Consider the following 48,767-nt stretch of genomic DNA (forward strand, 5'->3'; position numbering starts at 1 on the left):
GGAGCCCGTTCCCACCCCCTTCTGACCGTGCCGAGAAGCGCAGGGCCTGGGGTGAGCGCGTGCCGAAGGACACGCGCCTCGTCGTCTGGCTCGCCGAAGCTGTCTGACCGGAGCTGCCTCGCAGAGGCAGCGCAGGGAGTTCTTCGGCGTCACCCCAGGACCGAGCATCGCAGGCTGCCCCACTCGCCCAACGGGCGAGTGGGGACACGGGCAGCGGGGTCGCCTTTCTTTGGGGTACCTTTCTTTGGCGACTCAAAGAAAGGTACCTCGGCCGCCGGGCCGAGACCCGGCCTCCGCCCTCAAAACTCAAGCGCCGCAGCAGCTACGTGCCACTGGCCAACGCCTGCAATGGTGGTTGCAGGCTTGGCGCAACACCTTGGTACCACAGCGACGCACCAGCACCCAAGGAACTCGAACAGCGCTCAGGGCGACAACGCCTGCTCCACGGCCACCTTCGCCTCTTCCAGGCTGCTGAAAAACCGCGTGGGCTGCGGCAGGGCCTTGGGCAGATGGGAGGGAGGCGGCCACAAACGCTCATCCGTCCAACCTGCCGTCCAACCACCAATGTCCTTGCGCTTGACCGAGCAGACGGCTTGCCCGCTGACCGTCGCTATCCAGGTGGTAGGCGGATCGTGGTCCCAGGTGACGTTTGCCATGGCGCCCTCCAATGGTTGACTGCAACACATTGTAAGAAGACTCTTAACCGGCCGGCACTGGGGGTTCCCCGACTGCGCCACACCAGCCGTTTGCCGATGGCTTGGCCCACTACAGCAGCTTCCCCAGCATCACCACCCGCCCCTTGCGATAGCCCAGGCCCTCATAGAACCCAAACGCCGGCGCCTCCTCCAGGGTCTGCAGGTTCACACTCACGATCCCCTCTGTCCGCAGCGCATCCTCCAACGCCAGCATCAGGACTGCCCCAGCCCCTTGCCGCTGCAAATGCCCTGCAACGCACATCTCCTTGATGTGAAACGTCCACCCATTCACCCACCGCTCCTTCCACCCCAGCACCATGGCAACCGGCACGTCCTCGACCAGCAACGCCATTGCGCGCGCAGCCGGAAAGGCCATGAAGGCCGCGAGCCGCTCCACCACAGCGGCATGCTCCCATCCATCGTTCCAGGGCGGTGCATTGAACACGCCCAGGTACAGGTCCGCACAGTCGGCAATGTTCTCGGCCGTCAGGGCCACCGTGGCAAAGGGCAGGGTCATGGGAAACAAGCGCAAAAAAACACCAGGGCGGCAAGCGTAGCGCACCACGCTTGCCGCCCTGAAAGAGCATGCTTTACAACGGCCTGCAGAGGGCTCAACGCGCCGTCGTGGCCCCCAGCGCAAACTTCGCGGCCTTCGCCACCGCGGCCGCATCCACCCCGAAGAACTCCCGCAGCGCCGCCCGCGTATCGCTGCGCCCAAAGCCATCGGTCCCCAAGGTCATGTACTTGCGCCCCTCGGGAATGAAGGCCCGCACCGTCTCGGGCACGGCGCGCACATAGTCGGTTGCAGCAATCACCGGTCCGCTTGTGGCGGCCAGCTGTGCTCCAAGCCAGGGGGTACCCGGCTTATCTGTTTCTCCTGCAATGGCGCGCTGCTCGCAGGCCACGCCATCGCGCGCCAGTTCGCTCCAGCTGGTCACGCTGACCACGGTGGCGGTGATGCCCTCGGCGGCCAGCTGCTGCGCAGCCTTGACCACCTCGGTGAGGATGGCACCGGAGCCCAGCAGCGTCACTTGGCGGGCGTTGGTTGCTGCAGCGCCTTCGGCCTCGACGCGCTGGAACACATAGCAGCCGCGCAGCACGCCTTCGGCCGCATCCACGGGCAGGTCGGGCTGTGCATAGTTCTCGTTCATCAGCGTGACGTAGTAGAAAACGTCACGCTGCTCGGTCACCATCTCGCGCATGCCGGCGTCGATGATCACCGCCATCTCACCCGCGTAGGCCGGGTCGTAGGCCTTGCAGTTGGGTATCGTTGCGGCCACCAGGTGGCTGCTGCCGTCCTGGTGCTGCAGGCCCTCGCCACCCAGCGTGGTGCGGCCCGACGTGGCGCCCAGCAAAAAGCCGCGCGCGCGCTGGTCGGCAGCCGCCCAGATCGCATCGCCCACGCGCTGAAAGCCGAACATCGAGTAGTAGATGTAGAACGGCAGCATGGCCAGGCCGTGCACCGTGTAGCTGGTGGCCGCGGCCGTCCAGCTGGCGATGGCGCCGGCCTCGCTGATGCCCTCTTCCAGGATCTGGCCGTCCAGCGCCTCGCGGTAGCTCAGTACCGAGCCGATGTCTTCGGGCGCATAGCGCTGGCCCACGCTGCTGTAGATGCCGACCTGCTTGAACAAATTGGCCATGCCGAAGGTGCGCGCCTCGTCGGCCACGATGGGCACGATGCGCGGGCCCAGCGTGGCGTCCTTGAGCAGGCCGCCGAGCATGCGCACGAAGGCCATGGTGGTGCTCATCTCCTTGGACTGCGGCTGCAGCGCGAACTGCGCGTAGCTTTCGATGGCGGGCACGGGCAGCGCCTCGCAGGTAGTGTCGCGGCGCGGCAGGTAGCCGCCCAGGGCCTGGCGGTGGCTGCGCAGGTAGCGCATCTCGGGGCTGTCCTCGGCGGGCTTGAAGAAGGCCAGGCTGGTGGCCTGCTCGTCGGTAAGGGGCAGGTTGAAACGGTTGCGGAACTCGATGAGGTCGGTCTCGTCCAGCTTCTTCTGGCTGTGCGTGGTCATCTTGCCCTGGCCGGCCGTGCCCATGCCGTAACCCTTCTTGGTGTGCGCCAAAATCACCGTAGGCTGGCCCTGGTGGCGCGCGGCGGCGGCGTAAGCAGCGTGGATCTTCACCAGGTCGTGCCCGCCGCGCTTCAGGCGGTCGATCTGCTCGTCCGTCATGCCCTGGGCCAGGGCCGCCAGCTCGGGGTTCTGGCCGAAGAAGTTGTCGCGGTTGAAGCGCCCGTCCTTGGCCGCAAAGGTCTGCATCTGGCCGTCCACCGTGCCTTCGAGCGTGCGCACCAGCGCGCCGGTCAGGTCGCGGGCGAACAGGCCGTCCCAGTCGCTGCCCCAGACCAGCTTGACCACGTTCCAGCCCGCGCCGGCGAACAGGCGCTCCAGCTCGTCGATGATGCGGCCGTTGCCGCGCACCGGGCCGTCCAGGCGCTGCAGGTTGCAGTTGACCACCCACACCAGGTTGTCGAGGCCCTCGCGCGCGGCCAGGGTCAGCGCGCTCATGCTCTCGGGCTCGTCCATCTCGCCATCGCCGAACACACCCCAGACCTTGCGTGCCGAGCAGTCGAGCAGGTTGCGGTGAGTGAGGTAGCGCATGAAGCGCGCGTGGTAGATGCTGCTGATGGGACCGATGCCCATCGACCCGGTGGGGAACTGCCAGAAGTCCGGCATCAGCCAGGGGTGCGGGTAGCTCGACAGGCCCTGCGCGCCCGCGCCCGGCGCCGTGAGCTCCTGGCGGTAGTGCATCAGGTCCTGCTCGGACAGGCGGCCTTCCAGGAACGCGCGCGCATACACGCCCGGCGCGCTGTGCGGCTGGAAGAACACCAGGTCGCCCCGGTGCTGCCCTTCGCCCAGGCCTTCGCGGGCCCGGAAAAAGTGGTTGAAGCCGCTCTCGAACAGGTCGGCCGCGCTGGCGTAGCTCGCGATGTGGCCGCCCAACTCGCCATAGGCCTGGTTGGCGCGCACCACCATGGCCAGCGCGTTCCAGCGCACGATGGAGGCCACGCGCTCCTCGATGGCCAGGTCACCGGGGAAGACGGGCTGGTCCTGCACGGCCACGGTGTTCACGTACGGCGTGTTCAGGTCGGGATGCCAGCCCACGCGCTGGGCCCGCGCCAGGCGCACCATTTCCTGCAGCATGAAGCGCGCGCGCTCCGGTCCCTCGGTCGCGACCAGGGCCAGGAAGGCATCGCGCCATTCGGCGGTTTCTTGGGGATCCGTGTCAGCCAACACGGTGGCCGATGCAGGCATGAGCAGGTGGTGGGGGGCGGTGGGGGCGTTCATGCCGCAACTGTAGCCATTGCCGCCCCGAATGGGATGCCGTTCTGGCCCGCAAAAGCCTCCGCCACAGCATTTCGTGCGCCAAACCACCTAAACTGCAGCACATGAAGCTGGATACCCTCGATTTGCGCATTCTGGCCGAGCTGCAGGCCGACGGTTCCCTGTCCAACGTGGAGCTGGCGCGGCGCGTGCACCTGTCGCCCTCGCCCTGCCTGGCGCGCGTGAAGGCGCTGGAGGCCGCGGGCGTCATCAGCCGTTACGTGGCCCTGGCCAGCGCGGCCGCCCTGGGCCTGGGGCTCAACGTCTTCATCAGCATCAGCCTGAAGACGCAGAGCAAGGAGGCGCTGGGCGACTTCGAGCAGCGCATCGCCGAGCACGACGAGGTGATGGAGTGCTACCTCATGAGCGGCGACAGCGACTACCTGATCCGCGTGGCCGTGTCCGACATCGGGGCGCTGGAGCGTTTCATCCTGGAGCGGCTGGCCCCCATACCCGGCGTGGAAAAGATCCGCTCGAGCTTTGCGCTCAAGCAGGTGCGCTACAAGACGGCGCTGCCGCTGCCCAAGGCATAGAACCCGCAGCCGCCTCCCTCATTGCGCGCGCGCCGTGCTCGGTGGGTGCCCGATGATGCGCTTGTACGCCCGGCTGAACGAGGCCTCGGACTCATAGCCCAGCCGGTTGGCCGCCACGGCCACGCGCATGCCGTCGCGCGCGATCCAGCGGCGCGCCTGCGACATCTTGACCTTGGCCACGTAGCGCGCCGGGCTCTCGCCCATGGTGCGCGTGAACGATTCGGAAAAGCTCGAGCGCGAGGCGCCCATCAGGTCGGCCAGCAGCGGCACGTTCCAGTCGCGCTCGGGGTCGGCGTGGATGGCGGCGATCACCTTGCCGATGCGCGGGCAGCGCACCGCCGCGATCCAGCCCGTGGGGTTGTTGCAGCTGCACTCCACCCAAGCGCGGATGATGCTGGCGGCCAGCGCATCGGCCAGGCGCGCCAGGATGGCGCAGGCGCCCATGCGGTCCTGCTCCACCTCGCGCTCCATGGCATCGAGCAGCACCGGCACGGTGGTGTCGCGCCGTGCCAGGTCGCCGGCCATCATCACCTCGGGCATCATGGCCATCAGCGGGTGCAGCGGGTCGAGGTTGAAGCGCAGCGCGCCGCAGAACATCACGTCGGGCGCCTGCGGCGGGGGCGGTGCCACGGCGGCGCCCAGGTGCGCATTGTTGGCATCGCGCCCGTCCACCAGGTAGATGTTCTCGGACACGGCCTTGCGCGCCAGCGAATCGATGTCCACCGGCGGCACGTCGGGCGAGCTGGCCAGCACATGGAAGCTGCCATGCGGCAGCAGCACCGCGTCGCCCGGGTTCAGGCGCTGCCAGTCGGTACCCGGCGTGCGCAGCCAGGCGCCGCCATGGCCCACGAAGTGAAAGCGCGCCGAGCGCTGCGCCGGGAAGGCAATGGCCCATGGCGGGTGCAGCACGCAGCGGCCATACTCCACGCCATCCAGGCGCAGGCCGAGCAGGATCTGGGTCAGCAGGTCCGGCGGGTCCGCGAACGGCTGCTGAGGCACCTGGTTGAATGGCTTGGATAAAAAGTCAAGCATCTCGGCTTTTAGGGCATGGAAACGCCGCCATCTTATCCCTACGATGGCTTTCCATCCATCCCAAGGCCTTTCCCGTGTCCTCCTCTCCCTCCTGCTCCGCCTGCCTTGATGCGCCCACCGGTGCCGTCGTTGCCGAGGCCACGCCCGCCCCGCACTCCACCCCCGAGCCCACCGAGGCACGCTGGGCCGCCGTGGCCTCCATGGCCCTGGGGGTGTTCGGCCTGGTCACGGCCGAGTTCCTGCCCGCCAGCCTGCTCACCGCCATGGCCAGCGACCTGCGCGTGAGCGATGGCGCCGCAGGCCAGGCCGTCACCGTGACGGCGCTGGTGGCCGCCGTGGCCGCCCCGTCGCTGCCGCTGCTCACGCGCCGCATCGACCGGCGGCTGGTGATGATCGCCTTCACGCTGCTGCTGGTGCTGTCCAACCTGATGTCGGCCCTGGCCGGCAGCATGGTCACCCTGCTGGCGGCGCGGGTGCTGCTGGGCGTAGCGCTGGGCGGCTTCTGGTCCATGTCGGCCGCGCTGGCCATGCGGCTGGTGCCGGCGTCGCTGTTTGCGCGGGCCATGTCCTTCATCCTCACCGGGGTGTCGGTGGCCACCGTGTGCGCGGCGCCCATCGGCGCCTGGATGGGCGACCTGTGGGGCTGGCGCAGCGCCTTCATCGCGGCCGGCGGCATCAGCCTGATCACGCTGGCCGTGCAACTGGTGGCCCTGCCCGCCCTGCCCCCGCGCGACAACCCCAACCTCAAGGTGCTGGGCGAGCTGCTGCGCCGCCCGCCCGTGCGCGTTGCGTTGCTGGCCGTGCTGCTGGTCATCTCGGGCCACTTCGCAGGCTTCACCTACATCCGCCCGCTGATGGAGCAGGTCACCCACCTGTCGGTGGCCACCATCACGGCCGTGCTGCTGGGCTACGGCGTGGGCGGTTTCTTCGGCAACTTCGTGGGCGGCTGGATCGCCGGGCGCAGCGAGCGCCAGGCCATCGTGGCCGGCGGTGCCGTCATCGCCGTGCTGGCCGCCACCTTGCTGGTGGCCGGGCAGTCGGCCGCCATCACGGCCGTGGCCGTCACGCTGTGGGGCTTTGCGTTCGGCGCCTTCCCTGTCGGCTTCCAGACCTGGATCGTGCGCGCCGCACCCGACCAGGCCGAGGGAGCGGGCGGGCTGCTGGTGGCGGCCTTCCAGATCGCCATTGCCAGCGGCGCCATCTTCGGCGGCCTGATGGTGGACCATGTGGGCGCCCTGGGCGGCCCGGCCTTCGCGCTGGCGGCCCTCACGCTCGGCACACTGCTCACGCTGCGCCACGGCCCCCGGCCTGCCGCGGCCGCCTGATCCAGGGGAGTACGCACCATGGCAAGCAACCGCCGCATCACACTCGCCGCGCGCCCGCAAGGGCTGCCTGAACCCAAGCACTTCGGGTTGGAGACGCAGCCCGTACCCGAGCCTGCCGAGGGCCAGGTGCTGCTGCAGACGCTGTACCTGTCCATCGACCCCTACATGCGCAACCTGATGGACCCCATCGGCCCGGGCTACGCGCCGCCTGTGGAGATCGGCGCGCCCATGGTCGGCGGCACGGTGAGCCGGGTCGTCACCTCACGCAACCCGCAGTTCCGCGAAGGCGAGCTGGTGCTGGCCAACGCCGGCTGGCAGGACTACGCCCTGTCCGACGGCAGCGACCTGCTGGCGCTGGGCGATGCGGCGCAGCCCTCGCAATCCCTGGGCGGCCTAGGCATGCCGGGCTTCACGGCCTATGTCGGCCTGCTCGACATCGGGCAACCGAAGCCGGGCGAGACGGTGGTGGTGGCAGCAGCCACCGGTGCCGTGGGCGCCATCGTGGGCCAGATCGCCAAGATCAAGGGCGCACGCGTGGTGGGCATTGCCAGCGGCGCCGACAAGTGCCGCCATGCGGTGGAAAAACTGGGCTTCGACGCCTGCCTGGACCGGCGCGAGCCCGACCTGGCACAGCGCCTGGCAACGGCCTGCCCGCAGGGCATCGATGTGTACTTCGAAAACGTGGGCGGCGAGGTGTTCGATGCCGTGCTGCCGCTCCTGAACCTGCACGCCCGCGTGCCGGTGTGCGGCTTCATCGCCCACTACAACGATGAAGAGAACACGCCCAGCGGGCCCGACCGCCTGCCCCGCCTCACGGCCACGCTGCTGCAAAAGCGCGTGCGCATGCAGGGCTTCATCATCCTGGACCACTACGGCGAGCGCTTCGACAGCTTTCGCCGCGAGATGGCCGCCTGGATCGCCCAGGGCCAGGTGCGCCTGCGCGAAGACATCATGGACGGGCTGGAGAACGCGCCGCAGGCGCTGCGCCGGGTGCTGCAGGGGCAGAACTTCGGAAAAACCGTCGTGCGCGTAGCGCAATAGGTCAGCAGGCGCTCACTGCACCTTGGCTGCTGGAGCGGGCTTGGCCGCAGCGGCCTGCTGCGGCTTGGCCTGCGCGCCCTTGCCCACGGCCTTGGGCCCTACGCCCGTGGCCACGCGCTTGCGGAACTCGGCCAGGCGGGCCTTCAGGCGCTTTTCATTCTCGGGACCCATGCGCACCAGCATCTTCTGCCCGCTGGACAGGCCCTGCAGCTGCGGGTCCACGAATTCGTAGCGCACCCAGGGCCGGGTGGAGGTCACCTCGCCCTTCACCTCGGTCAGCTCCACCAGCAGCGGGCCGGTGGGCTCGGGCGTCTTGAGCAGGTGGTCGAGCACGGCCACCAGGCGGTCGTTGAAGTACTTGCCCGGATAGCCCAGCTCTTCGTACGCCTGCTGGAACAGCGGGTACAGCCGCGCATACAAGGCCACCGCCTGGTCGACGGGGATGGCCTCGGCAAAGGCCACGAAGGCGCTGTAGCGCCCGGCATTGCCGCCCGCAATCGCCAGTTGGCCGTGGGTGCCCGGCACGCCCTCCACGCTAAAGCGGCGCGGCGCCAGCTGCACCGGCCACATGCGCGATGGCGCCTGGGCACGCGGCAGGTTGTCCACCGTGGCCACCGCGCGGCGCACAAAGCCGTCGAGCTGCAGGAACGAGCCCACCGACGGCTGGCCCAACAGCTCCGTCAACGCCTGGGCCACGGCCGCATCGGACTCGGCCAGGTCGGGCAGCGTGGCCGCCTCGGCCGGGGCCAGCGGATCGATCAGGTTTTGCGGACCGGCGGGCTCCGATGCCGCGGCGACGGGGGCCGATGCCGGGGCCGCGGCTTCAGGTGGCGCGGCGCTGGTGGCCTGTTCGGCAGGGGCATTACCGGCCTGCCAGCGCCACCAGGCATAGCCCGCGCCGACCAGGGCCACGACCAACACGGTCGCCACCACCGCTGTGCCACCGCCCCCGCTGCGCGGCGGTGCCGGACGCTGGTCGCTGCGCAGTTCGGAGAAATCGCGGTCGTGGTCGAGCACTGGATCGGGCATGCAGGGGTCCTTGCGTCATGGGCCGGGGTGCGGCCAACGCAGCGGCCCGGGTCATGGCCTGACCATTGGAAACCCTTTAGGTTCCGGCAAGACGTAACGCCCTGTTTTCGTCATGGGCACGCTGCACACGCGCAACAGCGCGCGCAGCACGCGGGAGATTCCTACAAGGTCTGCAACCAGTCCACCGTAGCGGCCAGCTCGGCCGGGCGGATCTCGTGCATGCCCGGGAACTCGCGGTAGTTCAGGGCGACGGGCAACTGCGCGAAGTGCTCGCGGATGGCATGCGCCTGCACCAGCGGGATCACGTTGTCCTGCGTGCCATGGCTCACCCACAGCTGCTTGCCCTGCAGCGCAGCAGCCGGCGCGGCCACGGGCAGCACCTGGGGCAGCAGGCGGCTGTGCCACACCATGGCGGCCTGCAGCAGCGCAGGCTGGGTGAGCAGCAGCGACAGCGACATGATGCCGCCTTGGCTGAACCCGCCCACCACTACGCGGTTGGCCGGCACACCCAGCTGGGTCGCAGCGGCCTCGACCGCCTGGGCCACCAGCGCGCGGCTTTGCAGCTCCTGCGGCTCGTTGATGGTGCGGTCGCCGTTGGGCGCCACCGAGAACTCGAACCAGGCATTGGCACCCGGCCCCATGCGGAACGGCGCACGCAGGCTCAGCACGTGGAAGCGCCCTGGCACATGCGGCGCCAGGCCGAACAGGTCCTGCTCATTGCTGCCCACGCCGTGCATCAGCACCAGCAGCCAGGGCTCGGGGGTGCCGGCGGTGGCGGGGCGGTGCAGGTAGGTCAGCGGCAGTTGAGGTGTAGTCATGAATCTTGATGTTGAAGGGATGCCGGAGAGCGGCGAACAAAGCTCAGCGAAGCGGTTCTGGCTAGGCGCTGCGTCGCAGACAGTACTGCAAGTACGGCAAGACGCAGCAACAACGCCAGAAGAGGTTTGTTCGTCGCTCAGTGTGCAGCGGGCTGGAGGGCAAAGGCATCCATGGACAACATGCTGTACATCACCTCGCGGCTCAGGTACTGCGGCTGCAGGTCATCGCCCGCCGCGCCCAGTGCGAAGAAGATGGGCAAGAAGTGGTCTTCCGTGGGGTGCGCGCGCGTGGCGTGCGGCGCCTGGCTGCGGTAGTTGAGCAGCGCCTGCATGTCGCCCCGGGCCAGCACGCCTTCGATCCAGCGGCTGAACTCCAGCACATAGGGCGCCGGCTCGCGCGCCCCGCCAAAGAACTCCGACAGGTTGTGCGTCATGCTGCCCGAACCCACCACCAGCACGCCCTGGCTGCGCAGCCCGCGCAACGCCGCACCCAGCGCGTACACCTCGGCCGGGCCCGCGCCGGCAGGCAGCGCCACCTGCACCACGGGCAGGTCGGCATCGGGGAACAGGTGCATCAGCGGCACCCAGGCGCCATGGTCGAAGGGCCGCGCGGCATCGCCCTGTGCAGCCACGCCAGCGGCCTGCAACAGCGAGAGCACCTCCTGCGCCAGCGCAGGCGAGCCCGGGGCCGGGTACTGCAACTGGTACAGCGCCTGCGGAAAACCGCCAAAGTCATGCCAGGTGGCCGGCTGCGGCCCGGTCATCACCTGCGGGCTGCGCGCCATCCAGTGAGGCGACATGATCACCACCCCGCGCAAGCCCGGGAACTGCGCGCGCAGCCCCTGCCCCCACTGCGTGAGCGCGGGGCCGGTGGTACCGGCATCGATGGCGAACAGCGGCGCGCCATGCGAGACGAACAGGGCGGGCACGGTGGCAGGCGACGAAGAAGGGGCTTGGGTGGTGGCGGACATGGGGCGTACTTTCTCTAGGGTCTGAGAGGTACTGTAGGCCTTGCGAAGGCCGAGACCAAGCACCGGAGGTCAAACGGATTGTTGCGTTTTTGGGGTGAATCGAGAATTTAAAGTGCGGTAGTTCCACAATCGACGGACTCTTGACATCGAGACTCTGAGCATGGTGAACTGCATCGCGTCAACAATAGCGCGAGCCCCGTTGTTAACGCGCTTCAACACAGCCGCATCAAAAACGATTTCAAGTCTCAGGCATGGCAACTCATCTACTTTCGCAGCTCACCCTGCCGGATCGATACGAGCGACTCGAGAAGCATCTTGGCTCCGAAATCGCAAATCTGCTCATTGCACCTGCGGGTCAAAATGTCGATAGCCTTCGATCACTCGCTAACGAAGTGCTAACACGCGATGAAGGCGTTCTTGTTCCGTTGGCAGGACGAACCGGCGTAGGGAAAACAACTTTTGTGATGAATGCCTCGCAATGGCTACCGGCCCTCTTTGGGCCGACCTGTGCATATGACGGTGAGCTTTCATTTGAAGGACTGGTTCAGGCCATCAAAGATTTTGTCAAAACGCTTCCAGCAAATAACAGAAGAATTATCCCAATAAATATTGATCACCGGGAAAACGCCCCTCCAAGCGATACTGAACTTGCCGCAATAAAAAGATTTCTTCGAACGAATGCAGGCGGGGTCCCTTCAATCGTCTTTTGGCCTGAAACAAATACCGATATTGCGACAACCCTTTCGACACGGTATGTAGAGATAGCTGGAGAAACCTCTATTGACCTCCCGTTGATTTGCGAGGGTCCGCCCAAAGAGACTTGGCAAGACACTGCAAAGCACACACTTACTTTGTCAAATCACATGAACAACCTCGAAGAGCTCGGGGTTAATCCATCCGATTATCAGCCAAAAGAGTTTTATACCTTAGGCGGTTTTCTTCGCCGTCTATCTCGAGACTTCAACGCTAGGATTCAGGCGCTCCAAGCCGAATTGGAAAAACCGGTATCTGTACTCATTGTTTTTGCCAGTGAGAGTGCAGACCCCGGCGTGCTTACACAACTAACCTCACCATCGCGATACGGGCTTCTCGATGCTCATGCACTAATATCTGTAACTTCACAGAGCGAGATCGGCAAGTGGTGGTCTGCACGTAGAGGACTTCTAACAAAAACTATTGTGCAGCTCGATGCTCACGCACTTTGCCTAGCTCCGACAGCCGCTGCGTCTTGCATAAGAAATTTTTCAGATTCAATGCCACTATTTGATGACGCGGGCTACAAGAGATATGGACCAGCTCGCGGAGTTCGTGATCTTGGGCGTTCCGACTTAGGAAAAATAATCTGCGAAGTTGAGCTTTCTAGATTCGAGGCTCGCGGCACCCCAGGCGAGGATGCTGCGGCAGCTTTTCAACTTCTTGCGGAAGCAGGCTTCAACCTCGGCAAGGACAAAAACCTTAACAATATAATGCGAACAGCAATCGAGAGCATATTGCGCGATGTTGAGGCCCCTTTTGAGAGAGCGACGTCCGAGCAAAAACTCCCCTTCTGCGGATTGATTCCAGACAACGCCATTTATTTTGAAAACAAAGTTCAATGTATCGAGTACACGTGGCGAAAGGGTGATTTTTTAGCTTCAGGCAATCGCTCCACGGTAGCACAATACATCCTCAACAAGCTTCAAAGCTATGCGCGCCAACTTCAATGGACGACTGACTAAGCAAGATACCACTCGCCCACCCTTGAGTTCTCACTAACATTGAATGAACTAAAAGCCGAGAGCGCCGGTCAAACTCAATCCACCACCCGCCCCCGCAACGCCTTCGTCGCACTGCGCTGGCTCTTGCCCTCCAGCCGCCGCTGCTTGGACCCATACGTCGGCTTGGTCGCCCGCCGCACCCGCGGCGGTGCAGCCACCGTGTTGACCAGCGCATTCAGCCGCTCCATCGCATCCGCACGGTTCATGTCCTGGCTGCGGTACTGCTGGGCCTTGATGACGACCACGCCCTCCTGGGTGATGCGCGAATCGCGCAGGGCCAGCAGGCGCTCCTTGACCCCTTCGGACAACGAAGACGCGGCGATATCGAAACGCAGGTGCACGGCGCTCGATACCTTGTTGACGTTCTGCCCGCCCGCGCCCTGGGCGCGCATGGCGGTGATCTCGACCTCACGCTCGTCCACCTGCAGCACGGCGACCTGGCCGTTGACGCGCGGGGCCTCCTGCGGCGGGCGGGGTGGGCGCGGCGCAGCCTCGGGCGTGGCGGCGGGCAGTGGCGCTTTGGGTGGGACGAGGGGAAGCATGTCGTCAGCCATCTCAGCCCCTGCCCACCGCACCATCGGCCAGTGCCGCCAGCAGGGCCTGCAAAAAGGCCTCGGGCCGCTCGAACTGCACCCAGTGGCCGGCATCGGCCACCAGGGCCATGCCGCGAAAATCAGGCGCGGCAGCGGCGTACGCCCCCTCCAGTTGGCCGATCCAGCCCTGGTACAGCGCGTCGGCTTCGCCATAGATGGCGTGCACCGGGCAGCCCACCTGGGCCAGCGAGCGGGCGAGGATGTCGGTGCGCGCCAGGCGGCGGCGCGTCATGCGGTCGCGCACCACATTGCCCACATGCACTTCGAGCGCCAGGCCCTCGACCAGGGCCGGGTCGTGCAGCATCAGCGCGGCCAGGTTGTAGCGGTGCATGTCGAGCTGCTCGGCGGGCGGCAGGTGGCGCCAGCCCTTGAGGCGCACGGGCCGCTCGGGCACCACGCCCATGGCCGGGGCACCCACCACCACCAGTTGGCGCGCCAGTTCGGGGTGGGCCGCCAGCATGAGCCCCGCCGTCATCCCGCCAAAGGAAAAACCCACCAGGTCCACCGGCCGCGGCCCGAACAGGGCGCGCAGGCCATCGGCCATGGGTTCGACCAGCGCATCGGCATCGCCGCCCGTGGGCGGGGTGGCCGAATCGCCAAAGCCCGGCAGGTCGGGTATCCAGACCTGGCGGCCGGCGGCGACCAGGGGTTCGATGTTGCGCACCCAGTGCGTCCAGCTGCCGCTGCCGCCATGCAGCAGCACCAGCGGCGGGACGTCGGCCCGCGCCTCGCCCCAGCGGTGCCAGACGGTGTCGCCACTCCCGCAGGGGGTGGTGTGGCGCTGCGCCAGGGCGCGCAGGCGGTCGATCTCGGGGGACGGCAGGCGGGCGACCTCGCGCGCAGGGGCTGCGGGGTTCGGGTCCTCGTCGTCGTCCCCAGCCGCCATCACATGCCCGCCAGGCCGTCGATGGCCAGCACGTAGCCGCGCACGCCAAAGCCGCACATCACGGCCTTGGCCGCTGCGGCGATGTAGGAGTGGTGGCGGAAGGCCTCGCGGGCGTGCACATTGCTGATGTGCAGCTCGATCAGCGTGATGGCCGTGCCCTTGGTGGCGTCATGCAGGGCCACGCTGGTGTGCGTGTAGGCGCCGGCATTGATCACCACGCCCGCCAGTTCACCGGCGGCGTGCAGGCGGCCGGCCTCGTGGATCCAGTCCACCAGGGCGCCTTCGTGGTTGCTCTGGTGAAAGCGCAGCGCGAAACCATGGCGCTCGCAGGCCTCGGCGCACATCTGCTCCACATCGGCCAGGGTGTGCGCGCCGTACACGGCGGGTTCGCGCGTGCCAAGCAGGTTCAGGTTGGGGCCGTTCAGGACAAAAACGGTTTTCTTCTGGGCAGACGACATGGTGCAGCAACTCTCCGGGCGTTGGGATGGGCTTGCCGATCATTTGCCAGGCAAGCCGTGGTGGAAGCGCCAAAAACGCTTCCTTCCAACGCCGGATTATGCGGTGCCCGCCACCGTCGCACAGGGCCTCGTACCACCCCGCAAGGGGTGGTACGAGGCTTGGCGGCCCTCACGGGCGCGCCAGGCGCAGCAGCTCAGCGGTCCCAACGGCCATGGCCGTGGCCATGACCGTGGTGGCGATGGCCGTGGCCACCACCGCGGTAGTAGTACACGGGCGGGGGCGGTGCGTAATACACCGGTGGGGGCGGTGCGTAGTACACCGGCGCTGGTGCCGAGTACACCGGGCGCGGCGCGTAGTAGACAGGCGCTGGTGCCGAATACACCGGGTAGCCGTTGCCCACGCCCACCACCACACCTGGCGAACTCAGGCCTATCGACCAATTGACATCGCTGCGGGCCTGGGCGGAGCCAGCAGCTGCGAAGAGCGCCAGGGCCACACCAGCGGCGGCGGCCATGGACTGGATAGAACGGGTTTTCGTCATGTAAATCTCCTGGTAGTGGAGGCGGCCCCCTTGGTTGGGATTCGCCTCACTGGTACTCAACGCACCAGATGTCCGAAAGGATGGCACGAAACACCATCTTTATTGTTTCTTTACGTACACGTGAGTGCGCACTCCTGCGCAATAGTTCACGCCAACACGCACCAGCACGGGTTCTGTGGGCTGTTACATGCGTTCACAGGCCGTTTTCGGCGAACCTTTGGCGCTACAAACCGGGGGCTCGACGGCCTGGTTGCCGCCTGCAGCAAGCTCCCAGGCACCCCTGGCCGCGCTGCACTGCAGCAGACGGCCCGGCCTCCCCCTAAAATGGGCCAATGACCACGTCCACCCCAGCAAATACCCCTGCCGCAGTACCCGAAGCGGCCCTTGAGACCGCAAAGACGAGCAATTTCCTGCGCCAGATCATCGAAAACGACCTGGACAAGGGCACCTACGCCAGCCGCCAATGGGGTGGCACGCCGGGCGACGCCGCCCACCACGCCAAGGGCCAGCCCGACCCGGCCAGGATCCGCACGCGCTTCCCGCCCGAGCCCAATGGCTACCTGCACATCGGCCACGCCAAGAGCATCTGCATCAACTTCGGCCTGGCGCGCGACTACGGCGGCGTGTGCCACCTGCGTTTCGACGACACCAACCCTGAAAAGGAAGACACCGAGTACGTCAACAGCATCATCGATGCCGTGAAATGGCTGGGCTTCGACTGGAATGGCAGCGCCGACGCCGCGCCCTACCAGGCGAGTGACTACTTCGACTTCATGTACCGCGCGGCCGAATACCTGGTCAAGGCCGGCCACGCCTACGTGGACGAGCAGACCGTGGAGCAGATGCGCGCCAACCGCGGCGACTTCGGCAAGCCCGGGGTGGACAGCCCGTTCCGCAGCCGCACGCCGGCCGAGAACTTGAAGCGCTTTCACGAAATGCGCAACGGCGAGCACGAAGACGGCTCCATGGTGCTGCGCGCCAAGATCGACATGGCCAGCCCCAACATCAACATGCGCGACCCGGCCATCTACCGCATCCGCCGCGCAACCCACCACAACACCGGCGATACCTGGTGCATCTACCCGATGTACACGTACGCCCACCCCATCGAGGACGCGCTCGAGCAGATCACCCACAGCCTGTGCACGCTGGAGTTCGAAGACCAGCGCCCGTTCTACGACTGGCTGCTGGAGCGCCTCACCGAAGGCGGCCTGCTGGGCAACCCGCCCCCGCGCCAGTACGAGTTCTCGCGCCTGAACCTCACCTACGTGATCACCAGCAAGCGCAAGCTCGCCCAGCTGGTGTACGACCACAAGGTCAGCGGCTGGGACGACCCGCGCATGCCCACCATCGTCGGCCTGCGCCGGCGCGGCTACACGCCCGAATCGCTGCAGGTGTTTGCCGAGCGCATCGGCGTGACCAAGAGCGACAGCTGGATCGACTACAGCACCCTCGAAGGCTGCCTGCGCGAAGACCTGGAGCTCAAGGCCTTCCGCGGCATGGCCGTGCTCAACCCCGTCAAGCTGGTGCTCACCAACTGGGACGAGGTCATGGGCGCAGGCCACCTGGAGCCTTGCACCCTGCCCTCGCTGCCCCACCCGCCCGAAGGCGTGGAGAGCCCCGAGCGCCACTTCACCATCGGCAAAGAGGTCTGGATCGAGCGCGAGGATTTCGAGGAAGTGCCGCCCAAGGGCTACAAGCGCCTGTTCCCGGGTAACAAGGTGCGCCTCAAGGGCGGCTACGTCATCGAGTGCACCGGCTGCACCAAGGACGCCGACGGCAAGATCACCGAGGTGCTGGCCACCGTGGTGCCCGACACCAAGAGCGGCACCCCCGGCGCCGACAGCGTCAAGGTCAAGGCCGCCATCACCTGGGTGGGCGTGGCCGACGGCGTGCCAGCCGAAGTGCGCATCTACGACCGCCTGTTCCTCGAAGCCCAGCCCGACGCGGGCGGCAAGGACTTCATCGAAGGCCTGAACCCGAACAGCCTGAAGACCGTGGCGGCCATCGTGGAACCCTCGCTGGGCCACGCCCACAAGGACGACAAGTTCCAGTTCGAACGCCACGGCTACTTCGTCGCCGACCGGGTGGACCATGAGCCGGGCAAGCCGGTGTTCAACCTGGCGGTGGGGTTGAAGGACTCCTGGGGCAAGTAAGCCCCCCACAGAACAAAGGCGCCTTGGGCGCCTTTGTTTTTTCAGCGCTTGCGGCTCACAATCTGACCTGTCCAGTAAGACTTGAAGAGACGCTATGCAAACATGGCAGATACAGGACGCCAAGACCCGCATGTGCGAGCTGGTGAAATCCGCCCAAAGCCAGCCGCAGGACATCACCGTGCATGGCAAGTCGGTTGCGGTGGTGCTTTCTCGCGAAACTTTCGACCGGCTCTCGCGGGCGCAGGGCACCCTGGTGGACTTCATGCGGCGGTCTCCCCTGTTCGGAGCCGATGACGTGGAGTTCGACCGCGACACCAGCCCCACCCGGGATACCGGGCTCTGAGGTAGACGCGCTGTAGAGCCCCTCCCTTTTTGCCGCACTGTCAGCCAACCCCTACCCGCCCCGTCGCCTCCAGCCGATGCCAGCAGAGGCCGCCACGGCGCACCATGGACCCTTGTTCGTGAAACAACGGAGGTCCCATGCCCACGACAACCGCCCCTCGCCAGACCCTCATCGATCTGGAAACCCAATTCTGGCAAGCCATGGTCGACGAGAACGTCGGCGCCGCCACCGAGCTGCTGGCCGAGCCTGCGATGATGGTCAGCAGCCACGGCGCGCTCAAGTTTGACCGCGCCATGTACGGCAAGATGGCCAAGGAAGGCCCGATGGTGGTCACCGCCTTCGAGTTCAGCGACATGCAGGTGGAGTTTCCGACCGATGCCATGGGCATCCTGACCTACCGCGTGAAGCAGGGCGTGGCGCCGCGGGACGACAAGGCCAAAGGCACGGAACAGGTGATGCACGACAGCTCGACCTGGATCCATGCCGACGGGCGCTGGCAATGCGTGATGCACACAGAGACGCCGGTCGATGATTCGATGAAGCTGCCGACCAAGCACTGACCGGCTGATACGGATCCGCCTTCAACCGTCTAACGTCGTTGGTTCGCCTTGCCGTGCTACAGCACTGTCTGCGGCTTCCCGCCTAGTTACACGGTCGAACGCGAATCCGTATGAATGGGGCGCGCAGGAGCTCTAAGATCGGCGGCTTTCTTTCCGTCTTCTTGCTCCACCCCATGAACTTCGCCGCACGCCTCCAGCAACTGCCCTCCGCCTCCCACCTCGCCGCCCTGCACCTCCTGGGCGCCGACGGCCAGGTGATCGCCACCATCGAGAACAAGCCCGGCCAGACCGGCTCGCTGGTGGTCTATTCCGCGCTGGCCGCGCTCTATGGCGGCAGCATCACGCCCAAGGCGGCCGCGCTGGGCCTGGAGTGGTATGCCGAGCACGTGGCCGACGCCAAGGCCTTCCCGGGCAAGCATCCCAATATCGACCGCCTGCTGGGCTGGGCCGAAGGCAGCGAGAGCTACCGCGCCAAGGCCATCGCTCAGGCTTGATGGCAGGATTCACCGGGCCCACGCCAGCCCGGTGAAACTAGCTGATTACTTCAGCCATTTGTCTGAAGCGCCCTTGAGGATGCCCCGGCTGTCGATCTGGCCCCACACGAAGTTCATCACGCGCGTGTAGTCCGCATCGTCCTTGGGCAGCATGAAGCCCAGGTAGCTCTTGGGCGTGAGCGGTGCGTCGATGAAGGCGGCGTGAAGGCGCGGGTCGGCCTTGCTGTACACCAGGGCCTCGTAGGTCTCGGTGATCATCACATCGCCCTTGCCCTCGGCGATCAGGCCCGGGATTTCGGCGTTCTTCTCGTGCGTGCTGACCTGCGCGGTCTTGAGGTTCTGCAGCACGAAAGTCTCGTTGGTGCCGCCGGGATTCTTGATCACGCGCACATTGGGCTTGTTCAGGTCGTCCACGGTGTTGTACTTGGCCTTCTCGGCCGAGCGCACCAGCGCCACCTTGCCGAAGGGTGCGTAGCCCGGCAGCATCTCGATCAGGCGGATGCGCGCCACGTTGCGCGTGATGCCGCCCACGGCGATGTCGAACTGGTCGGCCTGCAGGTCCGCCATCAGCTTGGGCCACGAGGTCTGCACGTACTCGATCTTCACGCCCAGCTCCTTGGCCATGGCCTCGATCACGTCGATGTCGTGGCCCGACAGGCCGGCGTCGGTCTTGATGGCGAACGGCCTGTAATCACCCGGCGTGCCCACGCGCAGCACCTTGGTCTCCATGATCTTGTCCAGTCGCGGGCCGGCCTGGGCGGCCTGGCTCAGGGACAGGGTGGCAACCACGGCCGCGGCGGCCAGGGCGAGTACTTTCTTGGCGATCATTTCAGGGCACTCCGAAGGTAGGGGGAGAAAGAAGAGAGACAAAGGGACGGGGCTGCATGCGACCGCAGCGTCTGCGCGGGCGGTTCGCAACAAAAGGATACAGCAGGTACTTGCCCTACCAGCACGCCATGTCCCGCCGGGGATGCAGCACCGGTACGCGATGTCACCGCGGACCAGGCCGAATGCGGTTACCCTGCCCGCATTCACCATCCCAACCCAACAGGAAAAATTCCATGGCAAACAAGAAGCTCAAAGTCACCATCGAAGTCGAAATGTCCGTGCCCGAAGACTGGGAGCTGGTCGAGACCTCCGAAGGCACGCCCGTGCTGAGCTTGCCCGATGGCCGGTTCATGGACATCGCCATCGAACCGCTCTTCGCCACCGACCCCGAAGAGCTGTGGAGCAGCACCGAGGACGAGGACGCGCTGCACGAAGTGCTGGACATGGTGGACAGCGAAGCCGTCACCTACGAGTTCGTGAAGCACTGAAGTGAAACACCCCCTGAGTCGCTTCGCGCCTTCACCCCTCTCTCGACTCGCTGCGCGAGTCGGGAGGGGGACGCCCCCAGCGCGGCGGGGCGGCCCTTGCGCGGGGGCACTGGCCTGGGGCGCGCCCGTTTCGTACACCATGCGTGGCGCGCAGCTCAGTGAACAGCGGATGCCGATCCCCCTTCCACGGCAACGATAGTCGATGCGCCTTGCCGTGCGGCGGCACCGTCTGCGGCCCCTACCCGGCCATTTGGTCAAACACCCGTCCGTGTGAGAAGCACTTGGCAAGGGTGAACCCACTGTCTCACGACAGCCGTGGCCCATCCTCAGTACAGGCAGTCGTGGTAGTCGTAGTTGCTCAAAGACAGGCGGGGCTGGCCGGGCCCCTCGAAACCCAGCCCCAGCTGGCTGCCCTTGGGCGTGGCGGTGTCCACCACCAGTTCACCGTCGTTCTCGGGCGAGCTTTCATAGTTCAGCACGAAGCACTCGAACACATGGGTCATCGCGGCATCTGCGCCCATGGGGCGCAGCTCGTCGTCCAGCAGCAGGCGGGGTGACTGGTCGAGGTTCTTCTCGCTCATCCAGAACCACACCCCCTGGCCCGCCGGGCCGGGGCGGGCCACCGGGTTGTTGCCATTCTTCCAGGTGCCGCGCGTCTCGCCGGCCACGATGCCCACCGGATCCCAGGCCAGGGCGCCCATGCCGCTGTTCATGTCCTCGAACACCACCAGGCTGCGGTCGTAGCGGGCACGCAGCCCGGGGTCCAGCAAACGGTCCAGTCCCCGGGGGCCCTTGAGCTCGTGGTTGCGCGCATTCACCAGCATGTCCGTCACCTTGGCCATGCCCGCAGCCGTCACGAAGCCGGAGGAGTGGCCAGTATCGACCTTCCAGTCCCCCAGCACCCTGACCAGCGGCGGCAAGGGCGCACCCAGGCTTTTCTCGATGTCGGCAAACAGGGCGCTGGCGGGCTTTTTCATGGCCTTGCTGTCGATGCGCTCGACCGAGACCCCTTCCGCAACCACCTTGGACAGGCCACGGATGCGTTCGATCCAGGGCCTGTTGGCGTCGTACAGCGGTGCCGACAGGCGCCCCAGGTCGCGCACCTTCCAGGCCTTGTCGAAAGGCGCCGCCGCGCCCTTGAGCGTGGCCTGGCCGCGCAGGCGCACCCGCTTGGTGCCCGCAGGCAAGGGGAACACCAGCGCCGCAGACGGCGCGGCACCGGCCTTGACGGCCTGGTAGTCGAGCTTGGCCACCACCTTGCCATCGACGATCACATCGGCCACCACGCGGTCCCCCACCGCCAGTTCGGGGTAGATGCCGGCCTTGCCTGCCGACATCTCCAGCCCCGCTGCGCCAGCCACGCCGTGCATGCCCGCCCACGCAGCCACCACGCAAGCCACCATGCCCGCCAACATCCGCCGCCGCCCTCGTGCCATGGAATCCCTCACCCTCTCTGTTTTTGTGAAGGCGCGATTGTAGGAAGCGGCGTCCACGGCGCGCGGAGCACAAGGTATCCAGATATGACACGGCAGGCGGGGATAGCCAGCCCGCCTTCTGCGCCCTCAATACAGGCTGTAGTGGTAGTCGTAGCTGCGCAGCCACAGGCGCGGCTTGCGCGGCCCGTCGAAGTGCAGCTGCAGCAGGTTGGGGCGCGGGTTGGCCGTATCGACCTCCAGGTCGTCCTCTGACTCGGCCAGTTCCACCTGCGACAGCGCGAAGCGCTGGAACACATGGGTCAGCGCTGCCTCGGCCGTCTTGGGGCGGTAGTCGTCGTCCAGCAACAGCTCGGGCTGGCCGATGTGGCCCTGGTGCAGCCAGTACCACACGCCCTCGCCCGGCGCCCCAGGCTTCGCGCCGGGGTTGCCCTTGTCACCCCAGGTGCTGGGCGCCTCGCCGGGGGTGACGCCTGCAGGGTCCCAGCCCAGGGCGCCCAGGCCGTCGCCCACCTCGATGAACACGGCCAGGCTGCGGTCGTAGCGGGCGCGCACGTCGGGCGCAAGAATGGTGTCGAGCCCATCCTTGCCCTTGCGCTCGTAGCCCCCTTCGCTGAGCAGCATGTCGGTGACCTTGCGCATGGAAGCCGCCGACAGGAAGTACGAGTCACCGATCTGGATCTGCCAGTCGCCCAGCACCTTCACCAGCGGGGGCAGGGGCACGCCCAGGCTCTTTTCCAGGTCCGCAAAGGCAGCCTTGGCAGGCTTCTTCTTGGCGCCGCCATCGCCGGCTTCGATTTTCAGCGCGCCGTCCAGCTTGCCGGCCAGGCCGCGGACGCGCTCGATCCAGGGCCTGCCCTGGTCGTACAGCGGTGCCGAGAAGGGCGCCATGTCGCGCACCGTCCAGGTCTTGTCGAAGGACGATGCCTTCCCCCCCTGGGTGACCTGCCCCTTGAGCCGTATGCGCTTGAGCCCCACGGGCAGCGCAAACACCAGCGCGGGCGGCTTCTTGAGCCCCGGCTGCGTGGCCTGGTGGTCCATCTGCGCGACCCGCTTGCCATCGACGATCACATCGGCCACCACCTTGTCGCCCGCGTCGATCCAGGGGTGGATGCCGGCCCGGCCTGCGGTGGGGCCGTCCGCCGCGGACACACTGCCCGGCGCCCCTGCGAGCAAAGTCGCCAGCCACGCCGATATGCCCGCCAGAATGCTTCGCCGCTGTGCCATGGAAATCCCTCACCCTCTTGTTGAAGGGAGGAATTGTAGAAACGCGGAGCCTCCTGAAGGCCCGCAGCGCATGCCCACGAAGTAACGAGCTGTGAGCGAAACGCGTGGTCGGTCTCGCAGCCGGCATGCCTACAGCTGCGACTCCAGCAGCGCCGCCATGCGCTCGGACAGGCGCTCCTTGAGCGGCCGGTTCTGCCAGTCCTCCAAGGTCACGCGCTTCGATTGCTTCAGATCGTCCTCGAACACCCGAGTCTGGCGTTCGGCGAACACCGTGTCGTAGACATTGAGGTTGGCCTCGTCGTTGAGGCGAAAGGACCGGTTGTCGAAATTGGTGGAGCCCACGGACACCATGCGCTGGTCCACGATCATCACCTTGCAGTGGTACATGCTGGGCTGGTACTCGTGGATCTCGGCCCCCGCCTCCAGCAGCGGGCCCCAGGTGGCGCGCGAGGCCGCCTTGACGGTCTCGGTGTCGGTGTGTGGGCCGGGCGTGATGAGGCGGATGCGCACACCGCGCTTCAACGCATCGAGCATGAGCTGGCGCGTGAGGTCGTCGGGCACGAAGTAGGCCACCGACAGGTCCAGGCTGCGCTCGGCCGCGGTGATGGCCATGTGGTACATGAGCTGCATGCTCTCGCTGCCGCTCGACGGCGAACTCGAGAACATCTGCGCGCGCTGCGTACCCCGCGCAGCGATGGGCGGAAAGTACGCGTCCCCGTGCACCACCTTGCCCGTGACCTTGAGCCAGTTGTCCAGGAAGGTGGCCTGCATCTGCGCCACGGCAGGCCCGCGCACCTGGTAGTGCGAGTCGCGCCAGTGGTCGGGGTCCTGGGCATTGCCCGTCCACTCGGGCGCGATGCCCACACCGCCGGTAAAGCCCACCTGCCCATCCACCACCAGCAGCTTGCGGTGGGTGCGGTTGTTCATGCGCGCCAGGTTGTACCAGTGGGGCTTGTGGAATTTTTCGACCAGCACGCCCGCTTCCTTCATCTCGGTGAGGTAGCTTTCCTCCATCTTGGCGCTGCCCACCCAGTCGAGCAGCACATGCACCGGCACGCCCGCGCGGGCGCGTTCGGCCAGGGCGTCGGCGAACTGCTTGCCGATGTCGCCCGACCAGTAGATGTAGGTCTCGAAAGTCACGCTCTTCTGTGCCGAGCGGATGGCTGCGAGCATGGGCGGAAAAATCTGGTCGCCGTTGATCAGCTCCTTGACCTCGTTGCCCGGCAGGATGCCCGGGCCCAGCAGGCTGCCCATGGCGCGCTCGAACTGCGGGCTGGCGCTGCTGTACAGGCGCGGCAACTGGTGCTGGATCTTTTTCTCGCCGGCCGTGAAATTGAGTGCAAAAAGCACGAGGGCGGCCGTGGCCACGAAGGTGAGAAGCGCGACGCGCACGGTGCGACCGGATTTGGGCATGGCGCGATTGTTGGAGAGCCCCCAGGCCCCCCATGTAGGCCGAATTCCCCAGATGACGCGGCACAATGGCGCCTGTTTTTTCCTTGCCCGCGATTCGCTGCGGGTCCGAACAGCCGTGCCCTTCTCCATGCGCCCTCTCCTCCCCGCCGATACCCCGCCCATCAACCGGCGCACCGCCCTGCTCGCTGCCGGCGGCAGCCTGCTGGCCCTGCATGCGCCCGGCGCGCACGCCAAGGCGCAGGCCACGCCTGCGGCCCCCACGCTGTGGCCCCAGGCACTGCTGGTGCCGGGCGGCGTGGCGCGCCTGCCGCTGGGGCCGGCAGCGGCCCGGCCCGTGGTGCACACACAGGGAGCCAAGAACGAGCAGGTGCCCGTGCTGGTGGTGGGCGACGCGCACGGGTGGACCGCCCTGGTGGGCATACCGCTGGCGGCCGTGCCCGGCCCGGCCCATGCCACCGTGGCCGCAGCCGGCGGCAGCGCGGCGCGGCAGTTGCCCTACACCGTGGCGCCCAAGAAGTACAAGGAGCAGCACCTCACCGTGTCGCCCCGCACGGTGGACCTGTCGCCTGAGGACCAGGCGCGCTACGAGCGCGAGCGCGACCACCAGGCGCTGGTGATGGCCACCTTCACCGAGCAGCCCGCGGGCCAGGCGCTCGATTCGCTGCGCATGCGTGTGCCGGTGCCGGGGCGCCGCTCCAGCTCGTTCGGCCTGCGCCGGGTGTTCAACGGCCAGGCGCGCAACCCGCACAGCGGCATGGACATCGCAGCGCCCACGGGCACGCCCATCCTCTCGCCCCTGCCGGCACGCGTGATCGACACGGGCGAGTATTTCTTCAACGGCGGCACGGTGTGGCTGGACCATGGCCAGGGCCTGCTCAGCATGGTCTGCCACCTGAGCGCCATCGACGTGAAGGTGGGCGACGTGCTGGCCACCGGCCAGCGCCTGGGCGCCGTGGGCGCCACCGGCCGCGTGACGGGCCCGCACCTGCACTGGGGCGTGATGCTCAACCGCACCATGGTGGACCCGGCCCTGTTCGTACCGGCAGCATGAGGAGCACCGCCATGGCACTGCAGACAATGCGCTCCCCAAAACAGTTCTCGAGGCCTGGGCGCCTGGCACTGGTAGCCGCCCTGGCCCTGTGCTGCACCGGCTGCGCCGTGGTCACCGTGGCCGATGCGGCGGTGAGCGTGGCGGCCACCACGGTGAAGGTGGGCGCCAAGGTCGTCGGCGCCACGGTGGACGTGGGCGCTGCCGGGGTGCGCGCCGTCACGGGCGGCAGCAGCGATTGACAGGACCACGCCGCCCCATGCCTCTTGCCACGCCACCGCGCCTGGTCCGCTTCAACAAGCCCTACGGCGTGCTCAGCCAGTTCACGGCCGAAGGCAAGTGGCAGGGGCTCAAGGACTACATCGACCAGCCGGGCATCTACGTGGCCGGCCGGCTCGACGCCGACAGCGAGGGCCTGCTGCTGCTGACCAGCGATGGCCCGCTGCAGGCCCGCATCGCCGACCCGCGCTTCAAGATGGAGAAGATCTATTGGGTGCAGGTGGAGGGCCTGCCCGGCGAAGACGCCCTGGCGCAGCTGCGCAGCGGCGTGCAGCTCAACGATGGCCCGACCCGCCCCGCGCGGGCCCGCCTGCTCGACCCGCCGCCTGCCGTGTGGGCGCGCACACCACCCATCCGCGAGCGCAGGGCCATTCCCACCGCCTGGATCGAGCTGGCCATCCGCGAGGGCCGCAACCGCCAGGTGCGGCGCATGACGGCGGCCGTGGGCCTGCCCACGCTGCGGCTGGTGCGCGCGGCCATCGGCCCCTACACGCTCGACGGGCTGGCACCCGGCGCCTGGGCCGAACAGACCGTGCTGTAGGCCGCGGCGGGACACCAGGCCTGCCCGGGCACCCATATCCAGGGTAAATCCGAATTTTTCAAGTCCTATAGAGGACTATAGTTCTCGGCATGGAATCCACTTCGCACCTGGCCCTGGTCGACAGCTCTCCCGGCATGCGCCGCTATGCCGCGCTGGCCAATGCCCTGCGCGTGCGCGTGGTGGCGGGCGAGTGGCCGCCGGGCAGCGCGCTGCCGGCCGAAAGCCTTCTCGCCGCCGAGCACCAGGTGGCCCTGGGCACCATGCGCCGTGCGCTGGAGCTGCTGGTGGAGCAGGGGCTGATCGAACGCATCCATGGCCGAGGCACCTTCGTGCGCCAGGGCATCGCGGGCGGCTCCATGCTGCGCTTTTTCCGCTTTGGCGGGGGCAGCAACGAGGTGCCGCAGTCACGCATCGTCCAGCGCCAGAGCCTGGCCGCCACCACGGCCGTGGCGCGGGGCCTGGGCGTGGCACCGGGCGAGCCGGTGCTGCGGCTGCTGCGCCTGCGCCTGCTGGCGGGCCAGCCCTGCCTGCTCGAAGAGCTGTGGCTGCCGCTGGACCGGTTCGCCCCCCTCGCCGAAGGCGACCCTGCCGCCTGGGACGACCTGCTCTACCCCCTGTTCGCGCGCCAATGCGGCGTGCACGTGCACCGCGCGGTGGACCAGATCGGCTTTGGCGTGCTCACCGCCCCCCAGGCGGCCCACCTGCGCCTGCAGGCCAGCCACCCCTGCGTGGTGGTGGAGCGCAGCGCCTACGACCTGGCGGGCCGCTGCGTGGAATGGCGCACCACCCGCGGCGACGCCCACGCCTTCCACTACTCCGTCACGATCACCTGACCCTCTCGCCCCCGACCCCAGCAGGAGCACCGCACCATGGCACCAACCACGCCCTCTTCCCACATCTCCCGCCGCAGGCTGCTGCAGGCCGCAGGCGCCACCGTGGCCGCGCCCTGGCTGGCGGCCGGCCACGCGGCCACGGTCGCTGGCGGCCGGCCGATCACGCTGGTGGTGAGCTACCCCGCAGGCGGCGGTGCCGACCTGATCGCGCGCATCATCGCGCCGCGCCTGGCCGACGCGCTGGGCCAAAGCGTGGTGGTGGAGAACAAGCCCGGCGCCAGCGGCCAGCTGGCCGCCTCGCAGGTGGCGCGCGCCACGCCGGACGGCAGCACGCTGCTGCTCGATGCCTCGTCCTTCGCGGTAAACCCCTCGCTGTTCCCCAAGCTGCCCTACGACAGCGCCAAGGCCTTCACGCCGCTGGCGGTGCTGGTCACCTTTCCCAACGTGCTGGTGTGCACGCCGGGCTTCTCTGCCAAGTCGGTCAAGGACGTGATCCAGCTGGCCAAGGCCAAGCCGGGCGAGATCACCTATGCCTCCTCGGGCAACGGCTCGGCCCAGCACCTGGCGGGGGCCATGTTCGAGGGGCGTGCGGGCGTGCAGCTGCTGCACGTGCCCTACCGCGGCGGCGGCCCGGCCATGACCGATGTGATGGGCGGACAGGTACCCCTGTTCTTCGCCAACGTGGCCTCGTCGCTGGGCCACATCCAGGCCGGCAAGCTGCGCCCGCTGGCCGTGACCAGCATGGTGCGCGCCCGCTCCCTGCCCGAGATCCCCACCATGGCCGAGGCCGGCGTGCCCGGCTACGAGGTGCTCGAATGGAACCCCCTGCTGGCCCCTGCCGGCATGGCCGCCGACACCCGGGCCACGCTGGTGGCCGCCGTGCGCAAGGCCCTGGCCGACCCCGAGGTGCTGGGCCGCGTGCGCCAGCTCGGTGGCGATGTGTTCGCCGACGCCTCGCAGCAGACAGCCGGCAAGTTCATTGCCGCGCAGCAGGAGCAGTGGGCCAAAGTGGTGCGCGAGCGCAAGATCTCGGTGGGATAAGCCCCCGCCCGGGCAGCCGGCAGGGAGCGCGCACGCTTCGTGCATGCGCCACCGGCACGCCGCAGCGTGTGACTGAAATGACTTTTTCCACCTCTCCCCCTTCCACTCCCGCCCTGCCCCAGGGTTGGGACACCCACGTGCACGTCTTCGACAGTGCCGCACCCGCGCAGGCCGGCCACTACCAGCCCGTGCACCGGCCGCTGGCCGATATCGAGGCGCTGGCCGCCGCGCATGGCGTGGGCCACCTCGTGCTGGTGCAGCCCAGCGTGTATGGCACGGACAACCGCGTGCTGCTCGATGCACTGGCCCGATCCAGCGGCCGCCACCGCGGCGTGGTGGTGCTGGACGGTGCCGTGCCCGATGCGGAGCTGGACCGCATGCACGCCCTGGGCGTGCGCGGCGTGCGCTTCAACCTCGTCTCGCCCGTGGGCAACGGCCCAGAGACCATGAAGGCCCTGGCTCCGCGTTTGGCCGAGCGCGGCTGGCATGTGCAGTGGTACGCCAACCCAGAAGACCTGGCCACCATCGTCCACCTGCACCAGGGCACGCCCGTGGCCTGCGTGCTGGACCACTTGGCCGGCCTGCACGGCCTGCTGCCGGCCGACGACCGCGCCTGGCAGGCCCTGGCCAAGCTGGCCGGGCAAGGCGCCTGGGTCAAGCTCTCGGGCTGGTACCGGCTGCAGGCCAGTGCGCCCTACGGCCTGCTGCACCCGGCCATCGTCCGCGTGGCCGCGCACATGGGCGAGCGCCTGGTCTGGGGATCGGACTGGCCGCACACCTCCTTCGCGCCCGACGCGCTGCCGCGCTACGCCAGCGTGTGGGAACCCGTGGTGAATGCGCTGGGCCACGAGGCCGCGCTGCGCATCCGCGATGCCGGGACGCGCCTGTACGCCTGAGGGGGCCGGCTACTCGTTGGCCTGGGCGGCCTCGTCGATGACCAGGTAGCGCCGCACCAGGTCGAAGAAGCTCTCGTAGAAGGTGTCCGCCGTGATGGTTTCGCTGCCCACGCGCACCAGCGATTCACTGCTCGACGAGAACGGCAGCGACACGGACCCGATGGCACCCACGCCCAGGCTGGCGGAGTTGTTGGTCTTGCGCAGCGCAAAGCTGTCCTGGATGGCGGTGACGAAGCCCAGGCTGATCTTGCCGGCGGGCGACTCGGGCACGCAGACCACGCGGATCACCATCTGCATGTGCGTCTCGGTGCCGGGCTGGAAGTTCTTCTTGCCCTCCACCAGCTCGGCCGAGCTGGTGTTGATGATGTAGCCCTGGCTGAGCAGTGCCCGGCGCGACGCCTCGCAGGTCTGCGCCGGCGTGGCGTCGAACAGGCGTGAGTAGGTGGCCAGGGAACCGAACTTCTCCTGCGGCGCCTGAGGCCCCTGGGTGCCGGTGGGCAGGGAAGCGCAGCCGGCCACGAACAGCGTGGCCGCAGCGGCCAGCGCCATGGCCAGCGGACGCAAGAAGCGCAAAAACAATGGCGAAGCAGACAGAAGGGACTGGCCCGAGGGCATCGGCGAATTCAAAGGCAGCACTCCGAAAGGGCGGGCATCGGCAGGCGGGTGTGGCTGTGAGACCCACGGCCGGCCGGTGGTTCCCCGCATTCTAAAAATGAAATTCGTCTGTGGGATGGCATCCCATTTCCGGTGTCGAACGGACCGTTGGCCTGCACGGTCCTTGCCACATGATGCCATGCCGCTCTCATTTCGATAGCCGGCCGATGGCTGTGCGCGATGATTGGTGGTGACTGTTACAAATCCATGCCCAGGTGGCATGGAGCCATTGCTGCACAGCAGCACAGTTACACATCCAGACATACAAAAAACCATTTACTACAAATACACTACACCCCATTGGGCCGGCGGCACCCTATGGGAGGGGCCGAAAGAGCAGCCCGGGAGGGCCGCGCCAGCGTGCGCGGTGAAGGACGAACTACGTGAACACCAAAGCTGGACCATCATCGCTTTCGCTGTCCCTGGAACCCATCGAAAAAGAGGGCGCGGCTGCAGCCGCCCCCTCCGCCGCTACCGGCCGCGTCTGCGCCCGCTGCAAGTACGCCCGCCTGTCCAGCGACACGGCACCCGACTGGCAATGCCCCAGCTGCCACGTGGCCTATGACAAGGTAGATCCCCCCAAGCCAGCGGAACCCAAGGCCGCCGAAGCGCCGGCTCCCGCACCCGCACCCTACGTCGGCAAGGCGGCCCGCGCCCGCGCAGCCGCGGCAGAGGCCGCCGCAGCCGAAGCAGAAGCCAAGAAGAAAGCCAAGGCCCAGAAGAAGGCCCAGCGCGAACTGCCCGTGACCTGGATTGCGCTGGCACTGGCCGTGGCCATCGGCGGGGGCCTGATCGGCTGGAAGTTCCACGCCGACAAGGTGCGCGCGCAGGAGCGCGCCGCCAAGGTCGAGGCCGACGCCCGCGCCGCCGAAGTGGCAGCGCAAAAGGCCGCCCAGGACCAGCAGGCGCGCATGCAAGCCCTGGAGAAGCAGGCCCGCCGCAGCAGCGAAGGGCCCGAAGCGGTGAAGGAACTGCAGGCCCTCGCAGAAAAAGGCGACCTGCGCGCCATGCTGGTGCTGGGCACCACGCTGCGCGACGGCCGCGGTGTTCCCAAGGACCCCGACCAGGCCATCCGCTGGCTGACCAAGGCATCCAGCGAGGGCTATTCCCTGGCCAGCGTCCAACTGGGCTACAGCTATGAGCGTGGCCTGGGCGTGACCCAGCAGGCCGAGCAGGCCGAAAACCTGTACCAGCGCGCCGCGCGCCAGGGCGACCCGTCGGGCCTGTACAGCCTGGGCCTGCTCTACTCCACGGGCCTGGACAATGTGGGCCGCCGCCCCGTGGCCGCCCACATGCTGCTGGACCTGGCGCAGCGCGCGCACAAGGAGCAGCAGCAGGACGACACGCTGGTGCCGCCCAACCGCGGCGCCTTCTGGGCGGCCGGCACCATGCGCCGCCTGGCGCCGGGCATGAGCATCGTGGAAGTGGCCGAAGCGAAGCGCCTGGCCGACGCCTGGAAGCCCGGCCAGCCCTTCGGCTTCTAAACTGCGGTTCTTCCAGGCCTCTGGCTTTGGAGTGGTGGATCTAAAGCCGACCTGCTGAGCGGCAGATTACCGGCGGATACACGTGCCGTTGCGCGGCGCGGGTACAGTGCAGGGCTTTCGCGGAGCGCAGCGCCAGCAGGCGCAGCGCCCGCGATGCCTTTTTCCGCCCCGCTCGCCCTCCCCCTTTCTTTCCGGTTTCCCCATGTCCAACCTCATCGTCCACGGCGGTACGCCCCTGCGTGGCCGCATCACCCCGTCCGCCAACAAGAACGCCGTGCTGCCGGTGCTGTGCGCCACCCTGCTCACGCGCGAGCCGCTGCGCCTGCATGGCGTGCCCGACATCACCGATGTGCGCAAGATCCTAGACATCTTCCGCATGCTGGGCAGCAGCGTGCACCTGGACGAGGCCACGGGCACGCTGAGCCTGCACCACCAGGACACCGTGTTCGACCCTGCCCGGCACCGCCTGCCCGAGGAGATGCGCTCGTCCATCATGCTGATCCCGCCGCTCCTGGCCCGCTTTGGCGTGGCGCGGCTCGAAGACAACGTCAAGGGCTGCACCCTGGGCGTGCGCGAGATCGACCCGCACGTGGAGGTGTTCCAGCGCTTTGGCGGCACGGTGGAGCGCGCCGAGGGCTCGCTGCTGGTGCGCAGCAGCAACAAGGGTGCACTCACGCCCACGGACCACTGGCTCGACTACGCCTCCGTCACCACCACCGAGAACTTCGTGCTCTGCGCCGTGGCCGCCAACGGCACCTCCACGCTGACGAATGCGGCGTCGGAGCCGCATGTGCAGGAGTTCTGCCGCTTCATGGTGATGCTGGGCGCGCGCATCGACGGCATCGGCACCTCGCGCATCACGGTGCAGGGCGGCGCGGCGCTGGGCGGTGGCGAGTTCCGCTTCGACGAGGACTTCCACGAGATCACCACCTTCCTGGCGCTCGGCGCCATCACCGGCGGCGACGTGATCGTGCGCAACAGCGCGCCGGGCAACTTCCCGCTGATCGACCGCACCTTCGCCAAGTTCGGCGTGGTGGTCACGCACGAGGACGGCTGGTCGCGCGCCCACTGCCCCGGCCCGCTCAAGGTGCAGACCCCGTTCACCAGCAACGTGCTGACCAAGGTGGAGGCCGCGCCCTGGCCCTACTTCCCGGTGGACCTGCTGCCCATCTTCATCGCCCTCGGGGTGCGTGCGCAGGGCAACTGCATGTTCTGGAACAAGGTCTACGACGGCGCCCTGGGCTGGACCGGGGAGCTCTCCAAGTTCGGCGCCCACGTGTTCTCGTCAGACCCGCACCGCCTCATCACCTTCGGCGGCAACCCCCTGAGCCCCGCCCTGGTGGAGAGCCCCTACATCATCCGCGTGGCCATCGCCCTGTTCATGGTGGCGGCCAGCATCGAGGGGCGTTCGGAGATCCGCAACGCCGCGCCCATCCGCCGCGCCCACCCGCGCTTCGTGGAGAACCTGCGCAGCCTGGGCGTGAACGTGGAGTGGACCAGCGAGGAGTAAGGCCCGCTACCGGCGCCGGAACCAGAGCACCACGCCCAGGAACACCACGCCGGTGAGGATGGGCGACCAGGACATCAGCAGCTCCAGCCAGGTCGATTTGCGGATGCCCGACCAGACCTCGACCTGCACACGGTCGATGCGCAGGTTGCGCGACGATTCGAACTCCAGCGAGGGGGCCGCCATGCGGTCTTCCTTGAAGCTCACGCCCTTCGAGGCACCGACCATGGACACCGGCTGGCCCGCACGCGCGCCCTTGTGCACCAGCTCGGGCAGGAACGAGATGGGCGAGGGCCCCTCGAACTGCAGCCCCGTCTGCCAGCGCGAGCCGGCGTCGCCATCGGCCAGCGCCACGCCGGAGACCTTGACGACGATGGTGAAGGGGTTCTTGCTGGTCGGCAGCGACAGCTCGTCGCCACGCCAGCGCTCGGTCACGGCATGGATGCCCCGGCCCTTGTCACCCGGGGTCTGGGCCTGCTTTTCCTGAAAGCGCTGGAACTTCGCCAGCGTCTCGGGCGACAGGTCATAGGTCTTCTCCAGCGTCTTGCCATGGGCGCCGGCCTCGTCCCTGGCCTGCACGGAAGGCAGGGCGGCCGCCAACGCCAGCACCGCCACGGCACCCCATCGCCACGCCTTGCCTGAATGGGCGGCGCAAATCACGCTACGCATCTGAAACTCCCCTTGTGCACTGTTGTCGTTCCTTGTGGGCGCGGCCCTGGTGCACCGCGCAGCCCGGAGTGTAGGAGACAATGCGCGGCCTTTTCACTGCCCGCCAGCCCCCTCCTGCCCCATGCCCCTGCCCGCCGCTGCCCTGCTCTGCCTCGTGGTCGCCATCAGCGACGGCGACACCCTCACCGCCCGCTGCGGCACGCCCGGGGCTTACCAGCAGATGAAGGTGCGGGTGGCAGCCATCGACGCGCCCGAACGCAAGCAGGCCTTCGGCCAGAAGTCGCGCCAACACCTGGCGCAGATGTGCTTCAAGCGGCAGGCGGCGCTGCAGCCCATCGAGGAGGACAGCTATGGCCGCACGGTGGCCAATGTGCGCTGCGGCGGCACCGACGTGGCCACGGCCCAGGTAACGGCAGGCCTGGCCTGGGTGTATACGCCGTATGCGCAGCAGCACCCGCACCTGGCACCGCTGCAGCGCCAGGCGCGTGCCCAGGGCGAAGGCCTGTGGGCCCAGAAACGCCCGCTGGCACCGTGGGACTACCGGCACCGGCACCAAAAACCCTACGGCCCCGTTGGGATCCGCGCCACCACCGGTTGAGACCACCTGGGCCGGCCATGGAATACTGGTCTGGTCGCCGCGCGTGTGGAAGAATCCGGCGCGCACCTACGGCCCCACCTTCCCATCCGCAATCCGCCCTCGTCGCACCACCTGCATGACCCGCCCCCTGCGCCGCGCATCTGCTGGCTTTACGCTCCTGGAGCTCATGTTCGTCACCGGGATCATTGGCATCCTGGCCGCCGTGGCCTTGCCCGCATACCAAGACTACCTTTTGCGAGCCCGCGTTGCGGAAGGCCTTGAGTTGGGCCGGGCCGCCCAGCAAAACATTGCCGAATACTATGACCGCTGGGGCGTACTGCCCCGGGACAATGCAGCTGCGGGCCTGCCGGCACCGGCGCTCATGAAAGGCGCCTGGGTCGACGGCATCGACGTAGCACAAGGGGTGTTGTCGATCCGGTTTTCCGATGCCCTGGGCAAGGACCTTCCCAAGCCCGCCCTGCTGGTGATGCGCCCCGCCATCCGGGACGCTTCGCCCACCGCCCCATTGGCCTGGATATGCCAGAACGCCCCTTCTCCCGCAGGCACCCGCGTGGCACCGATGCCGGCGGCCCCTTCCTTGCTGGAGAACAAACACCTGCCTTCCGCATGCCGCCCCCGCTGATGCTGCGCCACCCAGCCTGGTTGCGTGAGCGGATGAAGCCGCTCGAGATTGCGATAAGTGCGCTCATCATCGCAAGCGCCGCAGCCGCATGCATGACCACGCTGTGGCCCTTGCGAGAAAAGGCCCATGCGATGGAAGCCCTGACCCTGCTGGGCGGTGCCCGGCTGGAAGCAACCCTGGACATCGCCATGCGCGGAACCTTGCAGGAGGCCGGCGCCCGCGCCCAGCCGCTGCCGATCAGCCAGTCAGCGGGCATGCTGCACGACCCCCGCGACGACGGCCGGTTGAAGGACATGCGGTACGAGCGGCTTGGGGACAGCGTGCGGGCCGCAGGCCAGTTGCGCAGCGGCGCACATCCCGTGCTGCTGGGCATGCGGCCGGCACTGCCCGACGACGCACCGGCCTGGACCGTGCTCTGGCTGTGCGGAGGCAAGCCCGTACCCGCTGGGTGGGCAACCCCCTACCCCGCCGCCATCAGTGGCATGGCCCCAGCAGAGACACCCGCGGCCTGCAGGGGCGCTGCCACCGACAGGAATCCATGAAGAAGAACCAAGACACCCTGCAGGACCAAGCGCTGCTGCTGCGCCATCTGGCGGCAGCCACACGAGCGGGCAGTGCCCTGCCGCCTGTCACACGCCTGCTGGCGCAAGACGCGCAATTGCCGCGCGCCACAAGGCGTGCCTATGCAGACACGGCACAGGCCCTGGAACAGGGCGCTGGGCTCGGCCAGGCCTTGCAGCAATTGCCCGCATTCTCCAGTCCCGACACTGCCGCCTGGCTCCAGGGCACCGAAGGACCGCACCAGCAAGCCGACACGCTGCAGGCACTCGCCGCAGACACGGAACTGCGCGTGCGCGGCCGCACCGATCTGGCACTGCTGCTGATCTGGCCCTCGTCCCTTGCGTCCGCGGCATGCGCGCTCTTTGTCTCCATGCTGATGTTCGTCGTACCGTCGATGCGCGAGGGCATGGAAGCCATCGGCCACGAACTGCCGGCCCTCACCCGTGCGGTGTTCGACAACGGCCCGCTGCAGTGGCTGCTGATCGGATGGCAGCCCGCCTTGATCGTGGCCTTGCTCCTGTTGTGCATGTTTGCAAGGCATTTGCCCGCTGGATGGACCAGGCGATTGGCCGATGCAGGCCACGCCTCGGGATTGACGCGGCGCCTGGGCAAGGCGGAGCTTGCCGTCCGCGCGCTGGCCATCCTGCGCGCATCGGCGGGCAGCAGCATCCAGCCCGCTGCAGCACTGGGCCACCTGGCCTCGACCACCGGACCGACCCCGCTCAAGAAAGCCGCTCAGGAGCTGCAGGCGGCCATCGCCGCCGGGCACAGCTGGAGCAAAGCGTTCGAGACTGCCGGGGTGCTGCCACAACGCTATGCGCTGCACCTGGCCGTGGCCGAGCAGGCACACGACGCGAGCATGCCACTGCCCTATCTGCAAGCCTGGGCAGACACGGAATGGGCCGAAGCCTTGGCCCGCCTTGATCGCACCATCGTGTTCGCCCTTTATGCTTGCGTGGGCTCTCTCATCGGCACCTTGCTGGTGTCGATTTATCTCCCCATCCTGAAACTGGGCCAGATGCTATGACCGATCGCTTCCCACATCTGCCCACCTGCCGCAACCGGGGCTTCACGCTCATCGAGCTGATGGTGGTGATCGCGATCATCGGCATCATGGCCACGATGGCCATGCCGTCCTACCAGGACCGCATCATCCGCACCCAGGTCACCGAAGGCCAGAACCTGGCGGAGTTTGCCCGGCAGGCCGTGGGCACCCACTACGCCCGCACGAAATCGCTGCCGGCCAGCAACACGGCGGCGGGACTGCCGCCTGCCGACCAGATCATGGGCAACTACGTGACGCAGCTGGTGGTGGAGCAAGGCGCATTGCACATCCGTTACGGCAACCTGTCCAACCGCAACCTGGCCGGCAAGACGCTGACCTTGCGGCCCGCCGTGGTGGAGGGCTACCCGCAGGTGCCCATCGCATGGATTTGCGGACAGGCCGCCGTGCCGGAGAAAATGAAGGTCCATGGCAGCAACGCTACCGACCTGCCAGGCCACTTCCTCCCCCTTGAGTGCCGGGGCGCGCCCGTCTCCTGAACGCCCAGCCGCAGATCAGCGCAGCAACGCCAGCACGCCCTGCGGCAACTGGTTGGCCTGCGCCACCATGGCCGAGCCAGCCTGCTGCAGGATCTGCTGGCGGGCCAGCGTGGCGGTCTCGACCGCAAAGTCGGCATCGAGGATGCGCGAGCGGCTGGCCGACAGGTTCTCGCTGGTGTTGCCGAGGTTGGCCATGGCCGACTCCAGGCGCGAGGCCTGGGCCCCGATCACCGCGCGCTGGCTGTTGACGTAGTCGAGCGCCCGGTCCACCGCCACGATGGCCTGGGCGGGCGAGATGGTCACGTCCAGCGTGCTGCGCAGTCCCAGCGACGACAGGCCCATGGCGCCTATCGATGTTTCCAGGGTCTGGTTGGCATTGGCACCGATCTGGAAGACCTTGGTCGTCGTGCCGCCCCTGGACGTGGCGATGGTTTCGAAGGACTCTGCAAAGCCGTCGAGCACGTCGGTGCCCGAGCGGCTGCCGCTGTTGGGCACGGTGCTGGTGGCGGTCTTCACGTCGCCGCCGTCCACATCCTGCCCGCCGATGGCGCCGGTGTCGGCGTTGTTCAGGTCGAATCCACTGATGAAGGCCGCGCCGTTGGCGGCGAACTGCGTCTTGAAGTCGGCGGCGCTGGCAAACTGCCCCTGCGAGGCATTGGCCAGCGCCTGGTCGAGCGTGGAGCCGGGGTTGGCGCTCAGGTAGGTGAGCACGTCCTTCACGCCCTCGCCGCCCGCCCCCTTGATGCGGCTGTGCATGTAGCGCACGGCGGAATAGCTCGATGAGTAGAACTCGCTGGTGTTCGAGGGCCCGTTGATGGCGGCCACCACGGCGGGCAGCCCGACGTTGGCGATGTCGCCCTTGACGCGCTCGTCCGCCCCCTGGATGAACTCGGCCGTGCCCTCGGCAAACCACAGGTTGTTGCTGGTGATGTCCTGCCAGTTGGTGCTGCGCGCCATCACCGCGTGCACCATCTCGTGGGCGATGATGCGGTCGTTGTAGTACGGGGCGTTGCCCCCGTCGGGGAAATTGGGCGGCACGAAATCGGCCATGTCCACCTGCAGGGTCAGGTTGGTGCCGCGCCCCTGGCCATCGAAGCCCGTGGCCTGTACGTAAGCGGCCACTCCGCCCGCGCCATCGGTGTAGCCCGTGTACTTCACCGCCAGCGCCGCCCCGTCGGCCTTGATGCCGTAGAGCTTGCTGATCAAGGTCTCGCTGCTCTCCAGCCAGCTGCCCACGCTGGTCATGCCGTCGAACACGGCCAGCAGGCTGGCGTCCCCCACCAGGCTGCCGCGGCTGGGGTCGAACACGTTCATGCCATTGAACTGCGCCGTGCTGGCGGTGCGGTCGATTTCGGAGGCCAGCTGCGCCACCTCGGCCTGGATGGCCTGCCGGTCGCTGGCGCTGTAGCTGCCATTGGCGGCCTGCACGGCCAGTTCGCGGATGCGCTGCAGGCCCGAGGCAATGGTGCTGATGGCGCCCTCGGCCGTCTGCAGCAGGGAAATGCCGTCGTTGGCATTGCGCGCCGCCTGGTTCAGGCCGCGGATCTGGCTCGTGAAGCGTTCGGAAATGGCCAGGCCGGCGGCATCGTCCCGGGCGCTGTTGATGCGCAGGCCCGAGGACAGCCGCTGCAGGGAAGTCGCCAGAGCGCTCTGCCCCACGCTCAGGTGGCGCTGCGCGCTCAGCGACATCACATTGGTGTTGATGCTCAACGCCATGGCATGCCCGAAGAAGAACTCCTGACCGACCGAACAGGCAGGGCTGCGCACGCGCCGCCGCTGCCGGGGCTGGCCCCATGCCGGCCCCTTCTTTTTCGGTTATCGGCGGATGTAACAGGAACTTTCGGGTTTTTTTGGGGGCCAGTCGGTCAGGCAGCCTTCAGCAGCCCCGGCGCAAAGCCGGTAGCATCGAGCCCCCGGTACAAACCCTGATAGGCTGGCCTGGCACCGGCCGGCCCAGCGCAGCGTTCTGCGGCCCGCCCGCCCCGCGCCAGTCCCTTTTCCGCACCTCCCGTGTCCCAACCGTCCCCGACCTCCACCCCGCTCCCGGCAGGCCAGCCCGCTCCCAGCGTCTACCGCCATGGCGGCTTCCTGGCCTTCCTGTCCGCCCGCCTGATCGCCGTTTTCGCCACCCAGGTGCAGGCCGTGGTGGTGGCCTGGCAGGTGTACGACATCACGCGCGAACCGCTGGCCCTGGCCTACGTGGGGCTGGCGCAGTTTTTGCCCATGCTGTGCCTGCTGCTGCCGGCCGGCGACCTGATCGACCGCTTCGACCGCCGGCGCATCCTGGCCATCAGCTGGGCCGTGGGTGCCGTCTGCAGCGCGCTGCTGTGGTGGCTGTCGGGCCATGGCGCCACGGGCGTCCATGGCATCTACGCGGTGCTGGTGCTGTTCGGCTGTGCACGCGCCTTCTCGGGCCCGGCCATGCAGAGCCTGCTGCCGCAGATCGTGCCGCGCGAACAGCTGGCCCAGGCGATTGCCGCCAACAGCATGCTGATGCGTGCGGCCAGCATCGGCGGGCCGCTGCTGGGGGGCATGCTGTACGCCGTGGGCGGCGGCGAGCTGACCTATGCGCTGTGCTTCGTGTGCTTTGCGCTGGGCGCCTCGCTGCTGGCGCGCGTGGCCGTCCCCTACGCCATGCCCCCAGCGGCAGCGCAGGGCAGCATGTGGCAGCGCTTTGGCGCGGGCATCGGCTTCATCCGCTCGCGGCCCATCATCCTGGGTACCATTTCGCTGGACCTGTTCGCCGTGCTGCTGGGCGGCGTGGTGGCCCTGCTGCCCATCTACGCGCACGAGGTGCTGCACGTGGGCCCCGCCGGCCTGGGCGCGCTGCGCAGTGCCATGGCCGTGGGCGAGGTGGGTGCCGGGCTGTACCTGAGCATGCGGCCCTTCAACCGCAAGGTGGGGCAGACCATGTTCATCGCCGTGGCCATCTTCGGCGCAGCCAACCTGGTGTTCGCGCTGTCCACGCTGTTCTGGCTGTCGTTTGCGGCCCTGCTGGTGGCGGGCGCCGCCGACATGGTGAGCGTGTACATCCGCGGCGCGCTGGTGCAGTTCTCCACGCCCGACGAGATGCGCGGGCGCGTGAATGCGGTGAACATGCTGTTCATCGGCTCGTCCAACGAGCTGGGCGAGTTCCGCGCCGGCACCAGCGCCGCCTGGCTGGGCGTGGTGCCTGCTGCGGTGCTGGGCGGCATCTGCACGCTGGGCGTGGTGGGGGCGTGGACGCTGGGCTTCCAGCAGCTGCGCAAGGTGGACAAGTTCGAGGAAGCGGCGAAGGCCCGCTGAGCCTGCGCGCACGCCGTGCGCACAACTGCTCACAACCTGCAGGGCATTTGTTTCGCCCGCGTAAAACCCGCTAAAGGCCCTTGCCTTGGCCCGACAGCAGGCGCAGCATGGTGCCATCGCCCCGGCTTCGATGGGGTCGACGGAAGACCGCAGCATGCTCCTCCCTGGCGTTTTCTCCAGTTCCCCGATCAACCGCCGCCAGTGGCTGGCGCTGACTGCACTGGGCGCCTCGGCCAGCACCGTACCGGCCTGGGCCGCGGCGCCTTCCCTGGCTCCTTCGGACACCCCCGACGAGGCCTTGCGCGCACGCTGGATGGACCGCATCACCTGGGGCTGCACGGCCCAGGGGGCCCAGGCGCTGGCCGGCATGGGCCCGCAGGCATGGCTGACCGCCCAATTGCACGGCCCCGCCAGCGCGCCACTGCCGGCCGCGGCCCAGGCGCAGATCGACGCCATGGCCATCAGCCACACCCCATACGAGGCCCTGGCCCTGCAGATGGACGCGCGCCAGCGCGAGGCCCGCGCCCTGCCCACCGAGGACGAGCGCAAGGCCGCGCTGGAGGCCTGGCAGAAGGACATGCGCACGCTGCAGCGCGAGGCCAGCCAGCGCTTCGTGCTGCGTGCGCTGTACTCCCCGAGCCAGTTGCGCGAGAGGATGACCTGGTTCTGGATGAACCACTTCAACGTCTTCGCCGGCAAGGCCGACCTGCGTGCCAGCGTGGGCGACTACGAGGAGCGCGCCATACGCCCGCACGCGCTGGGGCGCTTTCGCGACCTGCTGGGCGCCGCCACGCGCCACCCCGCCATGCTGCGCTACCTGGACAATGCGCAGAATGCCGCCGGCCGCATCAACGAGAACCATGCGCGCGAGCTGATGGAGCTGCACACCCTGGGCGTGGGCGGCAGCTACAGCCAGCAGGACGTGCAGGAACTGGCGCGCGTGCTCACGGGCGTCGGCATCGGCATGCGCCCGCTGGACAGCGAGCCCCCGCGCATGAAGCCCGCGCTGCGCGCCCACTACGTGCGCCAGGGGCTGTTCGAGTTCAACCCCCAGCGCCATGACTGGGAGGCGAAGACCCTGCTGGGCCAACCCATCCGCGCCCAGGGCCTGGCCGAGCTGGACGAGGCCCTGGACCGCCTGGCCCGCCACCGCGCCACGGCCCGCTTCGTCACGCGCAAGCTGGCCGTCTACCTGGTGGGCGATGCGCCCCCGCCCGCGCTGCTCGACACCCTGGCCCGCACCTTCGAGCGCAGCGATGGCGACATCGCGGCCGTGCTGCAAGCGCTGTTCCAGTCCAGCGACTTCCAGGCCTCACTGGGCCAGCGCTTTCGCGACCCGGTGCAGTACCTGCTGGCCGGCGCGCGCCTGGTGCATGGCGAGCAGCCGGTGCTGGCCAGCACCGACCCGCTGCTCGGCTGGCTGCAGCGCCTGGCCGAGCCGCTGTATGGCCGCGCCACGCCAGACGGCTACCCGCTCGACGCGGCGACCTGGTCGGGCTCGGGCCAGATGAGCACGCGCTTCGAGGCGGCCCGCGTGCTCGGCGCGGGCGCCCTGGCACCGGGTGCTCGCACACCACCGCCCGCGCTGGCGCAAACGCCCTACCTGCGGCAGATCGATGCCACGCTGGCCCCCGCCACACGGGCCGCCCTGGTCCAGGCCCAGTCACCGCGCGAGTGGAACCTGTTGTTCCTCTCCTCCCCCGAATTCATGCACGGCTGAAGGAGCCCCCCCATGCTGCGACGCCACTGCCTGCAAGCCCTGGGCGCCAGCGCCCTGGGCCTGGCCACCGCCCAGGTGGCCGCCGCCCCGCGCGCGGGCGATGCACGCCTGCTCCTCGTCTTTCTGCGCGGCGGCTACGACTGCGCCAGCCTGCTTGTGCCCACCGGCAGCAGCTTCTATTACGAGAGCCGGCCGAATATCGCGATTGCCCGCCCCGGGCAGGAGGGTGGTGCGCTGGAACTCACCAGCGATTGGGGCCTGCACCCGGTGCTGGCCGATTCGATGCTGCCGCTGTACCAGCGCCGCGAGCTGGCCTTCGTGCCCTTTGCGGGCACGGACGACCTGTCGCGCAGCCATTTCGACACGCAGGACAGCATCGAGCTGGGCCAGCCCCTGGGTGGGCGGCGCGACTATGGCTCGGGCTTCCTGAACCGGCTGGCCGCCGAGCTCGGTGCCAGGCGCACCACGGCCGCCCCCATGGCCTTCACCAGCACCCTGCCGCTGGTGCTGCGCGGCACCGTGGACGTGCCCAACACGGCCTTGGCCGCTGCGGCCGGCAAGGCCGCCGTGGACGAGCGCCAGGCCGGGCTCATCGACATGATGTACCGCAGCACCCCCCTGGCCCGCCCCGTGGCCGAGGGCTTTGCCACCCAGGGCGAGGTGGCGCGCAGCATGCAGGGCGAGATGGACGCGGCCAGCCGCAATGCGCTGAGCACCCGGGGCTTCGAGGGCACGGCACGGCGCATGGCGCGGCTCATGCAGACGCGCTACCACCTGGGTTTTGTCGACGTGGGCGGGTGGGACACGCATGTGGGCCAGGGCAATGCCACGGGCGCGCTGGCCAACCGTTTCGAGGAGCTGGGCCGCGGCCTGGCCGGCTTTGCCGACGAGATGGGCACGGCCGCCTGGAAGAACACCGTGGTCGTGGTGGTCAGCGAGTTCGGCCGCACCTTCCGAGAAAATGGCAACCGCGGCACCGACCATGGCCACGGCACCGTGTTCTGGGTGCTGGGCGGCGGCGTGGCGGGCGGGCGCATGGCGGGCGAGCAGCAGGCGCTGAGCGCCGCCACGCTGTTCCAGGACCGCGACCACCCGGTGCTCAACGACTACCGCGCCGTGCTGGGCGGGCTGTTCGGGAGCATGTATGGGCTGAACGCCACGGCGCTGGCCCGGGTGTTCCCCGGGGCACGCGCAACGGACCTGCAGCTCGTCTGAGAACCGTCAGGCGTTCAGCACGCCGCTCAGCAGCTCAGGCAGGCGCTCGATCTTCATCTTGAAGCCGCAGGCCTGCGCGTGGCCGCCCCCGCCCATGCTTTCGGCCAGGGCGATGCAGTCGAAGTTGCGCTGCGAGCGCAGGCCCGCCTTCACGCCCTTGGCACCGGCGCTCCACATCAGCGCAAAGGTACCGGTCTGGGCCGAGAGGATGTCGCCCACCAGGCTGTGGAACATGCCGGGCGCGTTGACCATCAGGCCCTCGATGCCGTTGAACACCAGGGGCTGCGCGCCCTCGGCGATGTCGGCGCAGAGCTTCTTGTATTTCTCGTCCATGGCCGATCCGCGCGCCATGAAGGTTTTCAACGCTTCGGGCGTGAAGGAGGCAATCTCGCGCCAGCGCTCGAAGGTCTGGGTTTCCATGTCCAGCGCCGAGAGAAAGGCCGCGCTTTCCGGAAATTCCCATTTCCAGATGTCGCGGTCTTCCACGTACTGCAGCAGCGCGGGCACGGGCTGCTGCGGGTGGAAGAACTCCCAGGCCAGGCGTGCGCCCGACTTGTCCATGTCGAAATGCACCACACCGCAGCGGCAGGCAAAGCCGGTGAGCTTTTCGGCCGCGCTCTTGTGGTGGTCGAGCATCACCAGCCGTGCCGCGCGCTCGTCGATGGCCGCAAGGATCTCGGCCGAGAACGAGAAATCAAGGATGTAGACCGAGCGGCCGTCCAGGGCCGGCAGGTCGTCCACCGACTGCACGTCGCCATGGTCCAGCCCCAGGTACTCGGCCTTGTCGCCGTAGTACAGCCAGGCCGCGAGCGCGGCGCCAAAGCCGTCCGGGCAGTTGCGGCCGTGGTAGAGCACCAGGGGCGAGGAGTCGTTCACATCGGGGGCAACCAGCAGCTGCAGGGGAAGAATCGTTTTTTTCATCATTGCCGCCAATTGTCGCCGGGCTGCAAGACAGGGGGAACCAATACATTGCACCCGGGCTCCATCGGGCATGGCACGCAGCATCCTCTCGCGCATATTCCACCCCCACCCTTTTGGCCGGCACATGTTCCATACCCTCAAAGAACTGTTCGACAGCTTCACCGCCCCGTTCTCTCCCGAGGCCTCCCCTGCCGAGCGCGCGCATTCCGTGCAACTGGCCGCCGCCGTGCTGCTGGTGGAAGTGGTGCGCGCCGATGCCTCCATGGACGCCGCGGAACGCAATGCCATGGTCCGCGCCCTGCGCGAACGCTTCAGCCTGGCCGACGACGAGATCGAGCGCCTGGTCGAGCTGGCCGTGGACACGGCCAAGAGCGCCTACGACTACCAGCGCTTCACCGGCAACCTCAACGACCACTTCACCCAGCCGCAGAAGATCGAACTCGTCGAGGCGATGTGGCAGGTGGCCTATGCCGATGCCCGCCTGGACGAGAACGAGATGCACGCCATCAGCAAGGTCGCCGGGCTGCTGCACGTGACGCACGGCGAGTACATCGCCGCGAAGATGCGCGCCAAGGAAGCGGCTGGCGCCTGAGAGGCTGAGAGGCTGAGAGGCTGAGAGTCTTTCGTCCATGCCCGCTGTGCACGCCAAAACACCCCGGCTCGTCGTTGCAAATGCTCTCCATAGCCCAAGCTATGGCTGCGCTTTGCGCCTAGATCCAGTGCGTTTTGACAAGCCCCTCGGACACGGCTAGAAAATTCTCAGCCTCTGAGCCGCTATACCGGCAACCAGCGCCACCAGAATGGCGTGCGCACTTCGCGCGCGCCACGCGCTTGCAGCAGTTGCACGAACTCCTGGCGGCCATGGCGCCTGGCCGCCTGCAATGGCGTCATGTCATCGAACTCCGAGCGCAGCCCTGGATCCGCGCCGTTGTCCAGCAGGTAGCGCGCCATGGCATCGTGCCCGTGGACAAGGGCCGCCACCAGCGGCGTGCACAGGATCTCGGGGTGCTGGTAGTTGGGGTTCACGCCCGCGCTGATGTGGTGGCGCACCAGCGCCAGATCGCCGGCCACGGCGGCGGCATACATGTCTTTCCAATCGCCTGCGGACATGGGTAGGTTCTCCCTGCTTGAAAAATCAGCGTGGCTTGCGGTACTTGGCGGCGTACTCGGCAGCCAGCTTGCGCGCGGCCGCCTGGCCCTTGGCATCCAGGATGGACAGCAGCTGCGCCCGGTTCTTGATGGCCTGGGGTTCACCCGCACTGGCCGGCATATCGATCCAGGCAAAGGCCTGCACATAGTCCTGCGGCACGCCATGGCCCTGGGCAAAGAGCAGGCCGTACTCGTTCTGCGCGGCCAATGATCCGGCCTCCGCAGCCTTGCGGTACCAGTGCGCGGCCTTCTCGTGGCTCTGGGGAACACCCACGCCCATGCGGTAGGACTGGCCCAGGTCGAACTGCGCCTGCACGTCGCCCTTCTCGGCGGCCAGCGTGGCGTAGTGCTGCGCCCGCTGCATGTCCTGTGGCACGCCATCGCCCTTGGAGTACATGAGGCCCAGATTGGCCATGGAGGGCGTGTAGCCGGCGTCCGCCGCCTCGGTGAACAGCGCGGCGGCTTTCTTCACGTCCTTGCCCACGCCCTGGCCGGTGTAGTACAGGCTGGCCAGCATGTGCTTGCCGGCGGCGTCGCCGGCATTCGCCGCGGCGCTGAATTCCTTGAAGGCGGTGGCGTAGTCCCCCTTGCCGTAGGCGGCGATGCCATCGTTCACGGCAGCGAGGACAGTGGCGGAAAAGGACATGGCGGCAACTCCCAAGGTCAGGGCGGCAGCAAGGGCACGCGGGGTCAACATCGGCATCGGCTCCTTCGGCTGGTGGGGCGCATTCTGGCACGCCATGGACTATGCGGTGGCCTCCACCGCCGCCATCGCCCGGGCATGCTCGGCCGGGCTCAGCACCTGCACTACAGCGACCGGCACGCCCGCACCATCGAAGAACGGCGTGCGCCGGTAGCTGCCGGTCAGGCGCGATGCCGCTATGCGCGGCATGAAGCCCAGCAAGGCCTTGGCCTGCTTCCACCCACCCAGTCGGGGCGGCGTGCCGCCCTTGGCACCGGCCGTCTCCAGGTGCATCTGCACGGGCCGGAAGGCAGGCGGTGCCAGGGTTTCGCCACCCGGTGTGCGCAGGCAGCTGTGCACCAGGCCCACGTAGGGCATGCGCCAGTCGCGCCCGGTATTGGCCAGGGGCGTGTGGCAGCAGCGCGCGTACCAGCGCAGCAGGCCCTTGCCGGTCAGCGACACGCAGGCCAACTGGTCCGTGCCGCCCGTGAACGACACATGGCGCGCATGCGTGCCAACGACCTCGGTGCCTGCCAGGGCATCGAGCACCGCATCCGCCTGGCCCAGGTGGTGGGCATAGGCCTGGCAGTCGCGGCAGTAGCACACGGCGTGCAGGGCCGAGTGGGTATCGGCCACCTCGCCGGTGACCTGGCCGCACCGGCATTGGAAACGGTGGGGGTGCTGGTGGTTCATCATGTCTCTTTCTCCTCCCTTGGTGCTGGCACGTCTTTTTGATGAACCGAAAGCTTACCGCCCCTGCTGCCAGAATCTGTCAGCAGCGTTGGCCATGCCGCCCCAGGAATCACCCGCCTTGTGCCATTTGGTGGATGGTCAGTGCCAATCGATCGGGACACGAGAAGTAGGCCGAATGGCTCGCGTCGAGCGAGGCCACGCTGGCGCAGGGCGAGGCGGCCTGCATCTGCCGCTGCAGCGCAATCGTCACGGCCCGGTCCTGCGTGAGCTCGATGTAGTGCCGGCGCACCCGGCCATAGCGCTCGGGGGTGAGCTTCAGCCGCGTCAGCGCGGGCAGCGCGGGCTCCGGGGTGAGCAGGGCGCTGGCCAGGGCCACGTCGGCATCGGAGCAATCGGCGTACAACGTCTCCCGGTAGGCCTCGGGTGCCAGGCTGTCGGTGAGCGTGGCCCGGTGGATGCGCAGGTGCCTGCGCACCAGCGAATCGCGGTCCTGGCGGAAGAAGTCGGCCACGCGCTCACCGCTCTGGAGCAGATAGGCCGCCAGGTAGGCCACGCCCACCACCTTGCCGGGCCGCACCATCTCGGACACGGTGGAGGCGACGATGCCGCCCCGGCTGTGCGCGACGATGAAGACCGGGCCATCGAGCGCATCGACCAGCCGGCACACATGGCGCGCCATATCGGCCAGCGTGGTGCGCCCACGCGCCAGCCGCCAGTGGCGGCCATGGGCCGGCAGATCGGGCACGTGCACGCCGTGCCCTGCCGCTTGCAGGTGCGGCACGACCTTGTGCCAGCACCAGGCGCCGTGCCAGCTGCCGTGAAGGAGGACAATATTCATGGTGTTCAAGGGTTTTTTGCAAGCCGGAAGTGGTGAAATCAGCCCGCACGATAGGGGCCCTCACCGTTCGCGGCTCGCCATTTGCGGACCTGCGATTGCCCCGCGCCCTTCCCCATAGCCCCATCCCTCGCACCAGCATCCCCTCGCCATGGCCTCGCTCCACATCCTCTGGCGCGACGAGCACCTCGTCGCCGTCTACAAGCCTGCGGGCTGGCTGGTGCACCGCACGGGGCTCGATGCGGGCGAGACGCGCTTCGTGATGCAGACCCTGCGCGACCAGCTGGGCCAGCACGTGTTTCCCGTGCACCGGCTGGACAAGGGCACCTGCGGCGTGCTGGTGATGGCACTGCACAGCGATGCGGCGCGCGCGCTGTCGCAGGCCTTCGAGCACCAGGCCACGCACAAGCGCTACCTGGCCATGGTGCGCGGCTTTGCACCGGCTGCGGTGGAGGTGGACCACGCCCTCAAGCCCGACGACGCGCCGGCCGACGCGGCGGTGCAGGACGCGCACACGCGCTTTCGCACCCTGGCGCAGCTGACCCTGCCCGAGTCCAGCGACCCGCGCTTTGCCAGCACCCGCGCCTCGCTGGTGGAGGCCGTGCCCACCACCGGCCGGCGCCACCAGATCCGCCGGCACCTCAAGCACCTGGCCCACCCCATCATCGGCGATGCCACGCACGGCAAGGGACCGCTCAACCGCTGGTGGGCCGAGCGCCTGGGCCTGCAGCGGCTGTGGCTGCATGCCTGGCAGCTGCAGGTGCCGCACCCGGTGACGGGCGAGGCGCTGGTGTTCGACAGCGGCCTGCGGCTGGACACCGGCGCGGTCCAGGAGGCCGAGCCCACCGCCGACTGGCAGCGCCTGCTGGCCGGGAGGCCCTGGTCCACCACGGCCCCGTAACGCGGGCGACATGCGGCGGGCACAGTGCCCCGAATAATGGGTTTTCGCTAGAACAACGGAGACCGACCGCATGACCACCCCGACCACCAGCACAGGCAACCGCGTCCTGGCCCACACGGGCGCACGCTACCCCATCATCCAGGCGCCCATGGGCTGGATCGCGCGCACGCCATTGGCCTCGGCCGTCTCGCGCGCCGGCGGGCTGGGCATCATCGAGACCTCGTCGGGCGAAACCGCCAACTGCCAGGCCGAGATCACGAAGATGCGCGCGCTGGGCCTGCCCTTCGGCGTGAACCTGCCCATCCGCTTCCTCAAGGACGACGCCATGCTGCGTTTCGTCTGCGCCTCGGGCGTGAAGTTCGTCACCACCTCGGCCGGCAGCCCCGCCAAGTTCATCGCACCGCTCAAGGACGCCGGCATCACCGTCTACCACGCCGTGCCCACGCTGGAGGCCGCGCTCAAGTGCGTGGATGCCGGCATCGATGGCCTGGTGGTCGAGGGCGGCGAGGGCGGCGGGTTCAAGAACCCTGAAGAGGTCTCCACGCTGGTCCTGCTGCAGGCCATCCGCGCACGGGTCGATGTGCCGCTGGTCGCCGCCGGCGGCATCTGCGACGGGCGCGGCATGGCCGCGGCCTTTGCCCTCGGCGCCGAGGCGGTGCAGATGGGCACGCGCTTCGTGAGCTGCGCCGAAAGCCCGGTGCACGCCAACTACAAGAACGCCATCGTGGGCGCGACCACCACCGGCACCTGGATGCTCAACACCCGCGCCAGCCCGTGCATCCGTGCGCTCAAGTCCGAGCGCACCGCGGCCATCCACGCCGCCGGGCTGATGCCGGCCGACAGCTTCGAGGGCATCCAGCGCGTGTACTTCGACGGCGACATGGAGGCGGCGCCTGCGCTGGCGGGGCAGACGGCGGGGTTGATCGATGGGGTGAAGACGGCGCAGGAGATCATTGACGATACGGTGGCGGAGTTTTTTGCGATCACTGCGCGCTTGGGTGCTATGGGGGTGGCGCGGGCGTTTGGCTGACGTTCGAGTCGTGCCAATAGTTGCTGCGGTGGTTGTGTTGAGGGCGGAGGCCGGGGTGTGCGCCCGGCGGCGCACCTACCTTCTTTTGCTTCGCCAAAAGAACGTAGGCCAAGAAA

At 68.0% G+C, this 48,767-nt stretch carries 51 protein-coding genes; 28 read left to right on the top strand and 23 right to left on the bottom strand.

Annotated features, from left to right (window positions below):
* Positions 1-422: 422 nt before the first annotated feature.
* From AC07PA_RS30745 to mdeB, 3 genes are all read right to left on the bottom strand, one after another.
* A complete protein-coding gene (locus tag AC07PA_RS30745; protein WP_494609833.1) occupies positions 423-656 on the bottom strand; it encodes a hypothetical protein in 234 nt (77 codons plus the stop codon).
* Positions 657-765: 109 nt separating this feature from the next.
* Complete coding sequence (locus AC07PA_RS30750) at positions 766-1,212, bottom strand: GNAT family N-acetyltransferase (RefSeq protein WP_494609832.1); 447 nt, start codon at positions 1,210-1,212, stop codon at positions 766-768.
* 94 nt (positions 1,213-1,306) lie between these two features.
* Positions 1,307-3,982 (bottom strand): alpha-ketoglutarate dehydrogenase, encoded by a 2,676-nt coding sequence (mdeB, locus tag AC07PA_RS30755; RefSeq protein ID WP_494609831.1) that lies wholly within the window; start codon positions 3,980-3,982, stop codon positions 1,307-1,309.
* A 101-nt stretch (positions 3,983-4,083) separates the two neighbouring features.
* On the opposite strand from mdeB, the gene AC07PA_RS30760 reads away from it, so the two are divergent.
* The gene (locus tag AC07PA_RS30760; protein WP_494609830.1) at positions 4,084-4,551 is read left to right on the top strand and encodes an Lrp/AsnC family transcriptional regulator; all 468 of its coding nucleotides are present in this window, start codon (positions 4,084-4,086) and stop codon (positions 4,549-4,551) included.
* 18 nt (positions 4,552-4,569) lie between these two features.
* Here the strand turns inward: AC07PA_RS30760 and AC07PA_RS30765 are convergent, their stop codons facing one another.
* Entirely contained in the window at positions 4,570-5,583 is a 1,014-nt protein-coding gene (locus AC07PA_RS30765) for an AraC family transcriptional regulator (protein ID WP_494609829.1), read from the bottom strand.
* 74 nt (positions 5,584-5,657) lie between these two features.
* Here AC07PA_RS30765 and AC07PA_RS30770 point away from each other — a divergent pair, with 74 nt between their 5' ends.
* Together AC07PA_RS30770 and curA are read left to right on the top strand one after the other, a co-directional pair.
* Positions 5,658-6,908, top strand: coding sequence for an MFS transporter (locus AC07PA_RS30770; protein ID WP_007854909.1), 1,251 nt, complete (start codon positions 5,658-5,660; stop codon positions 6,906-6,908).
* 18 nt (positions 6,909-6,926) lie between these two features.
* On the top strand, positions 6,927-7,949 hold the full coding sequence (curA, locus tag AC07PA_RS30775) for an NADPH-dependent curcumin/dihydrocurcumin reductase (protein WP_494609828.1): 1,023 nt from the start codon (positions 6,927-6,929) through the stop codon (positions 7,947-7,949).
* A gap of 12 nt (positions 7,950-7,961) precedes the next feature.
* On the opposite strand, the gene AC07PA_RS30780 is transcribed toward curA, so the two are convergent.
* From AC07PA_RS30780 to AC07PA_RS30790, 3 genes are all read right to left on the bottom strand, one after another.
* Entirely contained in the window at positions 7,962-8,978 is a 1,017-nt protein-coding gene (locus tag AC07PA_RS30780) for a DUF3014 domain-containing protein (RefSeq protein ID WP_494609827.1), read from the bottom strand.
* Between the two features lie 161 nt (positions 8,979-9,139).
* Positions 9,140-9,796, bottom strand: coding sequence for an alpha/beta hydrolase (locus tag AC07PA_RS30785; RefSeq protein ID WP_494609826.1), 657 nt, complete (start codon positions 9,794-9,796; stop codon positions 9,140-9,142).
* A 137-nt stretch (positions 9,797-9,933) separates the two neighbouring features.
* Positions 9,934-10,767 carry a DODA-type extradiol aromatic ring-opening family dioxygenase gene (locus tag AC07PA_RS30790; protein WP_494609825.1) on the bottom strand — a complete coding sequence of 278 codons (834 nt, stop codon included), beginning with the start codon at positions 10,765-10,767 and terminating at the stop codon, positions 9,934-9,936.
* 251 nt (positions 10,768-11,018) lie between these two features.
* On the opposite strand from AC07PA_RS30790, the gene AC07PA_RS30795 reads away from it, so the two are divergent.
* On the top strand, positions 11,019-12,485 hold the full coding sequence (locus AC07PA_RS30795; RefSeq protein ID WP_494609824.1) for a hypothetical protein: 1,467 nt from the start codon (positions 11,019-11,021) through the stop codon (positions 12,483-12,485).
* A gap of 74 nt (positions 12,486-12,559) precedes the next feature.
* Here the strand turns inward: AC07PA_RS30795 and arfB are convergent, their stop codons facing one another.
* The 4 genes from arfB to AC07PA_RS30815 form a co-directional block, all read right to left on the bottom strand.
* The gene (arfB, locus tag AC07PA_RS30800; RefSeq protein ID WP_494609823.1) at positions 12,560-13,066 is read right to left on the bottom strand and encodes an alternative ribosome rescue aminoacyl-tRNA hydrolase ArfB; all 507 of its coding nucleotides are present in this window, start codon (positions 13,064-13,066) and stop codon (positions 12,560-12,562) included.
* 13 nt (positions 13,067-13,079) lie between these two features.
* Entirely contained in the window at positions 13,080-14,003 is a 924-nt protein-coding gene (locus tag AC07PA_RS30805) for an alpha/beta fold hydrolase (protein ID WP_494609822.1), read from the bottom strand.
* The gene (gene aroQ / locus AC07PA_RS30810) at positions 14,003-14,461 is read right to left on the bottom strand and encodes a type II 3-dehydroquinate dehydratase (protein ID WP_494609821.1); all 459 of its coding nucleotides are present in this window, start codon (positions 14,459-14,461) and stop codon (positions 14,003-14,005) included. The genes AC07PA_RS30805 and aroQ overlap by 1 nt, the downstream gene beginning before the upstream one ends.
* 194 nt (positions 14,462-14,655) lie before the next feature.
* Positions 14,656-15,003, bottom strand: a complete 348-nt coding sequence (locus tag AC07PA_RS30815; protein WP_007854883.1) for a hypothetical protein — start codon at positions 15,001-15,003, stop codon at positions 14,656-14,658.
* Positions 15,004-15,335: 332 nt separating this feature from the next.
* Here AC07PA_RS30815 and AC07PA_RS30820 point away from each other — a divergent pair, with 332 nt between their 5' ends.
* The 4 genes from AC07PA_RS30820 to AC07PA_RS30835 all read left to right on the top strand — a co-directional run bounded on the left by AC07PA_RS30820 (position 15,336) and on the right by AC07PA_RS30835 (position 18,556).
* Complete coding sequence (locus tag AC07PA_RS30820) at positions 15,336-17,159, top strand: glutamine--tRNA ligase/YqeY domain fusion protein (RefSeq protein WP_494609820.1); 1,824 nt, start codon at positions 15,336-15,338, stop codon at positions 17,157-17,159.
* Between the two features lie 94 nt (positions 17,160-17,253).
* Positions 17,254-17,502: a type II toxin-antitoxin system Phd/YefM family antitoxin gene (locus AC07PA_RS30825; protein ID WP_494609819.1), complete on the top strand. Its 249-nt coding sequence runs from the start codon at positions 17,254-17,256 to the stop codon at positions 17,500-17,502.
* Positions 17,503-17,639: 137 nt separating this feature from the next.
* On the top strand, positions 17,640-18,062 hold the full coding sequence (locus AC07PA_RS30830) for a DUF4440 domain-containing protein (protein WP_494609818.1): 423 nt from the start codon (positions 17,640-17,642) through the stop codon (positions 18,060-18,062).
* 173 nt (positions 18,063-18,235) lie between these two features.
* Positions 18,236-18,556, top strand: a complete 321-nt coding sequence (locus AC07PA_RS30835; RefSeq protein WP_494609817.1) for a DUF2322 family protein — start codon at positions 18,236-18,238, stop codon at positions 18,554-18,556.
* Positions 18,557-18,601: 45 nt separating this feature from the next.
* On the opposite strand, the gene AC07PA_RS30840 is transcribed toward AC07PA_RS30835, so the two are convergent.
* On the bottom strand, positions 18,602-19,384 hold the full coding sequence (locus tag AC07PA_RS30840; RefSeq protein ID WP_494609816.1) for a transporter substrate-binding domain-containing protein: 783 nt from the start codon (positions 19,382-19,384) through the stop codon (positions 18,602-18,604).
* A gap of 233 nt (positions 19,385-19,617) precedes the next feature.
* On the opposite strand from AC07PA_RS30840, the gene AC07PA_RS30845 reads away from it, so the two are divergent.
* Entirely contained in the window at positions 19,618-19,872 is a 255-nt protein-coding gene (locus AC07PA_RS30845; protein ID WP_145699119.1) for a hypothetical protein, read from the top strand.
* A 326-nt stretch (positions 19,873-20,198) separates the two neighbouring features.
* Here AC07PA_RS30845 and AC07PA_RS30850 read toward each other — a convergent pair whose 3' ends face one another.
* From AC07PA_RS30850 to AC07PA_RS30860, 3 genes are all read right to left on the bottom strand, one after another.
* The gene (locus tag AC07PA_RS30850) at positions 20,199-21,275 is read right to left on the bottom strand and encodes a hypothetical protein (protein WP_494655413.1); all 1,077 of its coding nucleotides are present in this window, start codon (positions 21,273-21,275) and stop codon (positions 20,199-20,201) included.
* A gap of 159 nt (positions 21,276-21,434) precedes the next feature.
* Positions 21,435-22,532, bottom strand: coding sequence for a hypothetical protein (locus AC07PA_RS30855; RefSeq protein WP_494609814.1), 1,098 nt, complete (start codon positions 22,530-22,532; stop codon positions 21,435-21,437).
* Positions 22,533-22,661: 129 nt separating this feature from the next.
* On the bottom strand, positions 22,662-23,945 hold the full coding sequence (locus AC07PA_RS30860; protein WP_494609813.1) for a phospholipase D-like domain-containing protein: 1,284 nt from the start codon (positions 23,943-23,945) through the stop codon (positions 22,662-22,664).
* A 127-nt stretch (positions 23,946-24,072) separates the two neighbouring features.
* On the opposite strand from AC07PA_RS30860, the gene AC07PA_RS30865 reads away from it, so the two are divergent.
* The 6 genes from AC07PA_RS30865 (at position 24,073) to AC07PA_RS30890 (ending at position 28,583) form a co-directional block, all read left to right on the top strand.
* The gene (locus AC07PA_RS30865; RefSeq protein ID WP_494609812.1) at positions 24,073-24,996 is read left to right on the top strand and encodes a peptidoglycan DD-metalloendopeptidase family protein; all 924 of its coding nucleotides are present in this window, start codon (positions 24,073-24,075) and stop codon (positions 24,994-24,996) included.
* 11 nt (positions 24,997-25,007) lie between these two features.
* Complete coding sequence (locus tag AC07PA_RS30870) at positions 25,008-25,235, top strand: hypothetical protein (RefSeq protein ID WP_007854870.1); 228 nt, start codon at positions 25,008-25,010, stop codon at positions 25,233-25,235.
* 17 nt (positions 25,236-25,252) lie between these two features.
* Complete coding sequence (locus tag AC07PA_RS30875; RefSeq protein ID WP_494609811.1) at positions 25,253-25,813, top strand: pseudouridine synthase; 561 nt, start codon at positions 25,253-25,255, stop codon at positions 25,811-25,813.
* 89 nt (positions 25,814-25,902) lie between these two features.
* Positions 25,903-26,646, top strand: coding sequence for a GntR family transcriptional regulator (locus tag AC07PA_RS30880; protein ID WP_494609810.1), 744 nt, complete (start codon positions 25,903-25,905; stop codon positions 26,644-26,646).
* Between the two features lie 36 nt (positions 26,647-26,682).
* Entirely contained in the window at positions 26,683-27,687 is a 1,005-nt protein-coding gene (locus tag AC07PA_RS30885) for a tripartite tricarboxylate transporter substrate binding protein (RefSeq protein ID WP_494609809.1), read from the top strand.
* A gap of 77 nt (positions 27,688-27,764) precedes the next feature.
* Positions 27,765-28,583: an amidohydrolase family protein gene (locus AC07PA_RS30890; protein WP_494609807.1), complete on the top strand. Its 819-nt coding sequence runs from the start codon at positions 27,765-27,767 to the stop codon at positions 28,581-28,583.
* 9 nt (positions 28,584-28,592) lie between these two features.
* Here the strand turns inward: AC07PA_RS30890 and AC07PA_RS30895 are convergent, their stop codons facing one another.
* The gene (locus AC07PA_RS30895) at positions 28,593-29,198 is read right to left on the bottom strand and encodes a DUF2242 domain-containing protein (protein ID WP_494609856.1); all 606 of its coding nucleotides are present in this window, start codon (positions 29,196-29,198) and stop codon (positions 28,593-28,595) included.
* A gap of 422 nt (positions 29,199-29,620) precedes the next feature.
* Between AC07PA_RS30895 and AC07PA_RS30900 the strand changes: the two genes are divergently transcribed.
* Together AC07PA_RS30900 and AC07PA_RS30905 are read left to right on the top strand one after the other, a co-directional pair.
* Positions 29,621-30,721 (top strand): tetratricopeptide repeat protein, encoded by a 1,101-nt coding sequence (locus AC07PA_RS30900; RefSeq protein ID WP_494609806.1) that lies wholly within the window; start codon positions 29,621-29,623, stop codon positions 30,719-30,721.
* A 202-nt stretch (positions 30,722-30,923) separates the two neighbouring features.
* Positions 30,924-32,231, top strand: a complete 1,308-nt coding sequence (locus AC07PA_RS30905; RefSeq protein ID WP_494609805.1) for a UDP-N-acetylglucosamine 1-carboxyvinyltransferase — start codon at positions 30,924-30,926, stop codon at positions 32,229-32,231.
* A gap of 6 nt (positions 32,232-32,237) precedes the next feature.
* Here the strand turns inward: AC07PA_RS30905 and AC07PA_RS30910 are convergent, their stop codons facing one another.
* Positions 32,238-32,897 carry a hypothetical protein gene (locus AC07PA_RS30910; RefSeq protein ID WP_494609804.1) on the bottom strand — a complete coding sequence of 220 codons (660 nt, stop codon included), beginning with the start codon at positions 32,895-32,897 and terminating at the stop codon, positions 32,238-32,240.
* A 121-nt stretch (positions 32,898-33,018) separates the two neighbouring features.
* On the opposite strand from AC07PA_RS30910, the gene AC07PA_RS30915 reads away from it, so the two are divergent.
* The 5 genes from AC07PA_RS30915 to AC07PA_RS30935 all read left to right on the top strand — a co-directional run bounded on the left by AC07PA_RS30915 (position 33,019) and on the right by AC07PA_RS30935 (position 36,220).
* The gene (locus tag AC07PA_RS30915) at positions 33,019-33,495 is read left to right on the top strand and encodes a thermonuclease family protein (protein WP_494609803.1); all 477 of its coding nucleotides are present in this window, start codon (positions 33,019-33,021) and stop codon (positions 33,493-33,495) included.
* 115 nt (positions 33,496-33,610) lie between these two features.
* A complete protein-coding gene (locus tag AC07PA_RS30920; RefSeq protein ID WP_494609802.1) occupies positions 33,611-34,117 on the top strand; it encodes a pilin in 507 nt (168 codons plus the stop codon).
* A gap of 92 nt (positions 34,118-34,209) precedes the next feature.
* On the top strand, positions 34,210-34,659 hold the full coding sequence (locus AC07PA_RS30925; RefSeq protein ID WP_494609801.1) for a hypothetical protein: 450 nt from the start codon (positions 34,210-34,212) through the stop codon (positions 34,657-34,659).
* A complete protein-coding gene (locus AC07PA_RS30930) occupies positions 34,566-35,705 on the top strand; it encodes a type II secretion system F family protein (RefSeq protein ID WP_494609800.1) in 1,140 nt (379 codons plus the stop codon). The genes AC07PA_RS30925 and AC07PA_RS30930 overlap by 94 nt, the downstream gene beginning before the upstream one ends.
* Entirely contained in the window at positions 35,702-36,220 is a 519-nt protein-coding gene (locus AC07PA_RS30935; RefSeq protein ID WP_494609799.1) for a pilin, read from the top strand. The genes AC07PA_RS30930 and AC07PA_RS30935 overlap by 4 nt, the downstream gene beginning before the upstream one ends.
* Before the next feature lie 15 nt (positions 36,221-36,235).
* Here the strand turns inward: AC07PA_RS30935 and AC07PA_RS30940 are convergent, their stop codons facing one another.
* Positions 36,236-37,936: a flagellinolysin gene (locus AC07PA_RS30940; RefSeq protein ID WP_494609798.1), complete on the bottom strand. Its 1,701-nt coding sequence runs from the start codon at positions 37,934-37,936 to the stop codon at positions 36,236-36,238.
* Positions 37,937-38,230: 294 nt separating this feature from the next.
* Here AC07PA_RS30940 and AC07PA_RS30945 point away from each other — a divergent pair, with 294 nt between their 5' ends.
* From AC07PA_RS30945 to AC07PA_RS30955, 3 genes are all read left to right on the top strand, one after another.
* Positions 38,231-39,505: an MFS transporter gene (locus AC07PA_RS30945; RefSeq protein WP_494609797.1), complete on the top strand. Its 1,275-nt coding sequence runs from the start codon at positions 38,231-38,233 to the stop codon at positions 39,503-39,505.
* Between the two features lie 154 nt (positions 39,506-39,659).
* Positions 39,660-41,225: a DUF1800 domain-containing protein gene (locus tag AC07PA_RS30950; RefSeq protein WP_494609796.1), complete on the top strand. Its 1,566-nt coding sequence runs from the start codon at positions 39,660-39,662 to the stop codon at positions 41,223-41,225.
* 12 nt (positions 41,226-41,237) lie between these two features.
* Positions 41,238-42,440 (top strand): DUF1501 domain-containing protein, encoded by a 1,203-nt coding sequence (locus AC07PA_RS30955; protein WP_494609795.1) that lies wholly within the window; start codon positions 41,238-41,240, stop codon positions 42,438-42,440.
* 6 nt (positions 42,441-42,446) lie between these two features.
* Here the strand turns inward: AC07PA_RS30955 and AC07PA_RS30960 are convergent, their stop codons facing one another.
* A complete protein-coding gene (locus AC07PA_RS30960; protein ID WP_494609794.1) occupies positions 42,447-43,364 on the bottom strand; it encodes a DHH family phosphoesterase in 918 nt (305 codons plus the stop codon).
* Positions 43,365-43,485: 121 nt separating this feature from the next.
* On the opposite strand from AC07PA_RS30960, the gene AC07PA_RS30965 reads away from it, so the two are divergent.
* Positions 43,486-43,953, top strand: a complete 468-nt coding sequence (locus AC07PA_RS30965; protein WP_035205753.1) for a tellurite resistance TerB family protein — start codon at positions 43,486-43,488, stop codon at positions 43,951-43,953.
* Between the two features lie 182 nt (positions 43,954-44,135).
* Here AC07PA_RS30965 and AC07PA_RS30970 read toward each other — a convergent pair whose 3' ends face one another.
* The 4 genes from AC07PA_RS30970 to AC07PA_RS30985 form a co-directional block, all read right to left on the bottom strand.
* A complete protein-coding gene (locus tag AC07PA_RS30970; protein ID WP_007858935.1) occupies positions 44,136-44,471 on the bottom strand; it encodes an ankyrin repeat domain-containing protein in 336 nt (111 codons plus the stop codon).
* 25 nt (positions 44,472-44,496) lie between these two features.
* On the bottom strand, positions 44,497-45,156 hold the full coding sequence (locus AC07PA_RS30975; protein WP_494609793.1) for a tetratricopeptide repeat protein: 660 nt from the start codon (positions 45,154-45,156) through the stop codon (positions 44,497-44,499).
* Positions 45,157-45,255: 99 nt separating this feature from the next.
* Positions 45,256-45,885 (bottom strand): DUF6151 family protein, encoded by a 630-nt coding sequence (locus AC07PA_RS30980; RefSeq protein WP_494655414.1) that lies wholly within the window; start codon positions 45,883-45,885, stop codon positions 45,256-45,258.
* Between the two features lie 109 nt (positions 45,886-45,994).
* Positions 45,995-46,723: an alpha/beta fold hydrolase gene (locus AC07PA_RS30985; RefSeq protein WP_007858940.1), complete on the bottom strand. Its 729-nt coding sequence runs from the start codon at positions 46,721-46,723 to the stop codon at positions 45,995-45,997.
* 148 nt (positions 46,724-46,871) lie between these two features.
* Between AC07PA_RS30985 and AC07PA_RS30990 the strand changes: the two genes are divergently transcribed.
* Positions 46,872-47,621: a pseudouridine synthase gene (locus AC07PA_RS30990; protein ID WP_494609791.1), complete on the top strand. Its 750-nt coding sequence runs from the start codon at positions 46,872-46,874 to the stop codon at positions 47,619-47,621.
* A 70-nt stretch (positions 47,622-47,691) separates the two neighbouring features.
* Positions 47,692-48,651 (top strand): NAD(P)H-dependent flavin oxidoreductase, encoded by a 960-nt coding sequence (locus AC07PA_RS30995; protein WP_494609790.1) that lies wholly within the window; start codon positions 47,692-47,694, stop codon positions 48,649-48,651.
* Positions 48,652-48,767: the final 116 nt, after the last annotated feature.

This window comes from Acidovorax sp. GW821-FHT09B03, assembly GCF_059418305.1.

What these genes read in the sequence shown, in the direction of transcription:
- AC07PA_RS30870 (WP_007854870.1), top strand. Translation starts at nt 25,008, where the DNA reads ATGGCACTGCAGACAATGCGCTCCCCAAAACAGTTCTCGAGGCCTGGG.
- AC07PA_RS30860 (WP_494609813.1), bottom strand. Translation starts at nt 23,945, where the DNA reads ATGCCCAAATCCGGTCGCACCGTGCGCGTCGCGCTTCTCACCTTCGTG.
- aroQ (WP_494609821.1), bottom strand. Translation starts at nt 14,461, where the DNA reads ATGTCGTCTGCCCAGAAGAAAACCGTTTTTGTCCTGAACGGCCCCAAC.
- arfB (WP_494609823.1), bottom strand. Translation starts at nt 13,066, where the DNA reads ATGCTTCCCCTCGTCCCACCCAAAGCGCCACTGCCCGCCGCCACGCCC.
- AC07PA_RS30980 (WP_494655414.1), bottom strand. Translation starts at nt 45,885, where the DNA reads ATGAACCACCAGCACCCCCACCGTTTCCAATGCCGGTGCGGCCAGGTC.
- AC07PA_RS30865 (WP_494609812.1), top strand. Translation starts at nt 24,073, where the DNA reads ATGCGCCCTCTCCTCCCCGCCGATACCCCGCCCATCAACCGGCGCACC.
- AC07PA_RS30805 (WP_494609822.1), bottom strand. Translation starts at nt 14,003, where the DNA reads ATGGCGGCTGGGGACGACGACGAGGACCCGAACCCCGCAGCCCCTGCG.
- AC07PA_RS30940 (WP_494609798.1), bottom strand. Translation starts at nt 37,936, where the DNA reads ATGGCGTTGAGCATCAACACCAATGTGATGTCGCTGAGCGCGCAGCGC.
- AC07PA_RS30825 (WP_494609819.1), top strand. Translation starts at nt 17,254, where the DNA reads ATGCAAACATGGCAGATACAGGACGCCAAGACCCGCATGTGCGAGCTG.
- AC07PA_RS30925 (WP_494609801.1), top strand. Translation starts at nt 34,210, where the DNA reads ATGACCACGCTGTGGCCCTTGCGAGAAAAGGCCCATGCGATGGAAGCC.
- AC07PA_RS30890 (WP_494609807.1), top strand. Translation starts at nt 27,765, where the DNA reads ATGACTTTTTCCACCTCTCCCCCTTCCACTCCCGCCCTGCCCCAGGGT.
- AC07PA_RS30885 (WP_494609809.1), top strand. Translation starts at nt 26,683, where the DNA reads ATGGCACCAACCACGCCCTCTTCCCACATCTCCCGCCGCAGGCTGCTG.
- AC07PA_RS30780 (WP_494609827.1), bottom strand. Translation starts at nt 8,978, where the DNA reads ATGCCCGATCCAGTGCTCGACCACGACCGCGATTTCTCCGAACTGCGC.
- AC07PA_RS30920 (WP_494609802.1), top strand. Translation starts at nt 33,611, where the DNA reads ATGACCCGCCCCCTGCGCCGCGCATCTGCTGGCTTTACGCTCCTGGAG.
- AC07PA_RS30880 (WP_494609810.1), top strand. Translation starts at nt 25,903, where the DNA reads ATGGAATCCACTTCGCACCTGGCCCTGGTCGACAGCTCTCCCGGCATG.
- AC07PA_RS30855 (WP_494609814.1), bottom strand. Translation starts at nt 22,532, where the DNA reads ATGGCACAGCGGCGAAGCATTCTGGCGGGCATATCGGCGTGGCTGGCG.
- AC07PA_RS30905 (WP_494609805.1), top strand. Translation starts at nt 30,924, where the DNA reads ATGTCCAACCTCATCGTCCACGGCGGTACGCCCCTGCGTGGCCGCATC.
- AC07PA_RS30820 (WP_494609820.1), top strand. Translation starts at nt 15,336, where the DNA reads ATGACCACGTCCACCCCAGCAAATACCCCTGCCGCAGTACCCGAAGCG.
- AC07PA_RS30975 (WP_494609793.1), bottom strand. Translation starts at nt 45,156, where the DNA reads ATGTCCTTTTCCGCCACTGTCCTCGCTGCCGTGAACGATGGCATCGCC.
- AC07PA_RS30985 (WP_007858940.1), bottom strand. Translation starts at nt 46,723, where the DNA reads ATGAATATTGTCCTCCTTCACGGCAGCTGGCACGGCGCCTGGTGCTGG.
- AC07PA_RS30850 (WP_494655413.1), bottom strand. Translation starts at nt 21,275, where the DNA reads ATGGTGGCTTGCGTGGTGGCTGCGTGGGCGGGCATGCACGGCGTGGCT.
- AC07PA_RS30795 (WP_494609824.1), top strand. Translation starts at nt 11,019, where the DNA reads ATGGCAACTCATCTACTTTCGCAGCTCACCCTGCCGGATCGATACGAG.
- AC07PA_RS30830 (WP_494609818.1), top strand. Translation starts at nt 17,640, where the DNA reads ATGCCCACGACAACCGCCCCTCGCCAGACCCTCATCGATCTGGAAACC.
- mdeB (WP_494609831.1), bottom strand. Translation starts at nt 3,982, where the DNA reads ATGAACGCCCCCACCGCCCCCCACCACCTGCTCATGCCTGCATCGGCC.
- AC07PA_RS30815 (WP_007854883.1), bottom strand. Translation starts at nt 15,003, where the DNA reads ATGACGAAAACCCGTTCTATCCAGTCCATGGCCGCCGCCGCTGGTGTG.
- AC07PA_RS30790 (WP_494609825.1), bottom strand. Translation starts at nt 10,767, where the DNA reads ATGTCCGCCACCACCCAAGCCCCTTCTTCGTCGCCTGCCACCGTGCCC.
- AC07PA_RS30875 (WP_494609811.1), top strand. Translation starts at nt 25,253, where the DNA reads ATGCCTCTTGCCACGCCACCGCGCCTGGTCCGCTTCAACAAGCCCTAC.
- AC07PA_RS30785 (WP_494609826.1), bottom strand. Translation starts at nt 9,796, where the DNA reads ATGACTACACCTCAACTGCCGCTGACCTACCTGCACCGCCCCGCCACC.
- AC07PA_RS30965 (WP_035205753.1), top strand. Translation starts at nt 43,486, where the DNA reads ATGTTCCATACCCTCAAAGAACTGTTCGACAGCTTCACCGCCCCGTTC.
- AC07PA_RS30955 (WP_494609795.1), top strand. Translation starts at nt 41,238, where the DNA reads ATGCTGCGACGCCACTGCCTGCAAGCCCTGGGCGCCAGCGCCCTGGGC.
- AC07PA_RS30960 (WP_494609794.1), bottom strand. Translation starts at nt 43,364, where the DNA reads ATGATGAAAAAAACGATTCTTCCCCTGCAGCTGCTGGTTGCCCCCGAT.
- curA (WP_494609828.1), top strand. Translation starts at nt 6,927, where the DNA reads ATGGCAAGCAACCGCCGCATCACACTCGCCGCGCGCCCGCAAGGGCTG.
- AC07PA_RS30845 (WP_145699119.1), top strand. Translation starts at nt 19,618, where the DNA reads ATGGCAAACAAGAAGCTCAAAGTCACCATCGAAGTCGAAATGTCCGTG.
- AC07PA_RS30835 (WP_494609817.1), top strand. Translation starts at nt 18,236, where the DNA reads ATGAACTTCGCCGCACGCCTCCAGCAACTGCCCTCCGCCTCCCACCTC.
- AC07PA_RS30910 (WP_494609804.1), bottom strand. Translation starts at nt 32,897, where the DNA reads ATGCGTAGCGTGATTTGCGCCGCCCATTCAGGCAAGGCGTGGCGATGG.
- AC07PA_RS30760 (WP_494609830.1), top strand. Translation starts at nt 4,084, where the DNA reads ATGAAGCTGGATACCCTCGATTTGCGCATTCTGGCCGAGCTGCAGGCC.
- AC07PA_RS30840 (WP_494609816.1), bottom strand. Translation starts at nt 19,384, where the DNA reads ATGATCGCCAAGAAAGTACTCGCCCTGGCCGCCGCGGCCGTGGTTGCC.
- AC07PA_RS30765 (WP_494609829.1), bottom strand. Translation starts at nt 5,583, where the DNA reads ATGCTTGACTTTTTATCCAAGCCATTCAACCAGGTGCCTCAGCAGCCG.
- AC07PA_RS30990 (WP_494609791.1), top strand. Translation starts at nt 46,872, where the DNA reads ATGGCCTCGCTCCACATCCTCTGGCGCGACGAGCACCTCGTCGCCGTC.
- AC07PA_RS30745 (WP_494609833.1), bottom strand. Translation starts at nt 656, where the DNA reads ATGGCAAACGTCACCTGGGACCACGATCCGCCTACCACCTGGATAGCG.
- AC07PA_RS30995 (WP_494609790.1), top strand. Translation starts at nt 47,692, where the DNA reads ATGACCACCCCGACCACCAGCACAGGCAACCGCGTCCTGGCCCACACG.
- AC07PA_RS30935 (WP_494609799.1), top strand. Translation starts at nt 35,702, where the DNA reads ATGACCGATCGCTTCCCACATCTGCCCACCTGCCGCAACCGGGGCTTC.
- AC07PA_RS30750 (WP_494609832.1), bottom strand. Translation starts at nt 1,212, where the DNA reads ATGACCCTGCCCTTTGCCACGGTGGCCCTGACGGCCGAGAACATTGCC.
- AC07PA_RS30895 (WP_494609856.1), bottom strand. Translation starts at nt 29,198, where the DNA reads ATGCCCTCGGGCCAGTCCCTTCTGTCTGCTTCGCCATTGTTTTTGCGC.
- AC07PA_RS30915 (WP_494609803.1), top strand. Translation starts at nt 33,019, where the DNA reads ATGCCCCTGCCCGCCGCTGCCCTGCTCTGCCTCGTGGTCGCCATCAGC.
- AC07PA_RS30970 (WP_007858935.1), bottom strand. Translation starts at nt 44,471, where the DNA reads ATGTCCGCAGGCGATTGGAAAGACATGTATGCCGCCGCCGTGGCCGGC.
- AC07PA_RS30950 (WP_494609796.1), top strand. Translation starts at nt 39,660, where the DNA reads ATGCTCCTCCCTGGCGTTTTCTCCAGTTCCCCGATCAACCGCCGCCAG.